Annotated in this window: 53 protein-coding genes, 1 riboswitch and 1 other annotated feature (2 of these 55 only partly in view); of the genes, 46 read left to right on the top strand and 7 right to left on the bottom strand. The window is 38.4% G+C overall.

Features of this window, described 5'->3' with window-relative positions:
• Positions 1 to 50, top strand: a riboswitch (Fluoride riboswitch) (it extends 18 nt beyond the left edge of the window).
• A gap of 43 nt (positions 51 to 93) precedes the next feature.
• Positions 94 to 2,439: an HAD-IC family P-type ATPase gene (locus tag ACLHK8_RS01585; protein ID WP_434520381.1), complete on the top strand. Its 2,346-nt coding sequence runs from the start codon at positions 94 to 96 to the stop codon at positions 2,437 to 2,439.
• 64 nt (positions 2,440 to 2,503) lie between these two features.
• Here the strand turns inward: ACLHK8_RS01585 and ACLHK8_RS01590 are convergent, their stop codons facing one another.
• Positions 2,504 to 3,934: a DHA2 family efflux MFS transporter permease subunit gene (locus ACLHK8_RS01590; RefSeq protein WP_057771997.1), complete on the bottom strand. Its 1,431-nt coding sequence runs from the start codon at positions 3,932 to 3,934 to the stop codon at positions 2,504 to 2,506.
• A gap of 227 nt (positions 3,935 to 4,161) precedes the next feature.
• A complete protein-coding gene (locus ACLHK8_RS01595) occupies positions 4,162 to 4,740 on the bottom strand; it encodes a TetR/AcrR family transcriptional regulator (RefSeq protein ID WP_063697240.1) in 579 nt (192 codons plus the stop codon).
• Positions 4,741 to 4,870: 130 nt separating this feature from the next.
• Here ACLHK8_RS01595 and ACLHK8_RS01600 point away from each other — a divergent pair, with 130 nt between their 5' ends.
• The 3 genes from ACLHK8_RS01600 to ACLHK8_RS01610 all read left to right on the top strand — a co-directional run bounded on the left by ACLHK8_RS01600 (position 4,871) and on the right by ACLHK8_RS01610 (position 7,272).
• Entirely contained in the window at positions 4,871 to 5,113 is a 243-nt protein-coding gene (locus tag ACLHK8_RS01600) for a hypothetical protein (protein ID WP_057772001.1), read from the top strand.
• A gap of 36 nt (positions 5,114 to 5,149) precedes the next feature.
• The gene (locus ACLHK8_RS01605) at positions 5,150 to 5,887 is read left to right on the top strand and encodes an amidohydrolase family protein (protein WP_082854834.1); all 738 of its coding nucleotides are present in this window, start codon (positions 5,150 to 5,152) and stop codon (positions 5,885 to 5,887) included.
• Between the two features lie 212 nt (positions 5,888 to 6,099).
• The gene (locus ACLHK8_RS01610) at positions 6,100 to 7,272 is read left to right on the top strand and encodes a hydroxymethylglutaryl-CoA synthase (protein WP_063697242.1); all 1,173 of its coding nucleotides are present in this window, start codon (positions 6,100 to 6,102) and stop codon (positions 7,270 to 7,272) included.
• A 55-nt stretch (positions 7,273 to 7,327) separates the two neighbouring features.
• Here ACLHK8_RS01610 and ACLHK8_RS01615 read toward each other — a convergent pair whose 3' ends face one another.
• Entirely contained in the window at positions 7,328 to 7,945 is a 618-nt protein-coding gene (locus ACLHK8_RS01615; RefSeq protein WP_057772007.1) for a hypothetical protein, read from the bottom strand.
• A 152-nt stretch (positions 7,946 to 8,097) separates the two neighbouring features.
• Between ACLHK8_RS01615 and ACLHK8_RS01620 the strand changes: the two genes are divergently transcribed.
• A complete protein-coding gene (locus tag ACLHK8_RS01620; RefSeq protein WP_057772009.1) occupies positions 8,098 to 8,340 on the top strand; it encodes a hypothetical protein in 243 nt (80 codons plus the stop codon).
• A gap of 13 nt (positions 8,341 to 8,353) precedes the next feature.
• The gene (locus tag ACLHK8_RS01625) at positions 8,354 to 9,478 is read left to right on the top strand and encodes a glycerate kinase (RefSeq protein ID WP_063697244.1); all 1,125 of its coding nucleotides are present in this window, start codon (positions 8,354 to 8,356) and stop codon (positions 9,476 to 9,478) included.
• 64 nt (positions 9,479 to 9,542) lie between these two features.
• Here ACLHK8_RS01625 and lexA read toward each other — a convergent pair whose 3' ends face one another.
• Positions 9,543 to 10,172, bottom strand: coding sequence for a transcriptional repressor LexA (lexA, locus tag ACLHK8_RS01630; RefSeq protein ID WP_057772012.1), 630 nt, complete (start codon positions 10,170 to 10,172; stop codon positions 9,543 to 9,545).
• Positions 10,173 to 10,309: 137 nt separating this feature from the next.
• On the opposite strand from lexA, the gene ACLHK8_RS01635 reads away from it, so the two are divergent.
• The 5 genes from ACLHK8_RS01635 (at position 10,310) to ACLHK8_RS01655 (ending at position 15,883) form a co-directional block, all read left to right on the top strand.
• On the top strand, positions 10,310 to 10,564 hold the full coding sequence (locus ACLHK8_RS01635; protein ID WP_063697246.1) for a DUF896 domain-containing protein: 255 nt from the start codon (positions 10,310 to 10,312) through the stop codon (positions 10,562 to 10,564).
• A 160-nt stretch (positions 10,565 to 10,724) separates the two neighbouring features.
• Positions 10,725 to 10,952 carry a YneF family protein gene (locus tag ACLHK8_RS01640; protein WP_057772016.1) on the top strand — a complete coding sequence of 76 codons (228 nt, stop codon included), beginning with the start codon at positions 10,725 to 10,727 and terminating at the stop codon, positions 10,950 to 10,952.
• A gap of 170 nt (positions 10,953 to 11,122) precedes the next feature.
• A complete protein-coding gene (locus tag ACLHK8_RS01645) occupies positions 11,123 to 12,196 on the top strand; it encodes an IS30 family transposase (RefSeq protein WP_434520382.1) in 1,074 nt (357 codons plus the stop codon).
• A 137-nt stretch (positions 12,197 to 12,333) separates the two neighbouring features.
• On the top strand, positions 12,334 to 14,097 hold the full coding sequence (locus ACLHK8_RS01650) for an ABC transporter ATP-binding protein (protein ID WP_057772017.1): 1,764 nt from the start codon (positions 12,334 to 12,336) through the stop codon (positions 14,095 to 14,097).
• Positions 14,087 to 15,883 (top strand): ABC transporter ATP-binding protein, encoded by a 1,797-nt coding sequence (locus tag ACLHK8_RS01655; protein WP_057772019.1) that lies wholly within the window; start codon positions 14,087 to 14,089, stop codon positions 15,881 to 15,883. The genes ACLHK8_RS01650 and ACLHK8_RS01655 overlap by 11 nt, the downstream gene beginning before the upstream one ends.
• A gap of 35 nt (positions 15,884 to 15,918) precedes the next feature.
• On the opposite strand, the gene ACLHK8_RS01660 is transcribed toward ACLHK8_RS01655, so the two are convergent.
• Positions 15,919 to 16,542: a lysophospholipid acyltransferase family protein gene (locus ACLHK8_RS01660; RefSeq protein ID WP_057772021.1), complete on the bottom strand. Its 624-nt coding sequence runs from the start codon at positions 16,540 to 16,542 to the stop codon at positions 15,919 to 15,921.
• Between the two features lie 83 nt (positions 16,543 to 16,625).
• Between ACLHK8_RS01660 and ACLHK8_RS01665 the strand changes: the two genes are divergently transcribed.
• The 26 genes from ACLHK8_RS01665 (at position 16,626) to ACLHK8_RS01790 (ending at position 46,335) form a co-directional block, all read left to right on the top strand.
• Positions 16,626 to 17,387, top strand: a complete 762-nt coding sequence (locus tag ACLHK8_RS01665; protein WP_057772022.1) for a tRNA1(Val) (adenine(37)-N6)-methyltransferase — start codon at positions 16,626 to 16,628, stop codon at positions 17,385 to 17,387.
• Positions 17,368 to 17,655 (top strand): GIY-YIG nuclease family protein, encoded by a 288-nt coding sequence (locus ACLHK8_RS01670; RefSeq protein ID WP_063697250.1) that lies wholly within the window; start codon positions 17,368 to 17,370, stop codon positions 17,653 to 17,655. Before ACLHK8_RS01665 ends, ACLHK8_RS01670 begins: the two co-directional genes overlap by 20 nt.
• A gap of 67 nt (positions 17,656 to 17,722) precedes the next feature.
• Positions 17,723 to 18,718, top strand: a complete 996-nt coding sequence (locus tag ACLHK8_RS01675; protein WP_063697252.1) for a D-2-hydroxyacid dehydrogenase — start codon at positions 17,723 to 17,725, stop codon at positions 18,716 to 18,718.
• Positions 18,719 to 18,964: 246 nt separating this feature from the next.
• Positions 18,965 to 19,786: a 30S ribosomal protein S2 gene (rpsB, locus tag ACLHK8_RS01680; RefSeq protein ID WP_063697254.1), complete on the top strand. Its 822-nt coding sequence runs from the start codon at positions 18,965 to 18,967 to the stop codon at positions 19,784 to 19,786.
• Between the two features lie 96 nt (positions 19,787 to 19,882).
• Positions 19,883 to 20,761, top strand: a complete 879-nt coding sequence (tsf, locus tag ACLHK8_RS01685; RefSeq protein ID WP_057772030.1) for a translation elongation factor Ts — start codon at positions 19,883 to 19,885, stop codon at positions 20,759 to 20,761.
• A 326-nt stretch (positions 20,762 to 21,087) separates the two neighbouring features.
• Positions 21,088 to 21,810, top strand: coding sequence for a UMP kinase (gene pyrH / locus ACLHK8_RS01690; RefSeq protein ID WP_057772032.1), 723 nt, complete (start codon positions 21,088 to 21,090; stop codon positions 21,808 to 21,810).
• 1 nt (position 21,811) lies between these two features.
• Positions 21,812 to 22,375: a ribosome recycling factor gene (gene frr, locus ACLHK8_RS01695; RefSeq protein WP_057772033.1), complete on the top strand. Its 564-nt coding sequence runs from the start codon at positions 21,812 to 21,814 to the stop codon at positions 22,373 to 22,375.
• Positions 22,376 to 22,541: 166 nt separating this feature from the next.
• Positions 22,542 to 23,336 (top strand): isoprenyl transferase, encoded by a 795-nt coding sequence (locus tag ACLHK8_RS01700; RefSeq protein WP_082623217.1) that lies wholly within the window; start codon positions 22,542 to 22,544, stop codon positions 23,334 to 23,336.
• A 13-nt stretch (positions 23,337 to 23,349) separates the two neighbouring features.
• Positions 23,350 to 24,135 (top strand): phosphatidate cytidylyltransferase, encoded by a 786-nt coding sequence (locus tag ACLHK8_RS01705; RefSeq protein ID WP_057772035.1) that lies wholly within the window; start codon positions 23,350 to 23,352, stop codon positions 24,133 to 24,135.
• Positions 24,136 to 24,152: 17 nt separating this feature from the next.
• A complete protein-coding gene (gene rseP / locus ACLHK8_RS01710) occupies positions 24,153 to 25,421 on the top strand; it encodes an RIP metalloprotease RseP (RefSeq protein ID WP_057772037.1) in 1,269 nt (422 codons plus the stop codon).
• 21 nt (positions 25,422 to 25,442) lie between these two features.
• Entirely contained in the window at positions 25,443 to 27,158 is a 1,716-nt protein-coding gene (locus ACLHK8_RS01715) for a proline--tRNA ligase (protein WP_057772039.1), read from the top strand.
• A 143-nt stretch (positions 27,159 to 27,301) separates the two neighbouring features.
• Positions 27,302 to 31,630: a PolC-type DNA polymerase III gene (locus ACLHK8_RS01720; RefSeq protein ID WP_057772041.1), complete on the top strand. Its 4,329-nt coding sequence runs from the start codon at positions 27,302 to 27,304 to the stop codon at positions 31,628 to 31,630.
• Positions 31,631 to 31,753: 123 nt separating this feature from the next.
• Entirely contained in the window at positions 31,754 to 32,227 is a 474-nt protein-coding gene (gene rimP / locus ACLHK8_RS01725; protein ID WP_057772044.1) for a ribosome maturation factor RimP, read from the top strand.
• Between the two features lie 15 nt (positions 32,228 to 32,242).
• The gene (gene nusA, locus ACLHK8_RS01730; protein WP_063697259.1) at positions 32,243 to 33,337 is read left to right on the top strand and encodes a transcription termination factor NusA; all 1,095 of its coding nucleotides are present in this window, start codon (positions 32,243 to 32,245) and stop codon (positions 33,335 to 33,337) included.
• 27 nt (positions 33,338 to 33,364) lie between these two features.
• The gene (gene rnpM, locus ACLHK8_RS01735) at positions 33,365 to 33,661 is read left to right on the top strand and encodes an RNase P modulator RnpM (protein WP_057772048.1); all 297 of its coding nucleotides are present in this window, start codon (positions 33,365 to 33,367) and stop codon (positions 33,659 to 33,661) included.
• Complete coding sequence (locus ACLHK8_RS01740) at positions 33,654 to 33,968, top strand: L7Ae/L30e/S12e/Gadd45 family ribosomal protein (protein ID WP_057772049.1); 315 nt, start codon at positions 33,654 to 33,656, stop codon at positions 33,966 to 33,968. Before rnpM ends, ACLHK8_RS01740 begins: the two co-directional genes overlap by 8 nt.
• A 4-nt stretch (positions 33,969 to 33,972) precedes the next feature.
• Positions 33,973 to 36,597: a translation initiation factor IF-2 gene (gene infB / locus ACLHK8_RS01745; protein WP_063697261.1), complete on the top strand. Its 2,625-nt coding sequence runs from the start codon at positions 33,973 to 33,975 to the stop codon at positions 36,595 to 36,597.
• A 10-nt stretch (positions 36,598 to 36,607) separates the two neighbouring features.
• Positions 36,608 to 36,961, top strand: coding sequence for a 30S ribosome-binding factor RbfA (rbfA, locus tag ACLHK8_RS01750; protein ID WP_057772053.1), 354 nt, complete (start codon positions 36,608 to 36,610; stop codon positions 36,959 to 36,961).
• A gap of 110 nt (positions 36,962 to 37,071) precedes the next feature.
• Complete coding sequence (gene truB, locus ACLHK8_RS01755) at positions 37,072 to 37,989, top strand: tRNA pseudouridine(55) synthase TruB (protein ID WP_057772054.1); 918 nt, start codon at positions 37,072 to 37,074, stop codon at positions 37,987 to 37,989.
• Between the two features lie 10 nt (positions 37,990 to 37,999).
• Entirely contained in the window at positions 38,000 to 38,947 is a 948-nt protein-coding gene (ribF, locus tag ACLHK8_RS01760; RefSeq protein ID WP_057772056.1) for a riboflavin biosynthesis protein RibF, read from the top strand.
• Positions 38,948 to 39,044: 97 nt separating this feature from the next.
• A complete protein-coding gene (gene hrcA, locus ACLHK8_RS01765) occupies positions 39,045 to 40,094 on the top strand; it encodes a heat-inducible transcriptional repressor HrcA (RefSeq protein WP_063697264.1) in 1,050 nt (349 codons plus the stop codon).
• Between the two features lie 14 nt (positions 40,095 to 40,108).
• A complete protein-coding gene (gene grpE, locus ACLHK8_RS01770; protein WP_434520383.1) occupies positions 40,109 to 40,705 on the top strand; it encodes a nucleotide exchange factor GrpE in 597 nt (198 codons plus the stop codon).
• Between the two features lie 26 nt (positions 40,706 to 40,731).
• Positions 40,732 to 42,591: a molecular chaperone DnaK gene (gene dnaK, locus ACLHK8_RS01775; protein ID WP_057772062.1), complete on the top strand. Its 1,860-nt coding sequence runs from the start codon at positions 40,732 to 40,734 to the stop codon at positions 42,589 to 42,591.
• A gap of 107 nt (positions 42,592 to 42,698) precedes the next feature.
• On the top strand, positions 42,699 to 43,844 hold the full coding sequence (gene dnaJ / locus ACLHK8_RS01780; protein WP_057772064.1) for a molecular chaperone DnaJ: 1,146 nt from the start codon (positions 42,699 to 42,701) through the stop codon (positions 43,842 to 43,844).
• A gap of 148 nt (positions 43,845 to 43,992) precedes the next feature.
• Positions 43,993 to 45,834: a translation elongation factor 4 gene (lepA, locus tag ACLHK8_RS01785; RefSeq protein ID WP_057772208.1), complete on the top strand. Its 1,842-nt coding sequence runs from the start codon at positions 43,993 to 43,995 to the stop codon at positions 45,832 to 45,834.
• Between the two features lie 195 nt (positions 45,835 to 46,029).
• The gene (locus tag ACLHK8_RS01790) at positions 46,030 to 46,335 is read left to right on the top strand and encodes a hypothetical protein (protein ID WP_057772066.1); all 306 of its coding nucleotides are present in this window, start codon (positions 46,030 to 46,032) and stop codon (positions 46,333 to 46,335) included.
• A gap of 88 nt (positions 46,336 to 46,423) precedes the next feature.
• On the opposite strand, the gene ACLHK8_RS01795 is transcribed toward ACLHK8_RS01790, so the two are convergent.
• Positions 46,424 to 47,707: an ISL3 family transposase gene (locus ACLHK8_RS01795; RefSeq protein ID WP_010620868.1), complete on the bottom strand. Its 1,284-nt coding sequence runs from the start codon at positions 47,705 to 47,707 to the stop codon at positions 46,424 to 46,426.
• A gap of 363 nt (positions 47,708 to 48,070) precedes the next feature.
• Here ACLHK8_RS01795 and ACLHK8_RS01800 point away from each other — a divergent pair, with 363 nt between their 5' ends.
• The 8 genes from ACLHK8_RS01800 (at position 48,071) to ACLHK8_RS01835 (ending at position 55,868) form a co-directional block, all read left to right on the top strand.
• On the top strand, positions 48,071 to 49,399 hold the full coding sequence (locus ACLHK8_RS01800; protein ID WP_057772068.1) for a uracil-xanthine permease family protein: 1,329 nt from the start codon (positions 48,071 to 48,073) through the stop codon (positions 49,397 to 49,399).
• Between the two features lie 137 nt (positions 49,400 to 49,536).
• Positions 49,537 to 50,205 carry a DNA-3-methyladenine glycosylase gene (locus ACLHK8_RS01805; RefSeq protein WP_231908595.1) on the top strand — a complete coding sequence of 223 codons (669 nt, stop codon included), beginning with the start codon at positions 49,537 to 49,539 and terminating at the stop codon, positions 50,203 to 50,205.
• Positions 50,206 to 50,217: 12 nt separating this feature from the next.
• Entirely contained in the window at positions 50,218 to 51,162 is a 945-nt protein-coding gene (gene prmA / locus ACLHK8_RS01810) for a 50S ribosomal protein L11 methyltransferase (protein WP_057772070.1), read from the top strand.
• 60 nt (positions 51,163 to 51,222) lie between these two features.
• Entirely contained in the window at positions 51,223 to 51,966 is a 744-nt protein-coding gene (locus ACLHK8_RS01815) for a 16S rRNA (uracil(1498)-N(3))-methyltransferase (RefSeq protein ID WP_057772072.1), read from the top strand.
• 43 nt (positions 51,967 to 52,009) lie between these two features.
• On the top strand, positions 52,010 to 52,336 hold the full coding sequence (locus ACLHK8_RS01820) for a hypothetical protein (RefSeq protein WP_063697594.1): 327 nt from the start codon (positions 52,010 to 52,012) through the stop codon (positions 52,334 to 52,336).
• 98 nt (positions 52,337 to 52,434) lie between these two features.
• Positions 52,435 to 54,669 carry a RelA/SpoT family protein gene (locus ACLHK8_RS01825; RefSeq protein WP_063697592.1) on the top strand — a complete coding sequence of 745 codons (2,235 nt, stop codon included), beginning with the start codon at positions 52,435 to 52,437 and terminating at the stop codon, positions 54,667 to 54,669.
• Between the two features lie 104 nt (positions 54,670 to 54,773).
• Positions 54,774 to 55,226 (top strand): D-aminoacyl-tRNA deacylase, encoded by a 453-nt coding sequence (gene dtd / locus ACLHK8_RS01830; protein WP_063697590.1) that lies wholly within the window; start codon positions 54,774 to 54,776, stop codon positions 55,224 to 55,226.
• Positions 55,227 to 55,238: 12 nt separating this feature from the next.
• Positions 55,239 to 55,868, top strand: coding sequence for an HAD hydrolase-like protein (locus tag ACLHK8_RS01835; protein WP_063697587.1), 630 nt, complete (start codon positions 55,239 to 55,241; stop codon positions 55,866 to 55,868).
• Here the strand turns inward: ACLHK8_RS01835 and ACLHK8_RS01840 are convergent.
• A complete protein-coding gene (locus ACLHK8_RS01840) occupies positions 55,855 to 56,721 on the bottom strand; it encodes an N-acetylmuramoyl-L-alanine amidase (protein WP_063697584.1) in 867 nt (288 codons plus the stop codon). The genes ACLHK8_RS01835 and ACLHK8_RS01840 overlap by 14 nt on opposite strands.
• Before the next feature lie 124 nt (positions 56,722 to 56,845).
• Positions 56,846 to 57,026 (top strand) — a binding site (T-box leader).
• Between the two features lie 61 nt (positions 57,027 to 57,087).
• Here ACLHK8_RS01840 and hisS point away from each other — a divergent pair.
• Positions 57,088 to 57,671 carry the beginning of a histidine--tRNA ligase gene (gene hisS / locus ACLHK8_RS01845; protein ID WP_063697581.1) on the top strand. It continues 709 nt past the right edge of the window, so 584 of the gene's 1,293 nt are visible here — the first part of the coding sequence; it begins with the start codon at positions 57,088 to 57,090; its stop codon lies beyond the right edge, outside the window.

The following is a 57,671-nucleotide window of genomic DNA, read 5'->3' on the forward strand; positions in this document are numbered from 1 at the left end:
GTTCACCTTAACCATTATCAGCAATGATAATTAATAACGTCTACTGAATTAAATTTTGGTAGGCGTTTTTTTAGAATGATGAGAGGTTATATGATGATTGAAAAACAAACTGCGGTAGTTTCCAATTTTGAAAAAGCATTTAAAATTGAGTCTGGTCTTTCTTCAAAACAAGTTGCCCAACGATTGAAACAGTATGGTTCCAATGAAGTGACCGAAAAAGAGGATGGCGTTGTTGTTGGAACCTTAAAAAGAATGTGGGACCCAATTTCATGGCTCCTCGAGGCAGCAATAATTTTTGAGTTTCTTTTAGGGAAACAGTTTCAAGCACTAGTTATTGTTTTATTGTTACTGTTCTCAGCCATTGATGGTGAGATTCAGGAAAGAAGAGCTAAAAATGCGGTCGGTTATTTGCATAAAAAGTTAAGCATTTCAGTGCGAGCATGTCGAAATGGCACTTGGCAATTTATTTCTTCAAAGCAACTGGTTCCGGGAGATATTGTGCATCAACGAGTCGGTGATATTGTTTCCGCCGATTTGCAGGTGCTTCAGGGCACGGTTAGTGTTAACCAGGGAGCGCTCACTGGTGAATCTGCTGATGTGACGGTGGCAGTTGATGAAAAAGTTCCCTCCGGCTCCACAATTACGCACGGAGAAATAATTGCAGAAGTCAGTGCTACAGGGGCAAAAAGTTCGTATGGTAAAACTGTAGAGCTTTCACAAAAGTCAGAGGCACCTGGTCGGCTTCAGGTTCTGCTATTTAATATTGTGCGTTATCTTACCTATTTAGATGTTGTTCTTGCTGTAATTTTAGTGATTGCGGCGATTGCAAAGGGGACAGCTTGGCAACAATTACTTCCATTTTTGGTAATTCTTTTCATTGCTACGATTCCAATTTCAATGCCATCTAGTTTCACAGTTGCAAATTCTTTGGAGGCAAAGGAACTCACTAAACAACAGGTCCTAGTGACCGGATTGACGGGAATTCAAGAAGCAGCGAGTTTAGATGTATTGTTGATTGATAAGACTGGGACGTTAACGAAAAATCAATCCCAAGTTTCCGAAACGATTATTTATGATCCAAAATATGATGAAGATCATTTAATAGCCCTAGCAAACACCGCTACTGATGAGACGGCTACGGACGCGATCAATCTGGCAATTCGAAATGAATTTGCAAAACGAAAATTACAAGAAATTCCTCGAACCAGTTTTACGGGATTTGATCCGTCTGTAAAATACTCAACTGCAACGATTACGGTGGATAATCATACAGAAGACATAGTGATGGGATCACCCAATGCTTTACAGAAAATAAGCAGTGTACCTGAAAGTTATATGCAGGACATTAAAAAAATTAGTGCTAATGGTGCGCGGGTTTTGGCAGTTGGAATTCGGAATGAGCAAAAACTTAATATTGTGGGATTGCTTGGGTTGACAGATGTTCCTAAAGAAGATGCGCAAGAAGCAATCCAAAAGATCCGTAATCGTGGGATCAAAGTGATTATGTTGACCGGTGATACGCGAGAAACTGCAACGGTAATTGCCTCAAAAGTTGGGATTGGTAATCGCATTTCTGATATTAATGAAGCATTAAAGAATCCGCTTGACTATGATGGATACGCCAATGTTTTTCCTGAAGATAAGTTTAAAGTTGTTAAGGCCTTACAGAAACAAGGAAAGGTCGTCGGAATGACCGGCGATGGTATTAATGATGCGCCAGCTCTAAAACAAGCTGACGTGGGAATAGCGGTGTCCACGGCAACTGATGTGGCCAAAAATGCGGCGAAAGTAGTGTTAACCAATGATAGTTTGTTAGACATTATGAAAGTCATTGACAGTGGTCATCGTGTTTATCGTCGAATGATGACTTGGACGATTACTAAATTAGCGCGGACGGCTGAGCTTGCTGCACTGCTAACTTTTGGATTTATTTTTACAGGGTTCTTTCCGGTATCTTTAAGCCTAATCGTTTTTATCGTGGTGATGAATGATATGGTTACCTTAGTTTTGGGTACAGATCAAGCTGTGCCATCGAAAACCCCTGAGCATTGGGATTTACCGAAGCTGTCAAAAATTGCTGCGATTTTCACAATTGGCTGGTTAGTGGTTGGATTGGGACTTTTGTGGTATTTCGTTTCAAAAACATTTTTATCGCAGGCTGGAATTAGCTCAATTATGTTTCTTTATTTAATTTATTCAGCGATGACAACAATTTTAATGACGCGAACTGAGGGCACCTTTTGGCACTCACGACCAAGTAACTGGGTTGCATCAATGGTTGCGTTGGATATTATTGTAGCCACATGTTTAGTTGGTTTTGGCTGGATTACAGTATCAGTTTCGTGGACTTGGATTGCGCTAGTTATCATTCTCATTATCATTGCTACCTTAATCCTTGATTGCTTAAAAGTTCGCTATTATCAACATGAAAAAAGGTAATTAAAAAGCTTATTCAGAATAAATTTCTGAATAAGCTTTTTGTGATTATTAAGTTATTTTAATTTTATTTTTCTTCTGATTTATCATTTATTGTAAATGATAGCAAGAAAGCAATGATTGCTAGTGCCAAGGTGAAAAATAATCCAAAGTGGACACCATTTGTAAAAGCATTTTGTGAATTCAAAGGTGAAGAAGAAGCATGTTGTCCTAAGCCAAGGAGACTTGTAGCAACAGCTGTTGAGATTGCACCAATAATTTGTTGGAAAGTATTCATGATTGTACTTCCGTCACCAGCAGTATGTGCATCCAAAGCATTTAATCCAAATGTTTGAGTAGGTGACATGGCAACGGGGGCTCCAATCATAATAACGATATGGGCCAAAATAACGTACCAAACTGCAGAATGTGAAGTTGCAAATAATAGCATAATGACACCAATAATCACAATTAAGAAACCAATAACTGCTAATAGGCGAGCTCCGAAACGGTCATACAGACGTCCAGAAACTGCAGAGAATATTGCGTTTGCAACACCACCAGGCAACATAACAATACCAGTTAATGCAACGGCAATTGCTAAACCGTTTTGCCAGAACATTGGTAGTAGATACATTGATGAAAGAATAATACCAAAGTCTAGCATCACCAAAATGGCGCCGATTCTGAAATTAGGACGTTCGAAAACATGGAAATTTAAGATAGGAGCTTTCGAATGTAGTTGACGATAGATGTATGCGAAGAGGATTAGCAAAGAAACTACTAAAGTTATTAAAACCGCGGCTGATCCCCAACCATAGTTACTTGCCATACTTACGGCTGTGACCAGGCCACCAAAACCGATTGTGGATAGCAAAATTGAGAGAACATCAACTTTGGGTTTTGTGAGCTTGTTTACATTAGGTAGGTACTTAATGGCAAAAAATGTTGCAACAAGCAAAAAAGGTACGAAAAGCCAGAAGATCCAGCGCCATGAAAGTGTACCTAAAATAATTCCTGACAATGTGGGTCCAATTGCGGGAGCAAACATAATAACCAAACCGATTAAGCCCATTGCTGTGCCTAATTTATATGGTGGAAAAATTAATGTAGCTACAGTGAACATGAGTGGCAAGATCAGGCCAGTTGCAATTCCTTGAATCATTCGTCCAATCAACAAAATTGTAAAACTGGGTGCAATGGCTGAAATAATAGCACCAACGATAAAATCAACTAATCCAAAAATAATAAGTTGGCGGGTTGAAAACCACTTTGTAAGCAAGCTTGAAAGTGGAAGGACAATCCCAATGATTAACATATATCCAGTTACTAACCATTGAATTGTACCAACACTAACATTTAGCTTCACCATTAGGCTTGGAAGGGCAATGTTAAGCGAAGTTTCACTTAACATTCCCACAAATCCTCCAATTAACATTCCCATCATGGCTAGCATAGGGTGCTTAACGGGGACAGTGGCAGTATACGCCGCTGATTTTTGTTCTTGACTTTCTGACATAATTCTACTTCCTTCTATCTATTTACCAAACAGGTATTTACATTAGCATAAATTTCTGACTATCGTAAGTTTTTTCTCTTTAAAAGCCAGTGAAAACGCTTTATTTAGGCCTGACGTGGTGGTTAGCTTTTAGATTTTACATCTTAATGTTTGTTTGAAAAATTTTGCTAAATTGTAAAAGAGGAATGAGGTGAGCTGTTTGCGTAACGAAAAAGAAAATATATTTATCATTTTTTGTCTTCTGTAACCAAAATGGCAGACGACGGGACCATTCGTTTATAAATGCGAATTAAATCTGTTTTGTTTGTATTCGGATATTTTATTAGGACCTGCGCAAAACTAATTATACTGCGAGCCATCAATTCGGCAATGAAAGGTTTATGGGTTTTGTGAATGTCTTCGAAACTGTAAGCACGCAGAATATCGCCAGTCATCAACTGTATGACCGCGTCTTCTTCATTACTCCAAAACATCATTTCCAATAATGTTTGATGGTTAAGCAGTGCATCTACAATTAATTGTGCAGAAATATGACTGGAATTGGATGCTTGATCAATTTTCTGGAGAAATTGGTTGATCATTCTGACACAGCTAACTGTAATAATTTCACCGATGCTACCGTAATGACGGTAAAATGTTTGGCGTGTGATTTTTGCATCTTTGCATAGGGTTCCTACTCGGATTGTAGAGAATGGCTGGTTAGTTGAAAAATAGGTTTTCAAAGTTACGAACAACTTATTTTGAGTGGCCCGTAAGCGTTTGTCAATATGCTGATCATGTGCAAGTGGCATTTTAACAATTTTCATATTCATCACCCTTTTATGTGACATTTTAACTCTTTTGACAACAAAATAGGCTATTAATTATTTTTGGCAATCATTATTATGGGTCTCGTAAAGTAAATACTAAATAAATAGAAAACGAGGAGAAATTAAAATGAAATTTATTACATTAGAAGAACACTGGGAATCAGAACGTGTCAATGCAGCAGCTAAACCTTATATGCCAGCTCCAGTCAGCCCACATAAAAATCCAGAGGATCACAGTATTGAAGAATTTATGGCAAAATCCAAAAGAGACAATACAGAGTTGACGAGCGTGGGTAATAAACGTTTGGTATTTATGGATAAAAATCACATTGAAATGCAAATTATGGGCTATGGTGATAATTCACCATAAAACCCTGATCCAAAGGTGGCTATTGATCTGAGCCGAATGGCTAACGATGATTTGGCTGATGCAATTGCCACAAATCCTGATCGTTTCGGTGGTTGGGCTGTGCTGCCAGTTGGGGATCCGAAAGCCACTGCTGCAGAGCTTGAGCGGGCCGTGAAAGAAAAAGGGCTCCAAGGGGCAATGATTCACGGCTATTATGATGGTAAGTTTTTTGATGATCCATTCTACGAGCCAATTTTTGCTAAGGCTGAGGAACTAGATGTGCCATTGTATTTTCATCCTGCGGTAATTCCTAATGACGTTAAGGAACATTATTATGATGGTGATAGTTGGTCAGAATTAACTGCGTTCACCTTTGCTGGTGCTGGCTGGGGTTGGCATGAAGATCTTGGCGTTCAAATGGTTCGATTGATTTTATCTGGATTGTTTGATCGTCATCCTAATTTGCACATTATAACTGGTCATTGGGGTGAAATGGTGCCTAACTTCCTAGAACGGATGGATCAAACAATTGGGCTAACGGTTCAACTCAAACGGAGTATTAGCCAGACGTATAAAGACAATTTTTATATTACGCCCAGCGGTATGTTTTTTGACACTCAATTACAATTAGATATGACAGAAATGGGTAGCGATCATTTGATGTATTCAGTAGATTACCCATACAATCATCCCACTGGTGTAGCGACATTTTTAGCTGACGCCGGCTTAAGCGCCAAGGATCAAGAAAAAATTGCCTATACTAATGCTGCAAAATTATTACATTTAAACAAATAATAGGTATTGTTAAATTAAGGAAGATCGATAAACATGGATGATTTATATGCATTTCCACCAGCCGTTTTAAGCATGATTGAAAATAATATTATAGATTAATTGGAACAATGCTTAGGTTTTAGTTAAAAGGTTTTCTGAATCGTTTGGCAGTTAAATTGAGTATGATAAAATAACTATAGCAAGAACTTAACGGAAAACGGAGGCTGGTTGCGGTGAAAGTTGGAATAGATCGAATTAGATTTTACACACCTAGATGGTATGTGGACATGGCGAAGTTGGCAAAAGCCCGTCATGAAGAACCTGGAAAGTATTTGATTGGGATTGGTCAGAGTAAACAGGCGGTTATTCCAAATACACAAGACGCGGTCACAATGGCGGCCAATGCTGCTGACCAAATTATTAATGACAATAACCGCGATCAGATTGATCTAGTTTTGTTTGGAACGGAGTCTGGTATCGACAATTCGAAATCTGCAGCAATCTATCTGCAGCATTTGTTGCAATTGCGCGCCGATATTCAAAGTGTAGAACTTAAACAAGCTTGCTATGCAATGACGGCGGGAATTCAGCTTGCTAAAGATCATGTCCTTGCACATCCAGCCAGTAAAGTTTTGGTCGTTGGTTCTGATATTGCGCGATACGGCTTGCATACGGCCGGTGAACCAACTCAGGGTGGCGGTGCGGTAGCCATGATCATTAGTGCAGATCCTAAAATTTTGGCAATCGAAGAGCCATCCGCCCATTACACGGCAGATATCATGGATTTTTGGCGGCCATTATATGCAACAGAGGCCGTAGTGGATGGTAAGTATTCTTCTCAAGAATACATCGATTTTTTTGATCGGACATTAACCGAATACCAAACTAAAACCAAATCTTCACTTGCCGATTTACAGGCAGTTATTTTTCATCTTCCTTACACAAAGATGGGATTAAAGGCCCTGAAATCTGTCTTAAATAGGACCGATGAACGGCATGCAAACCAACTATTAAGAGAATTTGAATATTCACGTATTTTTAGCCGTGAGGTTGGGAATCTATATACGGGTTCCTTATACTTAAGCTTACTTTCTCTCCTAGTTAATAGTGAGAACCTGAAAAGTGGACAAAAAATTGGCCTATTCAGTTATGGATCTGGAGCGGAAGGCGAGTTTTATGTGGCAACTCTTCAAACAAATTTTCAAACTGCAATTGAAAGTGGATCAATCAAAAAAGTGCTAGAAGATCGGGAAGAACTTTCAATTTCTGAGTATGAAACTATGTTTAATTCACAGATGCCTTTGACTAACGATAATTTTGTGACTAATGATAAATTGGATTCTGCTAAGTTTTATCTAGCGGGTCAAAAAGATCAGCAGCGTTTATATCGACGGCGAGAAGTTTAAAAAAACAAAAGGGACCGTGCATCGGATGGATGCGCGGCCCCTTTTAGTTAACTGATTATTTGAAATAGTTATAAGTAATGACACCATCTTTAGCTGTTAAGATTGGCTGATCTTCTTTGTTGGGATTCATCAATGAAACTGAATAGCCACTTCCTAAATTCTTTTTAATGGATAAGGAAAGTTTTTTAAAGTTTGTGACTACTTGATCGAAGTTAGCTTCTTTTGCATTAGCTGGTGTTTTTATTAAAGCCTTTAACGAGCTGACAAAATCTTTGTTAGTTGGTTTAACCCGATATTCCTTAGTTCCTTTAACGAAAGTAACTGTTCCTGTACCGTTGTAATTTTTTTGAAGAGAGGTAAGAATATTGTGGGCTTTAACAGACTGAGCCGCGTTTTTCTGCTTGTCTGAACCATCTGGAAAGGCATTTGTACCAGCACTTGAAAAGTCTTTGGAAGATTTGGAAACTAGCGCAGTAGAAGTATTATTTGTGGTGCTATTTGATTTAGAGTTATGCCAGAAAGGTAGGTTAATCCCACTATAGATAATGAGCCCAGCACAAACTAAAATAAGTAAAATTGGTGAAATTAAATTTTCGCCATTTTGAATGACCATTGAAAGTCTAAGAATGGATAAAATGAGTGCAAAAATTGCCATGATGAACAAAAATAACATAATTATTCCCCTTGTATGGATGTTTTCTTATATTATCGCGCAAAAAAACTGAAAGTACAATCGAGAAAATACGTTATGACGAAGGTTATAGATTGTATTATGAGTATTCTTATTGTTATTATATAGTTAAACTAATGATTGGCGGTGATTAAATGCTGTCTGAACTCAAGATTGGAATGTTGATAAAATGTGTGAATTGTGATGATTTAGATTATCCTTTTGTTGGCAAAATAATAAACATATTAAGCACTAAGCTCGTAGTTGAAATTTTACAAATTGATCGTCGTGACCGTTACAAAGCGACATTAATTCAGTATAATACGGTTGTAGAAGTAAAGGATTGTAAGCATGTTCAAATTGTCCGAGTAGAATTAGATGAGGAAAAGCAGCAGTGAAATGAAGGTTTAAATGATGAAAATTATTGTGGCACCAGATTCTTTTAAAAATAGTATGACGGCTAAACTGGCAACTAAACAGATTGTGGCTGGGTTGAAACAAGCCAAGCAGCAAATTGACATTGTGTCCTTGCCCATGGCAGATGGTGGGGAAGGCACAATGTCAGTGCTTATGGACCACTTGAAGGGAGAACTATATTCTCGTGAAGTTTTGGACGCAATAGGTCGTCCTATTCAAGCCCAATTTGGAATCACAAATAGTGGTGTGGCTGTGATTGATATGGCATCGGCGAGTGGAATTGAACATTTGAATAGTTCTGAGCTTAACCCATTTAGCGCCACAACTTATGGAACTGGGCAACTCATTAAAGCCTGTCTTACTTATCACCCCAAAAAGATTTATTTAGGGGTCGGCGGCAGTGCCACAAATGATGGTGGTGCAGGTGTTGCTATGGCACTTGGGTACCAGTTGTTGAACAAATTTGGAGAACCAATTCCTCTAGGAAATATCGGCTTGGGTGAACTTAAAACGATTGTGACACCTGAAAAAGACGTCCTATCAGTACCGGTAACTGTTTTAAATGATGTGGCGAATTCTCTTTTAGGTCCAGAGGGCGCAACTAATATATTTGGAACACAAAAAGGAGCTTCATCAGATGATAAAAAAATCCTTGAAGAAAATCTCCACCACTTTTCCTTAATAGTTCAGCAAGATTTGAATCTAGATTTTGCAGACGATTGGGGAACTGGTGGTGCAGGTGGTTTGAGCTATGGCTTGAAAACATTTTTTAGCGCACAGCTGACATCCGGTATTAAAACAATCTTGGAATTACTAGATTTCAAAAAAGATTGTGAAGACGCAGATTTTATAATTACCGGGGAAGGGTCATTTGATACGCAGTCAAAAAATGGAAAAGTTCCATTTGGAATTGCTGAAATGGCTTTGCAAATAAATCCTAAGTGTCAGGTAATTATTTTAGCAGGGAAAGTTTCCTCGAATTTAGGTGACTTACCTAAAAATATCACACTGGTTAAAAATATAAATGACGGTCAAAAGTTGGTTGATCAGACGTTAAGTAGGGGACCTGAAAACATTCGTCAGGCAAGTGAATGGTTAGCTAAAAACTTTCTCTTTTGATCTAAATTAAATGGGCTTCAATAAAGATAGAAAAAACTAACTTTATTGAAGCCCATTATTTATTTTAATAAATTTGATCTCTGTATAAGCCAACGACGCGACCAAGAATACTGACGTTATCTAAAATAATTGGTGCCATCGTATCATTTTCAGGTTGTAAACGAATATGATCTGATTCTTTAAAGAATCGTTTGCAAGTGGCTTCATTTTCTTCAGTCATTGCAATCACAATGTCGCCATTATCTGCAGAAGTTTGTTTGCGCACAATTACTTGGTCACCATTTAGAATACCAGCCTGAATCATACTTTCACCACGGATATTTAGCATGAACAAGTCCCCGTCCTCATGCTCAAATTCTGGTGGTAAGGGAAAAAAGTCAGTGGCTTCTTCAACTGCTAAGATAGGTTCTCCGGCAGTGACAGTTCCTAATACTGGGATTTTGTTAGGTGTTACACTAACGCCCAGTTCTTCTAAACCAGCAGGTGTAATTTCTAAAGCCCGTGGTTTTGTAGGATCCTTTTGTAGAAGCCCTTTTTTTTGCAATCTTTCAATATGGCCATGTACAGTAGAAGTAGAGGATAAGGAAACAGCTTCGCCAATTTCTCGGACGGTCGGAGGATATCCTTTTTCGTTTACTTTATCATATATGAACCGAAGCACAGCAAATTGCTTGCTTTCAGATGTTTTTGACATTGTGAGCACCTCGCGTTTTCTTGCTTTCATTTTACCATATGTAAATTTAGTATTCAAACAAACGTTCGGGTTTGTTTTTTTGAAAAAAAGTCATTAACAGTGTAGAATTATGTATAAAGAAATCGGGAGTGATTAAATTGACTAAATCAGATGAAGAATTTCAGAAGTTAATCAAACGGATTAATGAACTAGCACATAAAGCAAAAAGTGACGGATTAACAGATTTGGAAATTATTGAGCGAAAAGATCTGCGTCAAAGGTATTTAAAACGGTTTAGAGAAGGCTTTAAGAGCCAAGTTGAAATGATGCAGGTTTTTGACAAGAGCGGTAAGGAAGTTACACCCGAAAAGGTGAAAGAAGTTCAACGTAAAAAGGGTCTTCGTGATGATTAAAATTTATCATTTAGTTTTGTAATAATCATTTAATCTTTTCTTATTTAAATTTAATGATAGAATAAGAGGTACTGATAGATAAATCAGATCGACCTCTTTTATTTTACGAAGTTTTTGTGTACTATAGAGTAGTATACATAATTGATAGGAGGTTAGGACATTGTCAACAGGAATTTGGATTTTAATCGTCGTTATTGCGGTATTAGTCGGAGCAGTAGGTGGTTTCTTTGCTGCTCGTAAATATATGGAAAGCTATCTTAAGAATAATCCTCCAATCAATGAAGATATGTTACGAACTATGATGTTGCAAATGGGACAAAAACCATCACAAAAGAAGTTACATCAAATGATGACTTCTATGCAGAACCAATCTAAACATCAAAAATAGTTTTAGACAGATTTTATGAATGATAAAGGACAAAGATTATTTTTTGTCCTTTTTTTGTTGCCAAAAAATGCGCAGATTTTATAATCAAGTTAGCCACCTTGTAAAAATGGTCAAATAAAAAGACGCCAAGACGAAAAAATCAGGTATCATTGAAGTTCCTACACTAAACAATGAAAGAGGTTTTCGTCTTGGCGCAAGAACAGCTTACCATATCTCACTCAAAGGGTCATCATTTAACACCAATTGAACGTGGAAAAATTGCGGGATTGCTTGCTGCAGGCAAATCTGCTCGTCAAATTGCGACGGAACTTGGTGTTTGCCATCAAACTATCAATAACGAACTCAAACGTGGCTGTGTTCAACAGGTAAAGAAGATTAATGGTAAAGAACAGTACTTCAATATCTATGCTCCTGATACAGCTCAAATTCGTTATGAAATGAATCGTCAGCACTGTCATCGACCATTAAAATTCAAACACATTACTAATTTTTTGGCCTACTTTGATGATCATTTCCATCAAGATCATTGGTCACCTGATGCAGCAGTTGGCTTCGCCCACAAACATCATTTATTTAAGCGTACAGAGATGGTCTGCACTAAGACCCTCTATAACTATATTGATGCGCAATTATTAGAAATCCGCAATCTTGATTTGCTTGAGAAAACCAGACGGCGTACGAAACATCACTGGTCGCATAAACATCGACGTTTGATTGGTAAAAGTATTGAAGAACGACCTAAGCGTGTCGACAAGCGCAATGAATTTGGCCACTTTGAAATTGATACCGTGGTTGGTAAACGTAGTGGCCATGAAAGTGTCCTATTGACCTTCACTGAACGTAAAACTCGTTTTGACTTTATTCGTTTGATTGAAGGCAAAGATGCTGACTCCGTAGCCTATGCCATTAAAGGGATTTGTGCTGAATTTGGTGATCTGATCAAATCCGTTACCGCTGACAATGGAACGGAGTTCACAACCTTGGAAGAAGCTTTAACTGGCATTGCTGATATCTATTATGCCCATCCGTATAGTTCTTCTGAACGAGGAACCAATGAAACTCATAACCGCATGATTAGACGTTATTTACCTAAAGGATATTCATTAGATACAATTAGTCCTAAGACTGTTGCCCTGGTTGAAGCACGTCTCAACCAACTACCACGACGTATCTTAAAGTACCAAACACCTGAAAAAGCTTTTCAGATTGAAGCAGCGCGCGCTCGCAAAACTCGCATTGCTTAATCATTTATTCCAATCTTCAATAGATATTCTGACATGCCCCGCAACTTCGCCTGCGGGGTGGCTAACTTGTTCTTGCAATTTGCGTTGCCAAAAAATGGACAAATTATAGAAGATAGTAATATTAGGAGGAGTAACTCGTGTCAATCTTTCATAAATTAGCTTGGTTTTTTAAGATAGAAAAATGGAATTACCTTATTGGAGTCATCTTTCTCCTGCTTGTTGCTGTCTTAAACATTTTACCGCCTAAGATTATTGGTAATTTAGTGCAAGTAATTAGCACAAGAAAATTGAGTGCGTCAACGCTAGTTTTTTCGTTAATCATTTTGGCGACTGTTGGTATTCTCCAGTATCTTTTTCGGTTTGTTTGGCGTTCAAGAATATTTGGTGGGGCAGCTCGCCTTGAAAAAACATTACGAAGTCGCCTTTTTACCCACTACATGCAGATGGACCAAACCTTCTATCAAGAACATCGAACTGGTGATTTAATGGCTCATGCTACGAATGATTTGCAGGCGATTCAACAGGTTGCGGGTTCTGGAATTCTTTCGTTTGCCGATTCAATTATTACAGGGATTACAACAATTATTGCCATGATGGCCCTTGTTGACTGGCGATTGACACTTCTGGCAATGATTCCGTTCCCAATTCTTGCGGTAACTGCTGGTTATTTGGGGACTAAAATTCATATTGCCTTTCGAAAATCACAAGCGGCATTTTCTAAGCTAAATAATAAAGCGCAGGAAAGTATTATGGGGATCAAAGTCATCAAATCCCTTGGACAAGATAAAGAAGATACAGTTGATTTTGAAAAACTAATTGATCAGACCATAAAAATTAATCGAAAAGTAAATGCTTTGGATGCTCTGTTTAACCCGATGACCACAATTTTGATTGGAATTTCTTACATGATTACCCTTGTTGTTGGGGGATCGTTTGTTGTGCATAATGTAATCAATATTGGACAACTAGTTTCGTTTATTTCTTATATTACAATGTTAATTTGGCCAATGTTTGCGATTGGAAATCTATTTAACATTATGGAACGTGGTAATGCTAGTTACGACCGGGTTAATTTGTTACTCCACGCCAAATCCAGCATTATTGACGATAAACACGCTGTGAAGAAACGGGCGACTGGCGATTTAGATTTTGCAATTCAATCCTTTACTTATCCGGGTGATGAAAAAAGTAGTTTGGATAACGTTAATTTTAAATTATCTGCAGGAAATACCATTGGGTTGGTTGGAAAAGTTGGAACTGGAAAATCAACAATTATGAAGCTTGTTTTGCGTGAATTTGATGAGTATAAAGGTGCGATAACTGTCGGTGGAATTAATATTAAGGATTATGCGTTGAATTCATATTTGCCTTCACTTGGTTACGTTCCAGAAGAAAGTTTTCTATTCTCTGACACAATTAAAAACAACATTAAATTTGGGGACTTTTCTGCAACCGATGAAGAAGTAGAAGAAGCTGCAAAAAAAAGTGATCTGTATGAAGATATTTTAGAGCAACCTGCTCAATTTGATACTGAGGTTGGCGAACAAGGCGTTTCCTTATCTGGTGGTCAGCGGCAGCGGCTTGCTATTGCACGGGCGCTCATTATCAACCCGGAAGTACTTCTTTTAGATGATGCACTCTCCGCAGTTGATGGTGAAACAGAACATGAGATTCTACAGGAATTGCGCCAAGAACGGAAAGGAAAAACGACCATTATTGCTGCTCACCGATTGAGCAGTGTCATGAATGCAAATGAAATCCTGGTCCTGGATGATGGCAAAATTATTCAGCGAGGAACGCATGAACAATTATTGGCACAAGATGGTTGGTATCAAGATATGTTCCATAGGCAGCAAATGGAAACCAAAATTGCGAAGGAGGGTGAACTAGATGCAGAATAAAAAAGAATCAATTTGGTCGCATACTATGACCGTTAAAGAGCAATTTCACACAATTAAACGGATGCTACCGTTTACGAAACCTTTTTGGAAACAATTTGTGGTTGCCATTATCTTTGCAGGAATTGTGAGTGTAATCAATATTTTGCTTCCAAGATTGATTCAATACTATATGGATCATTTCTTGGTTCATAGTTCAACGCCGCTTTCCATAATGTTCTTGTTTGCCGGCTTGTATTTTATGGGCGCAATTTTGCAGGCTATTTTTCAGTTTGGTCAAACCTTTTTGTACGCCATGGGAGCCGAAAGGACATTAGAAAGAGTGCGTGTCCTGCTATTTAGAAAGTTGCATAAATTAGGTATGAGTTATTTTGATGCAACGCCGGCAGGCTCAATTGTTTCTAGGGTTACAAACGATACGATGAGTTTGCAGGACTTTTGGACTTTATTTTTGACTCTTATTGTGGGAGTTTTCGGAATGGCATCTGCCCTAGTGGCGATGTTTACAACCAATGTCAAAATTACCTGGGCAACATTAGTATTACTGCCATTTTTGGTTTTCATAATTTGGTTCTACCAAAAATATAGTTCAACGGTATACAGAAGAATGCGGGAAAACTTGAGTCAGTTAAATACAAAAATTAGTGAATCATTAGTTGGAATTGGTGTTATTCAACAATTTCGGCAGGAGAAAAGGATTGAAACGGAATTTGAAAAAACCAATAATGATTATCTGTTTGCTAGGTTTTCGATGATTCGGATGAATTCTTTATTACTAAATCCTATCATTAATTTAATGTATGCCCTTGGTGTCGTTATTGCCTTAGGACTGTTTGGAATTAATGCGTTTAAGGAACCAGTAGCTGCGGGGGTTATCTATGCGTTTGTAAGTTATATTGACAGCTTTTATAATCCAATGTCTTCAATGATGGATTATCTATCGACTTTTCAGGATGGTCTTGTAGCAAGTACCCGAATTTTGCGGATTTTTGATAATGAAAATTATCAGCCTAAGCAAAATGAAAAGTCGAATCTTGAAATTACAGAAGGAAAAATTGAATTTAAACACGTTACTTTTTCATATGACGGTAAAAATAATGTTTTGAATGACATTAATTTTACGGTTAATCCAGGAGAAACAGTTGCGTTAGTTGGATCGACTGGTAGTGGCAAGAGTTCCACAATCAATTTATTAATGCGATTTTATGAATTTCAGTCTGGACAGATTTTGGTTGATGGCCATGATATTCGTGAGTATCCGGCAGCAGAATTGCGCAAGAAGATTGGGTTAGTTTTACAAGAACCATTTTTATTCTATGGAGACATTGCTTCTAATATTCGTATGTATAATGACGAGATTACCGATGATGATATTCGCCGTGCTGCACAATTTGTTCAAGCAGATCATTTCATTGAAGAATTACCAAACGGATACCATAACAAAGTGATTGAACGAGGAGCGGAATACTCTGGTGGTCAGCGTCAATTAATCTCATTTGCCCGTACGGTAGTTGGTGATCCGAAAGTTTTAATCTTGGATGAAGCAACTGCCCATATTGATACTGAAACAGAAGACATGATCCAAGGCAGTTTGAGAAAAATGAGTCAGAGCCGAACGTCACTTGTGATTGCTCATCGTCTTTCAACAATTCAGGATGCTAATCAAATTTTAGTGTTGAAACATGGACGAATTATTGAACGGGGAACGCATGATGAATTACTTGCTAAGCATGGCATGTACTTTGACATGTATCAGTTACAAGGAAATACCAAGACAGTACCTTCATAAAAAAAGCTGAAAACTAGCATTGCTAGTTTTCGGCTTTATTTTTTTGAAATATCGATATAATGGAAGTTAGGGTCAACTTCTTTGTCTAAATGATCAAAGGCGCTTTGTAATTGCTGGTCAAGTGCATCTCTACCAGCATCGTCCATTCGTTGTTTACGATCAATTAAAATCGGTTCACCAAACGCAACGGTAATTTTTTTTCGAGAAAAAAGTGCTTTAAAAGATAATGGTCCCTGATACACAGTTGGGATAAGTGGCACATTTGCCATTTTTGCGATGACAACAGCGCCTCCTTTTAAATGTTGGGAATGACGCGAACCAGAGGGAAAAATAATGGTTGAAAGTTCTCCTTGACGCAAAATTTTTACTGGTGTTTTAATAGCAGAAGGACCCGGATTTTTCCGATTTACAGAAAAAGCGTAACATTTAACCAAAATCCAACGAATAATTGGATTCTTGAATAGTTCTTCTTTAGCCATGAACGAAAACTTCTTAGGGCTAGCCGCTAATGCAAATAGAATTGGATCAAACCAAGTGCGGTGAGGACCAACTAAGATGTACGAACCTTTTGGAAGATTCTTTCGGTTTAAGTAACGAGGACGACCATTGATAATGTATAATAATATTCGGATTAAAATTCTTAAAAATGAATAAAGCACTGTACGATTCTCCTATCATGCTAATTTATAAGTTTAGTATGACCAAAAAAAGAGATTGTTGCAAGTGATGATGAAGGGGAAAAATGAAAGAATCTGTAAAAATATATAATAATGAAAGAATTGACCAACTTTATAGTCAAGATATTAAAATTATTCAAAGCCCAGACGTCTTTTCCTTTTCATTAGATGCTGTTCTTTTAGCGGATTTTGCAAATCTAAAAATATCTTCAAAAATTAAAATTATGGATTTATGTGCTGGAAATGGGGCTGTTGGGCTTTTTGCCAGTCAAAAAACAAAGGGCCAAATCTTTCAAATTGAATTGCAAGAGAGGCTTGCTGATATGGGCCAACGGAGTATTCAACTAAATGGTCTGCAAAACCAGGTTCATATGGTTAACCTGGATTTAGCAAATACGTTTAATAAATTTGAAAAAGATTCGTTTGATTATGTGCTTTGCAATCCGCCATATTTCAAAGACCAAACAACGAGTAAAAAAAATCCGAACCCCTATTTAGCAATAGCGCGGCATGAGATCAAAACATCACTGGACCAAGTTTTAGAAGTGGCCTCTGGATTGCTAAAAATGAACGGAAAATTATACCTCGTGCATCGACCGGAACGGTTTTCAGAGATTTTGTCAGTCATGACAAGATATCGGTTAGCACCAAAAAAAGTTCGGCTAGTTTATCCACGGAAAAATGGAGAGGCTAATATGGTTTTAATTGAAGCAATAAAAGATGGTCGAGCAGGCGGTATGCGATTTGTGGAACCATTGTATACTTATGAAGGGAAAGAATACTCAACAGAAGTGAAGGGATTGCTTTATGGTGGAGAAAAAGCGTGAGTTCTTCTTTTATGTACTTTTTTGCGCAGATGGTACGTTATATGGTGGTTTTACAGTAGATTTGGCACAACGGGTTGCTACACATAATGCAGGAAATGGTGCCAAATATACACGTGTCAAGAGTAGGCGACCTGTACGACTGATTTATTCTGAAAGCTATGAAAAAAAACACGATGCGTTAAGTGCTGAATATCACTTTAAGCATCAAACTAGGGCAGCAAAAATTGTCTTTTTGAAATTGCATGATGTGCAACTTCCAAAAATGTGAAAGTCTTTTCATGATTTTGTTTTCAGTGTTATACTAAAGTCACATTTGTTAAGGAGGAATTTTTGTAATGAAAATTATTGCTTATGGTATTCGTGATGATGAAAAACCATATTTAGATGAATGGGTTAAAGATAATAGTGTTGAGGTTAAGGCTGTTGCCGAACTTTTGACTGAAGACAATATTGACCTAGCTAAAGGTTATGACGGGGTTGTTGCTTATCAGCAAAAACCTTATACTGACGGCATCTTTAAGAAGATGGATGAATTTGGAATCCACGCATTCTCCTTACGAAATGTTGGCGTTGACAACGTTCCAGTTGAATCCGTTAAGAAATACAATATTAAGGTTTCTAACGTTCCTGCATATTCACCAAGTGCAATTGCCGAATTATCAGTCACTGCATTGATGGCTTTGTTACGCCGGTTACCACGCTTTGAAAACAAAATGGCTAAAGGCGATTTCCGTTGGGCACCAGATATTGCTCAAGAACTTAACGAATTAACCGTTGGTGTTGTTGGTACTGGTCGTATCGGTCGTGCAGCAATGGATATTTTCAAGGGCTTTGGAGCCAAGGTAATTGGTTATGATGTTTTCCGCAATCCTGAATTGGAAAAAGAAGGCATTTACGTAGATAGTTTGGACGACATCTACAAACAAGCAGACGTAATTACTTTGCATGTGCCTGCTTTGAAGGACAACTATCACATGTTAAATGACGATGCTTTTGGCAAGATGAAAGATGGCGTCTACATTCTCAATTATGCTCGTGGCACACTCATCGATACAGATGCATTGATTCGGGCCCTCGACAACGGAAAAGTTGCTGGTGCCGGACTTGATACTTACGAAAATGAAGTTGGAATTTTTGATGTTGATCATAAGGGTGAAAAGATTAATGATGATGCATTCAACAATCTTTATGCTCGTGACAACGTTTTAATTACACCACATGCAGCTTTCTATACAACCAAAGCTGTTAAGAACATGGTTCAAATTTCATTAAATAATAACAAGAGCTTTATCGAAAATGGCAAAGCTGATAATGAAGTTAGCTTTGATTAATTTAGATAGCGATTAGATGAAGAGGATTTACACAGTCGTGTAAATCCTTTTTTTGTTATTTTTTAACAATTATTTATACAGAAACAGAATTTCTAAAGTAATACTTGCAGTGTGACAATATTTTCGGTATACTTATTGCTGGTGTTAAACCAAATTCACACCCAATCGGATGACTTGACCAGTGCTCATTGAGTTCTCAAGTCGCTTGAAAGTTGGGAAGGAAAAACTATTGGAGGTATTTTTATTATGGCAGTAATTTCTATGAAACAATTGCTCGAATCTGGAGTTCATTTTGGTCACCAAACACGTCGTTGGAATCCAAAAATGAAACCATACATTTTTACAGAACGTAACGGTATTTACATCATTGACTTACAAAAAACAGTCAAGATGATTGATTCTGCTTACAATTTTGTAAAAGATATTGCAGCTGATAATGGTGTTGTTTTGTTTGTGGGAACAAAGAAACAAGCACAAACTGCAATTGAAGAAGAAGCAACTCGTGCAGGCCAGTTTTATGTTAACCATCGTTGGTTAGGTGGAACTTTGACTAACTGGAACACAATCCAAACACGTATCAAACGTCTTAAAGATCTTAAAAAGATGAATGAAGACGGTACTTTCGAACGTTTGCCAAAGAAGGAAGTTTCACTTCTTAACAAACAAAAAGACAAGTTGGAGAAGTTCTTAGGTGGTATTGAAGATATGCCACATCTTCCAGATGCTATGTTTATCGTTGATCCTCGTAAGGAACAAATCGCGGTAAAAGAAGCTCGTAAGTTGAACATTCCAATTATTGCTATGGTTGATACGAATACAGATCCTGACCAAATTGATGTTATTATTCCATCAAATGATGATGCTATTCGTGCCGTTCGTTTGATTACTTCAAAAATGGCTGATGCTGTTATCGAAGGACGTCAAGGCGAAGACCAAGATGTTGCTGACCAATCAGCAGCTGAAAGCGCAGCACCTGCTAAAGAAAGTGCTGCTTCTAGCGAAGTTTCTACAGATTCTCTTGAAAGTCTCAAGAAAACTGTTGAAGGCGGAGCAGATTCTGCAAAATAGTTTTTGTTTTAGGCTGTCGTAAGTCTCGACCTTTTTGGCCTGAGATTGAGATGGCCTTTTTAATGAAATTCTGAATTTTTTAAGGAGGACATAATTATGGCAAGTATTTCTGCATCACAAGTTAAGGAATTACGTGATAAAATCGGCGTTGGTATGATGGATGCAAAAAAGGCATTAGTTGCAACCGATGGTGACATGGATAAGGCAATCGACTTTCTTCGTGAAAAAGGTATTGCAAAGGCTGAAAAGAAAAGTAGTCGTGTGGCTGCTGAAGGCTTAGCAGACGTTGAAATTCATGACGATCAGGCCGCAATTGCTGAAGTTAATTCAGAAACTGACTTTGTTGCTTCTAATGATCAATTTATCGATTTAGTAAAGGGCGTTACCGCACAGTTGGCATTGAGTGCCCCTAAAACAGTTGAAGAAGCCTTGGCTCTCAAAACTACTAAGGGAACTGTCAACGATGACATTATCGAAACAACCCAAACGACTGGCGAAAAAATTACCCTTCGTCGTTTTGATACGATCAAGAAGACTGATGATGAGCATTTTGGTGCATATTTACACATGGGCGGCAAGATTGCTACGTTAGTAGTTTTAGAAGGCGCCGATGATGATACAGCTAAAGATATTGCTATGCATGTAGCTGCTATTAATCCTAAATACGTCAATCGTGATCAAGTTCCTTCAGAGGTTTTGGATCACGAACGTGAAGTTTTATCTAAAGAAGCTGAAGAAGAAGGCAAACCTGCAAAGATTATCGCTAAGATGGTTGAAGGTCGTCTTAATAAATTCTTGGCTGAAATTAGTTTAGATGATCAAGACTTTGTTAAGGATCCTGACCAAACTGTTGCAAAATATGTTGCTTCAAAAGGTGGAAAAGTGAAAACATTTATCCGCTATGAAGTTGGCGAAGGTATTGAAAAGAAAACAGTCGATTTTGCTGAAGAAGTAAAAAAGGAAATCGGTGACTAATTTAATATTTTCAAAATTGAGGTGCATCGTGTAGACGGTGCACTTTTTTTATCAAAATAGGTATAAAATTAAACATAATTTTGGTTACTGGAAAATTATGTCTAAAGTTTATGAAGTAATTAAACATCCATTCTTTTTATGAATTCTTATTCGTTTAATTACTGGATAGATGGCTCTTCACCCCTATTTTATGATAAACTAGAACGGAAGAAGTACGAGGAAAACCAATTTGACTAGCCGGTTCAATGTTGCTGGAAAAATGGTCACCCGTAATAAAAATGAAGATCTATGAAACACTGTTCATTATAATTCGAGGAGGAAACACCATGACAAAAGTTAAATATAAACGGGTAATCATGAAGCTTAGCGGTGAAGCACTTGCAGGAGATAAAGGATCAGGAATTAATCCGCCTGTTATCAAAACAGTAGCTGAGGAATTAAAAGAAGTGCATGATATGGGTGTTCAAATTGCCATTGTTTGTGGTGGTGGTAACATGTGGCGTGGCGAAACTGGTGAGCAAATGGGCATGCAGCGTGTCCAGGCTGATTATATTGGTATGTTGGCGACAGTTATGAATGCTCTAGCTTTGCAAGACAGCCTTGAATCAATAGGGGTTCCAACACGCGTTCAAACAGCGATTGAAATGCGTCAGATTGCAGAACCTTACATTCGTCGTAAAGCTGTTCGGCATCTTGAGAAAAACAGAATTGTGATTTTTGCAGCTGGAACAGGCAGTCCATACTTTTCGACAGATACAACAGCCGCTTTACGTGGTGCCGAAATTGATGCAGATGCAATCTTGATGGCTAAAAACGGTGTTGATGGAATTTATTCGGCTGATCCTAATATCGATTCCTCGGCAGTTAAGTATGAAGAATTAACGCATTTGGATATTATTGATAAGGGCTTGAAGGTTATGGATACAACGGCGAGCTCATTGTCTATGGAAAATAATATTCCACTCGTCGTTTTCAATTTGAATCAACCGGGTAATATTAAAAAAGTTGTTGAAGGGCAAAACATCGGAACTACAGTGAGGGGAAAATAAAATGGCAGCTGAAAATACAATTATAAAAAAAGCACAGGATCGAATGGAAAAAGCAGAACAGTCACTGGGACATGAGCTAGGAAATATTCGTGCGGGTCGGGCAAACGCCAGCTTATTAGATCGAATTATGGTTGATTACTATGGATCACCTACACCAATCAATCAAATGGCATCGATCACAATTCCAGAAGCTCGTGTTATTATGGTCACCCCATACGATAAAACGGCTTTGAAAAATTTGGAACAAGCCATTATGATTTCTGATTTGGGTATCAACCCTTCTAATGATGGGAGTGCTATTCGGTTAGTTATTCCTCAACTTACAGAGGAACGTCGAAAAGAATTAGCGAAAGATGTAAAAGCTGAAGGAGAACGTGCGAAAGTAGCTGTTCGAAATGTTCGTCGCGATGCCATGGATGAGCTTAAGAAGGGCGAAAAGGCCAACACTTATACTGAAGATGAACTTCATGATTTAGAAACACAAACTCAAAAAGTTACAGATAAGGCTATCAAATCAATTGATGAAATTGTGGCTAGCAAGGAAAAAGAGATTTTATCTGAATAAAAATGTTCGTGAATATATTTAAAACGCAAAGAGCCTGATAATCAGTGCTGTTTACGTTTTTTTTATTCAAGTAAGCGATGATTTGCACGATACTTATATTTTATTGCGAATTTTTATTTACTAGAATATCAACTTTACGAGTTTTCTGCTAAAATAGAGTTTATGTATGTATATAAATTGGAGTGATAATGTGTTTTCAAAATCTGATAAAACTAATCGTACAGAGTTAGATACAGCCAAGCAGCTGAATGAGCACATTCCTGAACACGTTGCTATTATTATGGATGGCAACGGAAGATGGGCCCAGAAGCGACATTTACCAAGAGTTGCTGGTCATCGTGAAGGAATGAACACTGTAAAAAAAATCACAATGAGTGCTAACAATTTAGGTGTTAAAGTCTTAACTTTATATGCTTTTTCAACGGAAAATTGGAAACGTCCCTCAAGTGAAGTAAACTTTTTAATGCGCCTGCCGGGTGATTTTTTTGATACATTTGTGCCAGATCTTATCAAAGCTAATGTACGGGTTAATGTGATGGGGTATATTGATCAATTGCCTGATTACACTCAGAAGGCTGTAAAAAATGCAATTGCCAACACTGCACAATGCACTGGCATGGTTTTAAACTTCGCGTTGAATTATGGTGGACGTGCAGAGTTAGTAACGGCGGTCAGAAAAATTGCACAGCAAGTTTCAGATCATAAACTGAATTCGGATGAGATCACCGATGAAACGATTGACGAAAACTTAATGACTGCTTCGCTGAAACCCAATGCGGATCCGGATTTATTAATTCGCACAAGTGGGGAAGAACGGATATCTAATTTTTTGCTTTGGCAAATTGCCTATAGTGAATTAGTGTTTACGGATGTCCTTTGGCCAGATTTTTCTGATCAGACACTTAAAGATTGTATTTACCAATACCAACAAAGAAACCGTCGTTTTGGCGGCCTAAAATAAGGGAGTTTGAATTATGAAACAACGAGTTACAACAGCTGTTATTGCATTGATTATCTTCATTCCAGTGATTGTCTATGGAAAATGGTTAATTGATATTGCCGGAATTGTGCTTGGACTGATCGCTGTGAACGAAGTCTTGATGATGAAAAAGTTACTTTTGGTTTCGCCGGAAGCAATTATTGCAGATATTGGTGTCTTTTCACTCATTGCACCACTATCCTGGTTTGGTTGGTTGCCACCCCAAATTGATCAAACTTTTATTTTCTTTTTGTGCGTCCTTGGGCTTCTGATTAGAACTGTATTCAGTCGTAATCGCTTTTCTTTCGATGACGCTGGTGCAATCACTCTTGCAGTCGCGTACATAGGATTTGGATTTAATTATTTCATTGCTGCAAGAGGTGTGGGGCTTTCAATGCTGCTATACATTCTGTTTGTGATTTGGTCTACAGATAGTGGCGCATATATGCTTGGCAAACGGTTTGGAAAGCATAAGTTAGCACCTGCAATTAGTCCCAACAAAACTTGGGAAGGTTCCATTGGTGGTACAATCGTTGCCACGGTCATTGGGACAATTTTCTTGGCCTTTTTCCCAACCCAATATAATTTCATTGTGATGATCTTGTTGACATTAATCTTTTCAATCACAGGTCAATTCGGTGATTTAATTGAATCGGCTCTGAAACGATACTTCTCAGTAAAAGATTCTGGAAATATCCTTCCCGGTCATGGTGGTATTTTTGACCGGTTTGACAGTATGTTGTTAGTTTTACCTATTGTCCATCTTTTTGGATTAATCTAATTAAGTGAGGTTTGCCATTGATACAGACGATTATTACATTCATAATTGTATTTGGAATTCTGGTTATTGTTCATGAATTTGGTCATTTTTATTTTGCTAAAAAATCTGGGATCTTAGTCCGTGAATTTTCAATCGGAATGGGACCTAAAATTTATGCATATTCTAAAAACGCAACAACGTATACAATTCGAATTTTGCCGGTAGGTGGTTATGTCCGTATGGCGGGACTGGAAGATGCAGATGAAGAATTAAAACCTGGAATGCCAGTCAGTTTAATCACTGGTGATAATGGCAAAGTTGAAACAATCAACACAAGTCATGACACAACGCTTCTCAATGGTATTCCAGTTGAAATAACCGAAAGTGATTTAGAAAAGGAGCTTTGGATTGAAGGCTATGAAAATGGCGATGAGGAGACCCTCAAACGTTATGAAGTTGATCATGACGCGTCAATTATTGAAGCTGATGGCACAAAGGTAAGAATTGCCCCAAAAGATGTTCAATTTCAGTCAGCCAAATTATGGCAACGAATTTTGACTAATTTTGCAGGGCCGATGAATAATTTTATTCTGGCGATTGTGGTGTTTGCGCTTGTTGGTATTTTGCAAGGACAGGTTCCTACTAATTCTAATCAGATTACTGTTATTCAGGATTCCGTTGCTGCTAAAGCCGGTTTAAAATCGCAGGATCGGATTATTTCCGTGAATGATAAAAGCACAAAAGATTGGTCAGATTTACAGGATGCTGTTTCTAGCCGTCCTGGTAAAAAAACTAAAATGACCATCAAACGAAATTCTAAGAAAATCACTCTGCAGATTACGCCCAAATCGGTTAAGCAAAATGGAACAAAGACCGGACAAATCGGGATTGAAAGTACCATGACCAAAAGTATCACTGCCAGAATTGCTTATGGATTTACGGAAACCTGGAAGTTAACGACCATGATTTTCGCACTCCTAGGTCATATGATTACACATGGAGTAAGTGTGAATGATTTTGGAGGTCCAGTCGCTATTTATGCGCAAACTTCTGCTGCAGCTAAATTAGGTTTTACTTCTGTGTTAACAATGTTAGCTTATTTATCACTGAACTTAGGGATTGTTAATTTAATCCCAATTCCCGCGTTGGATGGTGGTAAAATTTTGCTTAATTTCATCGAAGGGATCAGACGAAAACCACTAAAACCAGAGACGGAAGGAATCATCACTCTGATTGGGTTTGGACTCCTGATGCTTTTAATGATTCTTGTAACTTGGAATGACATTCAACGCTATTTCTTAAAATAATATTTATTTACGGAGGAAAACATGAAACAATCAAAAATATTAATTCCTACTTTGAAAGAGGTACCAAATGACGCCGAGGCAAAAAGCCATCAAATGATGCTTCGTGCTGGATATATTCGACAGGTATCAGCCGGAATGTACGCATATTTACCACTTGCTTTCCGGACAATCGAGAAAATTAAAAAAATTATTCGGACTGAAATGGAAAAAATCGATGCTGTGGAAATGCTGGTACCAGCGGTTCTTCCAGCGGAATTATGGGAAAAATCTGGCCGTCTTGAAACATATGGTCCAGAATTATTCAAATTTAAAAATCGTCACGATCGCGATTTTATTCTTGGCCCTACGCATGAGGAAACCTTTACAACCCTTATTCGTGATGAGGTGAAATCGTATAAACGGTTACCTTTGACGTTGTATCAAATTCAAATGAAATATCGAGATGAGGATCGGCCTCGCTACGGATTGCTCCGTGGACGGGAATTTTTGATGAAGGATGCTTACTCTTTCCATGCTGAAACAGACAGTTTGGACCAAACTTTCCGTGATATGGAAAAAGCTTACCAAAATATTTTTGACGCTTGCGGTTTGAACTATCGTGAAATTGTGGGTGATGCTGGTGCAATGGGTGGTAATGATTCAAAAGAATTCTCTGCAATTGCGCCTGTAGGGGAAGACACTATTGCTTACTCTGAAGAAAGCGACTATGCCGCAAATCTTGAGATGGCAAGCAGTAAATATATTGAGTCAAAGGCTGCGCCTGAGACACCAAAAGATCTTGAAAAAGTGGAGACACCAAATGCCAAAACGATCGATGAAGTTGCAGATTTTCTCCATGTTGAAACAAACAAACTAATTAAGACCCTTTTGTTTATTGCGGACGACAAGCCTGTTATGGTTTTAGTGCGTGGTGATGATCAGGTTAATGAAGTTAAGGTTAAAAACTTCCTCAAAGCGGATGAATTAGTAGCTGCGACAGACGATCAAGCGGAACAATATTTAAATGCTAATTTTGGTTCATTAGGGCCAGTTGGAATTGATTCCGACAAGATTACAATTCTTGCTGATCTTTATGTCAAGATGATGAGCAATTCAATCGTCGGTGCTAACCAAAATGGTTATCACTATAAAAACGTGAATTTGGATCGGGATTTGAAAGTAACTCAATTTGGTGATTTTCGGACTGCTCAAGAAGGCGAACTGGCTCCAGATGGTAAAGGAAAATTACAATTTACTAAAGGAATCGAAATTGGTCACATTTTCAAAATAGGCACACGTTATTCTGATTCCCTTGGAGCTACTATTTTAGATGAAAACGGCCGTGCTAAGCCAGTCATCATGGGTTGTTACGGAATCGGCGTTAGTCGTTTATTATCCGCAATTGCTGAACAAAAGGCAGATGATCATGGGTTAGTTTGGCCACGTAACATTGCGCCATTTGACGTACATGTAATTCCTGTGAATGGTAAAAATAAAGAACAAATGGAGATGGCTAATCAAATCGCTCAAACAATGACTGCAGCCGGTTATGAAGTGCTTGTTGATGATCGTAAGGAGCGAGCTGGTGTTAAGTTTGCTGATTCAGATTTAATTGGGATTCCGGTCCGAATTACAGTGGGTAAAAAATCCTCAGAAGGTATCGTAGAAGTTAAATTACGTGAGACCGGTGAAACTCTTGAAGTCAAAATTGAGGAATTACAAAATTCGGTTGGGATTCTCTTAAAAAGCGATAAATAATATTTTTAAGTGATCGTTAACTTCATAATAAATTAAAAATAACGGCAGATTGATGATGGGTTGACTTGAATCTCAATTTGTCGTTATATTCATGAATTTAAAAATAATTTGTGTAGTTTTCTAAAAAGGGAAGGAATTAAATTTTGAGTTTAAATACTAGTGAGCAATTTCAAAAACTTCTCGAACAAATTGACTATCCTCAACCAAATGAGCCAAGTTTTGCTGAGGCTGAAATCAAAAAAGTTGTTGTGCATAAAAAATCAAAAACGTGGGCTTTTTCGTTTCGGTTTAAAGAATGTTTGCCATTCCCAATTTTCCAAGAGTTTTACAATCATTTACAAGTAGCTTTTAGCTCAATTGCTACTGTCTCGTTTGAAATTGAAACTCAAAGTTCAAAATTGGATAGTCATCTAATTGCAAATTATTGGGATTGGATTGTTAAGAACAGTCATATTTCTTCGCCGCTTACGCAAGAATTGTGTGGCCATAACTTACCATATATGAACGACGGACGGGTAATCTTTGCGGCACAAAACGAAGTTGTTCAAGGTTTTTTGACTTCGACGGCGCTAGGACCAATCGAAAGTACTTATAAACAATATGGGTTTCCTGAATTTTCGATTCATACAATTGTTGATGATTCAGATTCACAAAGCATGATTAAGGAATTAAAGGCGAAAAAGGAAAAAAGTGATGCCGCATTAGCTCAAAAAGCTTCGCAGGCGATTCTAAAACAGACTGAAAAACGGCAAAAAAAGGCAGCTAACGGGATTCCTGATGGCGGGCCTGTACGGATTGGTAAACAAATTAATCCAGATGCCGAAGTCACACGTTTGGAACAGATTACACAAGAAGAACGTTCAGTTGTTGTTGAAGGATATATTTTTGATGCAGAAGTTAGAACGTTGCGGTCAAAAAGACAATTACTGATTTTTAAAGTTACCGATTACAGTTCTTCGATCACCGTTAAAAAATTCTCAAAGAATGAATCCGAAGAACAATTGTTTTCTACCATTCAAAAAGGGCTTTGGGTAAAAGTACGTGGGAGTATTCAAGAAGATACTTTCATGAGAGATCTTACGCTGAACGCTTATGATGTAATGGAAGTAAGTCATCCCACACGACAAGATACAGCTCCTGCAGATAAGAAACGTGCAGAGCTGCATTTACATACTAATATGAGTCAAATGGATGCGACAAATAATATTACGGATTTTGTGAAGCAGGCGGCTAAGTGGGGACAAAAGGCGATTGCAGTGACGGATCACTCTGGCCTACAGGCTTTTCCGGATGCATATGCTGCGGGTAAGAAAAATAATGTCAAAATTTTATATGGTGTAGAAGCTAACCTGGTTGATGATGGGGTGCCAATTGGTTATAACGATAAAAAAGTGGCGTTAAAAGGTGCAACCTATGTGGTATTTGATACTGAAACGACGGGGCTTTCTGCAATTTATGATAAGGTAATTGAACTTTCTGCCGTTAAAATGCAGGATGGAAATGTGATTGATCAATTTGAAGAATTTATTGATCCCGGTTTTCATTTATCTGATGTCACAACTAATTTAACAAGTATTACAGACCAAATGGTTCATGGATCTAAATCCGAGAAAGAAGTTTTTTCTCTGTTTCGGGATTTTTATAAAGATGCCATTATCGTTGGCCATAACGTTACATTTGATATTGGTTTTATGGATACTGGCTATGCACGTTATGATATGCCACCCATCACTAATCCAATTATTGATACATTGACGTTGGCGCGTTTCTTGTATCCAACCCTTAAAAGTTATCGTTTAAATACACTTGCTAAAAAATTCGGCGTCAGCCTAGAACATCATCATCGTGCGATTTATGATGCGGAATCAACCGGTCACTTGTGTCATCTTTTCCTAAAAGATGCAGAAGATCGCTATCATATTAATTATCATAGCCAGTTGAATGAACATATGACTGAAAATGACGCGTATAAACATGCACGTCCAGCGCATGCAGTTTTGATTGCGCAAACCCAGGCCGGATTAAAAAATCTGTTTCGATTAGTTTCGCTTTCCAATGTAAAATATTATTATCGCGTGCCAAGAATACCTAAGTCTGAGTTGGAACGGCTGCGAGATGGTATTTTAGTTGGGTCGGCATGCAGTACCGGTGAAGTCTTTACAGCCATGATGCAAAAAGGTAAAGAAGAAGCCAAACAAAAGGCGAAGTTTTACGATTATTTAGAAGTAATGGCAAAACCGGTTTACCAGCCAGAAATTGAGCAAGGATTGATCCAAGATAATCGGCATCTAGAAGAAATTATCTCTAACATCGTTGATCTTGGAAAAGAATTGAAAAAACCTGTTGTCGCAACAGGCGATGTTCATTACCTAAATCCAGAAGACTATATTTATCGAAAAATTTTGATCAATTCTCAAGGCGGGGCCAATCCGCTCAATCGGTCTAAATTACCTGATGTGCATTTTCGAACGACTAATGAAATGTTAGACGAATTTGCGTTCTTAGGGAAAGAAAAGGCAGAAGAGCTTGTCGTCACAAACCCGGGCAAAATTGTTGATATGGTGACTGATGTGAAACCTGTCAAAGATAAGCTTTATACGCCTAAAATGCCCGGGGCTGAAGATCAAATCGAAAAGCTTACTATGGATAAAGCGCATGAGTTATACGGAGACCCGTTACCACAGTTGGTTAAAGAGCGTTTGGATAAAGAATTAAAAAGTATTATCGGAAATGGTTTTTCTGTTATTTATTTAATTGCCCAACGACTTGTTCATAAAAGTAATAAAGATGGGTATTTAGTTGGTTCACGAGGGTCCGTCGGCTCAAGTTTGGTAGCGACAATGTCTGGAATTACTGAAGTAAATCCATTACCACCGCATTATCGCTGTCCAAATTGCCAATACACCAAGTTTTATACCAAAGGAGAATATGGTTCTGGATTTGATTTACCTGATGAAGTTTGCCCAAATTGCCAAACACCTTTAGTTGGTGACGGCCAGGATATTCCCTTTGAAACATTCTTAGGTTTTAAGGGAGACAAAGTTCCTGATATTGATTTGAATTTCTCAGGCGATTATCAACCAATTGCCCATAATTATATGCAGGTTTTATTTGGAAAGAAGAACGTTTTTAGAGCTGGAACAATTGGAACGGTGGCTGATAAAACGGCTTATGGGTATGTTAAGGCATACGAGCGTGATACCGAACAAACCTTCCGAAACGCTGAAATTGATCGACTTTCGAGTGGTGCCACTGGTGTTAAACGAACAACCGGGCAACATCCTGCCGGAATTCTAATCGTGCCAGACTATATGGATATTTATGATTTCACACCCATCCAGTATCCTGCTGATGATCAGTCGGCAGCTTGGGAAACAACTCATTTTGACTTCCATTCAATTCATGACAACATTTTGAAGATGGATATTTTGGGACATGATGATCCGACCATGATTCGTGCTTTACAAGATCTTTCTGGGATTGATCCAAAAACAATTCCAACTGATGATCCTGGAGTAATGAAATTATTTACTGGTCCAGAAATTCTGGGAGTTACAGCCGAACAAATTCAATCAAAAACAGGAACCTTTGGTGTGCCTGAATTTGGGACGAGATTTGTGCGGGGCATGTTGGAGGAAACCCATCCCACAACTTATGCTGAATTGCTCCAAATTTCTGGTTTATCCCATGGGACGGATGTTTGGTTGGGCAATGCAGAAGAATTAATTAAAGCGGGGACTGTAACCCTGAAAGATGTCATTGGTTGTCGTGATAATATTATGACCGATTTAATTCATTACGGAATGGATTCACAAACTTCTTTTCAAATTATGGAAAGTGTTCGTCATGGACGAGGAATTCCTGATGGTGACGAAGATAAAATGCGTAACTCAAACGTGCCAGAATGGTACATTGATTCTTGTGGAAAGATTAAATATATGTTTCCACGAGCGCATGCTTCAGCCTATGTGTTAATGGCACTTAGAATTGCCTATTTCAAGGTCTATTTCCCAATTCTTTATTACAGTGCATACTTTAGTGTTCGTGCTGATGATTTTGACTTAGTTTCTATGTCACATGGCAAGGACGCGGTTAAAAAAGCAATGAAAGATATCAATGATAAAGGAATGGATGCTTCGACAAAAGAAAAAAATCTTTTGACGGTGTTGGAATTAGCCAATGAGATGATCGAACGTGGATTCACGTTTAAGATGGTTGATGTCAATAAATCTGATGCTTCCCAATGGTTAATCGATGGTAACTCTTTATTAGCACCTTTTAACGCTGTTCCAGGTTTAGGCTTAAACGTTGCTAAACAAATTGTTGCAGCTCGTGAAGATAAGCCGTTTCTTTCAAAAGAAGACCTTTCCAAACGTGGTAAAGTTTCGAAGACGTTAATTGACTTTATGACAGAGAATGGTGTTTTAGCTGATTTGCCTGATGAAAATCAATTATCTTTGTTCGACATGTAGCTAATTTGAACGGTGTCAAGGGATATGTTATAATTATTATTGAATCTAAGTGTAGCAAGTGAGTGAGCAGATAATGCTCACTCTTTTTCTTGAGAATATTTGAAATTTATTGGAGGTTTGAGTTTGGCAAGTGTTGTAGAAACTGTACAAAAAGAAGTGAAGCCCCTCATCGAATCACATCATTTTGATTTGGTGGATATTGAGTTTGTGAAGGAAGGAAAAAGCTGGTATCTTCGCGTTTATATTGATAAACCGGGTGGCGTTACAATTGAAGATTGCGCTGAGGCTAGCGATCAAATTAGTGAAAAATTAGATAGTTTGGATCCCGATCCGTTTCCGGAGGCTTATTTCTTAGAGGTTTCTTCTCCAGGCGCTGAACGGCCAATTAAGACCTCTGATGACTGGCAACGAGCAGTTGGCCAGTACATTCATATTTCTTTATATGCGCCAGTTGATGGTCAAAAAGTTTTTGAAGGAACACTTGATGACTATTCCGGTACTGATTTAACGCTGACGTATATGGCTAAAACTAGAAAAATCAGCAAACAATTTGATGTGAAACAAATTGGGTTTGCCCGTTTCGCTATCAAATTCTAAAAAGGAGAATCTAAAATGAGCAAAGAAATGGTTAGTGCCCTTAATACTTTGGAAGAGGAAAAGGGGATTAAAAAAGAAGTCGTTATTGAGGCTTTGGAGGCTGCATTAGTTTCTGCTTACAAACGGAATTATGACCAGGCTCAAAATGTGGAAGTAGACTTTGATGAAAAAAAAGGCGATATCCACGTGTACGCAGTTAAAGAAGTCGTTGAAGATGTTGAAGATAGTCAACAACAAGTAAGTTTAACTGATGCTTTGGCGATCAATAAAGATTATGAACTTGAAGATCACATTAAGTTTGAAGTGACCCCTAAAAACTTTGGCCGGATTGCTGCCCAAACAGCTAAACAAGTCATTTTACAGCGGGTTCGTGAAGCTGAACGCGAAATCGTTTATAATAAGTATAGTGAGTATGAAAACGAAATTGTGACTGGCGAAGTCGCTCGACGAGATAATCGCTTTGTCTATGTAGATCTAAACGGTGTTGAGGCTGTAATGTCTAAGGCAGACCAGATCCCAACCGAACGTTATGAACCACATGATCATATTAAGGTTTATGTGACAAAGGTTGAAAATAGTGGTAAAGGTGCTCAGGTTTTTGTCAGTCGGAGCACTCCAGATCTATTGAAACGATTATTCGAGCAAGAAGTTCCAGAAATCTTTGATGGAACTGTCGAAATTGTTTCGGTAGCACGTGAAGCTGGTGATCGTGCCAAAGTTGCTGTTCGATCTAACGACCCTGATATTGATGCGGTAGGTACTTGTGTTGGTCCTCGTGGACAGCGAGTCCAAACCATCGTTAATGAGCTAAACGGCGAGAATATGGACATTGTTGAATGGGAAGATGACGCTGCAAAATACATCTCAAACGCATTAAACCCCGCTGAAGTTGTGGATGTTTTGTTTGATGAAGAAAATGAGCGTGCATGCATGGTGATCGTTCCAGATTATCAGTTATCCTTAGCAATCGGTAAACGCGGCCAAAATGCTCGTTTAGCTGCCAAATTAACTGGTTATAAAATTGATATTAAATCAGAGACTGACGCCAGTGATTTGGTTGAAGAACCAGATGAAGAGGATACTACAGATTCAGAATCAGACGCTGAGTAAGCAGATTTAATTGGAGGCCCATTAGTTATGAAAAAAAGAAAAATTCCGCTACGCAAGGATATTGTAACGGGTGAAATGTTTCCAAAAAAGGAGCTTGTTCGGGTTGTAAAAAACAAGGAAGATGAAGTTTCTTTGGATCCAACTGGGAAAAAGCCTGGTCGTGGTGCTTACATTGGTTTAGACGTCAAAATTGCCGAACGTGCTAAGGCAGAACGAACTTTTGATAAAGCTTTTAAAATCAAGGTAGAAGATGATTTTTATGATGAATTGATTGCTTATGTTGATCATCAACAAGCCCGGAAAGAACTTTTTAAAGATGAATGATCAAGAACGCTTTTCTAACCTGCTTGGTTTAGCACGAAGAGCGGGAAAGTTGATTTCAGGTGAACAACAAGTGTTACAATCAATTCGAAGCCAAAAAGCTAAAATCGTGGTTGCTAGTACAGACTTAGGGGCTGCAACGCAAAAGAAAATTTCTGATAAATGCACCACATATGAAATCCCCTTAATTTCATTTATGGATCGCATTGAAATTAGCCAGGCAATTGGTCAAGCCAGAACAGTGGTGGCAATCGAAGATCATGGATTTGCCAAAGCACTATTAAAATTAAATATTGAAGAAGGAGCGTGAAGATATGGGGAAAAAACGCATATATGAAATAGCTAAGGAAATTAATGTTTCCAGTAAGGACATCATCTCTAAGGCTAAAGAAGATGGATTTGATGTTAAAAACCACATGTCCACACTGGATGAAGGCGAAGAACGTAAAATTCGCTCTTCATTTGTGAAAAATAACAGTAAACAAGAAGGTACAACTGCCAAAAAACCAACCATGTACAGATCAGCCAAAACTGGAAAAACAGTTGTAGAACGATCTGACAATAAAGATAATAAAGCTGGCTCGCATCAACAACCAGCACAAGCACACACATCTCAGACTGCCAAACCAGTTCGTCATGATCAGGCTCAATCACATAATCGCCCTGCAGCAAATGGGACGACAAATGTTAACCATTCACAAAACAAGAGTGGCAATACAGCCCGTCCTCAACAACATTCTGGACAAAATCAGACGAGAAGCAATTCACAAAATACGCAGAATCGTAGTTCACAGAATAGTCGTCCAAATCAATCTACTTCGACAAGCAATAGTGGTAATCGGACATCGAACTCTAATCGATCAAATACCAGTTCAAATCGATCAAGCTCAAACACGAACCACTCAAATACTAGTTCGAACAGAACAACAAATTCGACGCGTTCAAATTCGAACTACAATAAGCCTAGTTCTAATTCAAATCGCACTAGTTCAAATTCGAACCGTTCGACCGGCAATAGTAACAGTCAAGGCTCTTCTAACTCAAGAAATAATCGTGGTTCTAGCTTTGGCGGCCGTAATCGTTTCAATAATCGAAATCGATATACTAAAAAAGTTAAGAAGAATGGCCGTTTGCGTGAAGTGAACAACAAACCAGCGCCAGTCCGTAAGGATAAGCCATTACCAAGTGTATTTGAGTACAATGATGGCACTAACGTTGCAGAAATCGCTAAAAAAATTCATCGTGAACCAGCAGAAATTATCAAAAAATTATTTATGCTTGGTGTTATGGTGAACCAAAATCAAACGTTAGATAAAGATATTATTGAAATTCTAGCAGATGATTACGGAATTAAGGCTGAGGAAAAACAAGAGGTCAACGTTTCAGATATTGATAAGATGTTTGAAGAAGAAGAAACAAATACTGACCATCTTGTTAGCCGACCACCAGTTGTTACAATCATGGGACACGTTGATCATGGGAAAACAACTTTATTAGATAATCTTCGTCACAGTCACATTACTGCTGGTGAAGCTGGTGGAATTACCCAAGCAATTGGTGCTTATCAACTAAAACATGATGGTAAATTAATTACTTTCTTAGATACTCCAGGACATGCTGCGTTTACTGAAATGCGGGCACGTGGTGCTGATATTACTGATATTACAATTTTGGTAGTTGCTGCTGATGATGGTGTTATGCCACAGACAATCGAAGCAATTAATCATGCTAAGGCTGCAAATGTACCAATTATCGTGGCGGTTAATAAAATTGATAAACCAGGTGCTAATCCTAAACATGTTATGGAACAGTTAACAGAATATGGTTTGGTTTCTGAAGATTGGGGTGGTGATACCATCTTTGTAGAGATTTCTGCGAAGTTTGGTAAAAATATTGATGAATTACTTGATATGATCATTCTCCAATCTGAAGTTATGGAACTAAAGGCCAACCCAGATCAAAATGGTGCTGGTTCAGTTATTGAAGCTAGCCTAGATCCTGGTAAGGGATCCATTGCTACCGTTCTTGTGCAACAAGGAACCGTGCGGATTGGTGATCCAATTGTCGTTGGAAATACATTTGGTAGAATTCGTACCATGACCAACGAATTAGGTCGTCGGGTTAAAGAAGCTACGCCATCAACTCCAGTTGAAATCACTGGGTTAAGTGATGTACCAGAAGCTGGGGATCGATTTGTGGTGTTTGACGATGAAAAATCTGCTCGTGCAGCTGGTGAGGAACGTGCTAAAGAAGCATTGATGGAAGAGCGTCGTGCAGACAACCATGTTACCTTAGATAACTTATTCGATTCTCTTAAAGAAGGAGAAATGAAGGAAGTCAACATCATCATTAAAGCTGACGTTCAAGGTTCTGTTGAAGCCCTTTCTGGTAGTTTGAAGAAAATTGACGTTAAAGGTGTTCGAGTTAACATCATTCATACTGCCGTTGGTGCCATTAACGAAAGTGATGTTGCTTTAGCCGAAGCCAGTGATGCCATTATTATTGGTTTCAATGTGCGCCCAACAAACCAAGCTAAACAGCTTGCAGATTCTTCGAGTGTTGATATTCGTTTACATCGAGTTATTTATAACGCTATTGATGAAGTTGAATCAGCAATGAAGGGAATGCTTGAACCAACCTATGTTGAACAGGTCACAGGTCAGGTTGAAGTTCGTCAGATCTATAAAGTTTCTCATGTTGGAACCGTTGTGGGTGGTTATGTTACAGAAGGCTTCATTCAAAAAGATAGCGGCGTTCGTTTGGTTCGTGATGGGGTCGTTATTTATGAAGGTAAATTAGCCAGTCTGAAACGTTTCAAAGATGATGCTAAACAGGTTAAACAGGGATTTGAGTTAGGTCTTACAATTGATGGCTATAACGATATCAAAGTTGACGATGTGATTGAGGCCTATATCATGAAAGAAGTTCCTGTAGAATAGGAGGTTCCAAATGGCAAGAATGTATCGTTCCGATCGCCTTGGGCAAGAGATAGAAAAAGAAATTAGTGATATTATGCGTAAACGAGTTCGTGATCCTCGTGTTCAGGGAATCACAATTACGGGTGTAAATGTCACTGGAGATTTGCAACAGGCCACCGTTTACTACAGTATTTTGTCAGATAAGGCTTCTGATGGACAAAAAGTTGCCCAAGGGCTTGAAAAAGCAAAAGGCTTAATCCGTAGTGAGCTTGGGTCCCGGTTATCGATTTATAAAACACCAGAGTTAATTTTTGAACGTGATGCATCTGTTCAATATGGTAGCCGAATCGATCAATTGATCAATAAACTTAATACAAAAGAATAGTTTTCTATTTATTACGCAAAAGAATGGTCAGAATTTTAATGACCATTCTTTTTTTATCGTCATTTATCCATCTATGATATAATTTAACAGGAAAAATAGGAGGCATTTACATGAATGGAATTGTTCCTTTGTACAAACCACGTGGTATGACAAGTTTTGATTGTGTATCCAAAATTCGTGGTATCTTACACCAAAAAAAAGTTGGACACAGTGGGACTCTAGATCCTAATGTAGATGGTGTTTTACCAATTTGCGTGGGGAAAGCCACTAAGGTTGTCCCTTATTTGATGGCTTCAGGAAAAGTTTATGAGGGATCCGTCACATTGGGATTTTCCACGACTACCGAGGATCTTGATGGGGATATCGTCGAACAACAAACAATAACCCAAGCTTTTTTAGATGGTGAAATTGATGAGGCAATGTTCAGTTTGACCGGCGAGATAACGCAAATTCCTCCCATGTATTCGGCTATAAAGATTAACGGAAAAAAATTATACGAATATGCTCGGGAAGGCATCGAAATAGACAGGCCGGCAAGAAAAGTAACGATTAAATCCTTTGAGCGGATCGGTGATCCCAAATTTGACCCTCAAAAAGGAACTCAAACTATTAATTTTAAAGTCCAATGCAGCAAAGGAACTTATGTACGGACCCTAGCAGTCGATTTGGGGAGAAAACTTGGTGTTCCAGCCGTTATGTCTCAATTAACGAGAACTCAAAGTGGGGGTTTTCAAATTGAAGATACGATTACTTTCTCAAAACTAGAAGAAGCGGTTGAAAATGGAACTATTGAAACTTTGTTAACACCGCTAGATCATGCTTTGGAAAAATATCCCCACTTTGCATTAAATGAAGACTTATGGACCAGAGTTCAAAATGGGGCAGTTTTAAAACGTAGCAATTTTGATCAACCAAAAGATGCGGAACCAGTGCTTGTCTTAACGCATGCAGATCGAGTTCAGGCTTTATATCAATATGATCAAGAAAGGGCAGCATATCGGCCATTAACTATGCTGCTAACGGAATAGGAGAATTTGTATGAAAATCATTTATTTACATCATCCGTATGACGTTAACCAAATTACGGATGATAAAGTCGTTATGGCAATGGGATTTTTCGGTGGTGTGCATCTAGGACATCAAGCTGTATTGAAACAGGCTCGAAAAGTAGCTGATCAACGGAAGTTACCTCTTGCAGCTATGACGTTTGATCACCACCCGTCTGTTGTGTTTCCAAAGCCAGAGTTAGACGGCACACTGTATTTAAGCTCGGTTAAGCGAAAGGCCGAATTAATGCAGAAATTTGGGGTAGATTTACTATATGTGGTGAGTTTTACATCTAAGCTGGCCAATTTGACCCCTCAGGATTTTGTCGACCAGTATATGGTTGACCTTTGCGCTCAGGTGATTGTGGCCGGCTTTGATTATACTTATGGCCCCCGCAAAATTGCCGATATGGCGCATTTATCAACGTATGCTAAAAACAGATTTGAAATTGTGACTGTTCCAGAATTTCTCTTAGACGGTGAAAAAGTGAGCTCAACGCGAATCAGAACAGATTTAAAACAAGGTGATGTAGATCACGCCAACCTATTTCTTGGGTACATCTACCAAACTAGTGGCTTAGTGGTTCATGGCGAAGCTCGTGGTCGCACATTAGGGTTTCCAACTGCTAATATCTTATCCGATCCTAAAGCTAGGATTCCTGGGATCGGGATTTACGCCGTCCGAATCAAAATCGGATCTAAATGGTATTTAGGCATGGCATCGGTTGGGCGCAACGTTACTTTTGGTGAACATCGTCCAATCACGTTAGAAATTAATATTTTTGATTTTGACCAGGAGATTTATGGAGAAATGGTTCGGGTTGATTGGTATCACTATGTTCGTGGTGAAATTAAATTTGACGGTGCAGAGGGATTAATCGATCAATTAAAGGCAGACGAAAAGAATATTCGGCAGTATTTTGCGAATTTGACTATATAATGCAAAAAAATGTTTGACTATTGTTGACTTTTAGAAAAACATTTGGTATCTTTAATAGTGTCTTAGCACTCCAATGTGCTAAGTGCTAAAAGAGGTGATGGTTTTGCTGACAGATAGAGAGTTACTGATTTTAAAAGCAATCGTTCAAATATACACGGACGATGGGCAACCGGTTGGCTCAAAAGCATTGGTTAGTCAATTACCGATCCACGTTAGTTCGGCAACGATTCGAAACGAAATGGCAACATTAGAAGAAAAAGGTTTGCTTAAAAAGACACATTCTTCTTCTGGACGGGTGCCTTCAATTAAGGGGTACCGTTATTATGTGGATCATTTGTTGAAGCCTGATAAGGTTCAATCAAGTGATTTACGTCGCATTCGTTCTTCATTCAATCAACAGTTTCAAGAGATTGATGATATCGTAGCTGAATCTGCAGATATGCTTTCTAAATTGACTAGTTATACTGCTTTCACAGTGAAACCGGAGCTTAAGGATGCTAAGCTTGAAGGCTTTCGATTAGTTCCGCTTGGGAATCATCGGGTGATGGCGATCTTGGTTACTGATAATGGTGATGTTCAAAATCGCACGTTTAAGGTTCCTAGCAGCGTTAACCCAGAGGCGTTAGAATCCGTAATTCGAATTATTAATGATCAGCTAGTGGGATTAACATTAGGTGAGGTATTCAAACGACTGGAAACAGATATTCCGATGCAAATCGGAAAATATATAGAAACTCCAGATGGATTCTTAGATATCTTTGAAGATGTTTTGAAGAAATCGGCTACAGAACGTTTCTTTGTTGGTGGCCGTTTGAACCTTTTAGATTTTTCAAAGCAGCCTGATGTAAGTTCGCTTCGGTCGTTATATTCATTGATGGGACGGTCAACAGATCTCGCTGATGTATTAGGCGGATCACTTGATCAGAATATCCAGGTTCAAATTGGCAATGAAATTACCAATAATTTGTTGAAAAATTATAGTCTGATTACAGCCACGTATGACGTTGATCAGCATGGTAAGGGTGTCATTGCGATCTTAGGCCCGACTAGTATGCCATATTCTAGAATGATTGGATTGGTTGGTGCGTTTCGAACAGAATTAGCGCAGCGATTAATAGATTATTACCACGATATTGATGATATTTGAGAGGTGTGAATGTAGTGTCTGAAGATAAAAAAGTTGAAGAAATTGAAAAAACGGCAGAGGAGACGAACGAAAAGTCTAAACCAGCCAAAGAAACAACAACTAAATCAGAAAAAAAAGCTAAAAAGCATGGCAAGTCAAATAAACAAATTGAAGAGTTACAAACGCAGATTAGTGAATTAACTGGTAAGGTTGATGCTATAACTGATCAATATATTCGTGCTAAGGCTGAAATTGCTAATATTCAAAAGCGCAACGAAAAAGAGCAGGCTAACCTAGTTAAATATGATGGTCAACATTTAGCCAAAGATATTCTTCCGGTTATTGATAACTTGGAACGAGCTTTATCCATTGAGGTTTCAGATGAGAGCGGTGTTCAGCTCAAAAAGGGAATCCAGATGGTGTATGATCATATGAGTAAGGCGCTTAAAGACAATAACGTGACTGAGATTGAGGCTGAGGGCCAATCCTTTGATCCTCAAATTCATCAAGCAGTCCAAACAGTGCCTGTTGAAGATGGTAAAGAAGCAGACCAGATTGTTAGTGTTTTACAAAAAGGTTATATGTTAAAAGACCGTGTTTTACGACCAGCAATGGTTGTCGTGGCACAATAAAAAATATATAAAGAGGGATAATAAAAATGGCAAGCAATAAAATTATTGGAATTGATTTAGGAACCACAAATTCTGCAGTTGCAGTGCTCGAAGGCGACAAGCCAAAGATTATTACAAACCCAGAAGGTAACCGTACTACACCTTCAGTGGTTGCATTTAAGAATGGTGAAACACAAGTTGGGGAAGTTGCAAAACGACAAGCAATTACAAATCCTGATACAATTGTTTCCATCAAACGTCATATTGGCGAAAGTGGCTACACCGTTTCAGCAAACGGTAAATCATACACACCTCAAGAAATTTCAGCAATGATTCTTGAATATTTAAAACATTATGCAGAAGACTATCTTGGTGACACAGTTGAAAAAGCTGTTATTACCGTTCCTGCATACTTTGACGATTCTCAACGTCAAGCTACTAAAGATGCTGGTAAGATTGCTGGATTAGATGTTGAACGAATTATTAACGAACCAACAGCTTCCGCGTTAGCTTATGGCCTAGACAAACAAGATAAAGATGAAAAAGTCTTAGTTTATGATCTTGGTGGAGGAACTTTTGATGTTTCGATTCTTGAATTAGGCGATGGTGTTTTCCAAGTTCTTTCTACTAATGGTGATACTCATCTTGGTGGTGATGATTTTGACCAAAAGATCATCGATTGGCTTGTTGCTGAGTTCAAGAAGGACAATGGTGTTGACCTTTCTCAAGATAAGATGGCCTTACAACGTTTGAAGGATGCAGCTGAAAAAGCTAAGAAAGATCTTTCTGGCGTAAATGAAGCTCAAATTAGCTTACCATTTATCTCTGCTGGGGCTAATGGTCCTTTACATTTGGAAAAGACCTTAACACGTGCACAATTTGATCAAATGACATCAGACCTTGTTGCACGCACTAAGACACCTGTAGATAATGCGTTACGTGATGCTGGCCTTTCAACCAGTGAAATTGATGAGGTTATCCTTAATGGTGGGTCAACTCGAATCCCTGCAGTTCAAGAAGCTGTTAAGAATTGGACAGGCAAAGAACCTAACCATTCAATTAACCCTGATGAAGCTGTTGCCATTGGTGCTGCAGTCCAAGGTGGTGTTTTGACTGGTGATGTTAAAGACGTCGTTTTGCTTGATGTCACACCACTTTCATTAGGAATTGAAACAATGGGTGGGGTCTTCACTAAGTTGATTGACCGCAATACAACCATTCCAACAAGTAAATCACAAGTATTCTCCACTGCTGCTGATAGTCAACCAGCTGTTGATATTCACGTCCTTCAAGGCGAACGACCAATGGCTGCCGATGACAAAACACTTGGAAGATTCCAATTAACGGACATTCCACCGGCACCTCGTGGCGTTCCCCAAATCGAAGTTAAATTCGATATCGATAAAAACGGAATTGTTAATGTTTCCGCAACCGATAAGGGAACTGGTAAGAATCAGAAGATTACAATTAAGAGTTCTTCGGGTCTTTCAGACGAAGAAATTGATCGGATGATGAAAGAAGCTAAAGAAAACGCCGATGCTGATGAGAAACGTAAAGAGGAAGTTGATCTTAAAAACGAAGTTGAACAATTAATCTTTACAACTGACAAGACGCTTAAAGAGCTTGATGGCAAAGTATCCAAAGAAGAAATTCAAAAAGCTAAGGATGCTGAAGATGCTTTGAAGAAAGCACAAAAAGATAATAACGTTGAGGATATGAAGACTAAGAAAGATGACTTGAATAAGATTGTTCAAGATCTTTCAGTTAAACTCTATCAACAAGCTCAAGAACAGGAGAAAGCTAAGGGCGGTAAAGATGATTCTGCAGCATCTGATAAAAAAGATGATAAAGGAACCGTTGATGGCGACTTTGAAGAAGTAGATCCTGACAAAGACAAAAACAAGTAATTAATTACTTGATAGTTAATAAAAAGTCAAAGTCAAAACGGACTTTGGCTTTTTATTGCATATAGTCTATGATATTCTAAGTTTATTGATAAAAATGGAGGTTCATAATGGCGGAGAATAAAGATTACTATGAAATCCTGGGAGTATCCAAAGACGCATCTGCCGATGAAATTAAAAAGGCATACCGTAAGCTGTCAAAAAAATACCATCCTGATTTAAATAAGGCACCTGGCGCAGAGCAAAAGTTTAAGGACGTTAATGAAGCTTATGAAGTTTTAAATGATGAACAAAAGCGTGCTCGCTATGATCAATACGGCTCTGCTGATGCAAACGCCGGATTTGGGGGCGGAGGCGGCTTTAATTCCTCTGACTTCGGTGGCTTTGGCGGTGGTAACAGTGGCGGTTTCGATGATATCTTTAGCCAATTCTTTGGTGGCGGAGGCGGTCGAACCCGTAGTGCTCAACCTAACCAGCCTCAACAAGGAGAAGATCTGCAGTATCAAATGGATCTGACTTTTGAAGAGGGTGTGTTTGGTAAAAAAACAACCATCAAGTACAATCGTGAAGCAACGTGTGGGACGTGTAACGGTTCCGGAGCTAAACCAGGAACTACCCCTGAGACTTGTTCGAAGTGTCATGGGGCTGGTTACATTCAAGTTACGCAAAACACCCCATTGGGTCGAATGGTTTCTCAACAGGTCTGTGATGTTTGTCACGGAACTGGAAAAGAAATTAAAGAGAAATGTCCTACTTGTGCCGGTTCGGGTCATGTAAACGAACGTCATGAAGTTAAAGTTACTGTTCCAGCAGGTGTTGAAGATGGACAACAAATGCGTCTTCAAGGACAAGGAGAAGCTGGCACTAATCAAGGCGGATATGGTGATTTATTTATAATTTTCCGAGTATCTCCAAGTAAAGTCTTCAAACGAGATGGAGCGGAAATTTATTTAGACCAACCGATAACCTTTGTACAGGCTGCTCTTGGTGATGAAATTACCGTTAAGACGGTTCACGGCGATGTTAAGATGAAGGTTCCTGCTGGTACCCAGACCGGAACAACTTTCCGTCTGAGAGGCAAAGGAGCACCACGCTTACGCGGCAATGGCAACGGTGACCAACAAGTTACTGTGAATGTCACAACCCCTAAGAGCTTGAATCACGAACAACGAGAAGCTATGCGGTCATTCGCAAAGGCTAGCGGAGAAACAGTTTCAGGCAGCGGTAAAGCAGGTTTTTTCGATAAATTTAAATAGTAAATTCAAAACACGACTCCTAATGTGAGACGTGTTTTTGTTTATATAATTTTGGGTGAACCGTTTGGCTTCAGAAATCCAATAATTGAGATTGTCATAAAACGTTGCTATAATAGGATGAATGAAGTTAGATGAAAGTAGGAATAAAATGCCAGAATACAAAGACTTAAAAGATCGTCAGCGGCATATTAGAAATTTTTCGATCGTTGCCCATATTGATCATGGTAAATCAACTTTGGCTGATCGAATTTTGGAATTAACAGATACTGTGGCTAAGCGAGATATGCAAGATCAATTATTAGATTCAATGGATCTTGAACGTGAACGTGGAATCACAATTAAATTAAACGCGGTAGAACTTCACTATACAGCTAAGAATGGGGAAGTATACATCTTTCATTTAATTGATACTCCTGGACACGTTGATTTTTCGTATGAAGTTTCAAGAAGTTTAGCTGCCTGTGAAGGAGCAGTTTTAGTTGTGGATGCTGCTCAAGGCGTGGAAGCCCAAACACTTGCCAACGTCTATTTAGCTTTAGATGATAATCTTGAAATTGTCCCTGTAATTAATAAAATTGATCTACCATCTGCAGATCCAGAACGGGTACGTCAAGAAATTGAAGACGTGATTGGACTTGATGCTTCTGATGCCGTTTTAGCGAGCGCAAAAAAGGGAATTGGAATTTCGGAGCTTTTAGAGCAGATTGTGGCCAAAGTTCCTGCTCCAGATGGTGATTTAAATGCACCATTAAAGGCTTTGATCTTCGATTCTAAATATGATGATTATCGAGGCGTTGTTTTAAGTGTCCGTCTGTTTGATGGTATGGTTAAGCCTGGAGATCATATTCGATTGATGAATGGTGGTACTGAGTACGAAGTGACTGAAGTGGGCGTTAACTCACCTAAACCTATCAAACGAGACTATTTAATGTCTGGTGACGTGGGTTATTTGACGGCTAGCATCAAAGATATCAAAGATACACGAGTTGGTGATACGGTAACAAGTAGTAAATCACCTGCCAAAGATGCCTTGCATGGTTATCGCGAAATGAGTCCCATGGTATACGCTGGGTTGTATCCTACTGACAATGCGAAGTTCAACGATTTACGGGAGGCTTTGGAAAAACTACAATTAAATGATGCGGCACTTGAATTTGAGCCTGAATCATCACAGGCATTAGGGTTTGGTTTCCGATGTGGATTTCTCGGTCTATTACACATGGACGTGATTCAGGAACGTTTGGAACGAGAATTTAATTTAGATCTCATTACTACCGCGCCTTCCGTAACGTACCATGTAGAGTTAACAGATGGTGGAGAAAAAGTAGTGGAAAATCCATCTGACATGCCAGATGCTGCAAATATCAAAGATGTTAAAGAACCATTCGTTAAGGCCTCAATTATGGTGCCTAATGACTATGTGGGAGCAGTTATGGAACTGTGCCAACATCGACGCGGAGTTTTTGATACGATGGACTATTTAGATACCTATCGGGTAAATGTGGTTTACTATCTACCGTTATCTGAAATTATTTTTGACTTTTTTGATAAACTTAAATCTGGTACTCACGGGTATGCATCGCTAGATTACGAATTGGAAGACTATCGGCCAAGCGATTTGGTTAAAATCGATATTCTTTTGAATAGTAAAAAAGTTGATGCGCTTAGTTTTATTGCCCATCGTGATTTTGCTAAACAGCGGGCAATTGAAATTACGGGTCGGCTGAAGAAAATTATTCCCCGACAGAATTTTGAGATTCCTATCCAGGCTGCAATTGGAGTTAAGATAATTTCTCGGACTAACATTAAAGCATATCGAAAAGATGTGACCTCCAAGATTCATACTGGTGATCCTGATCGAAGAGCTAAACTTCTAGACAAACAAAAACGTGGAAAAAAACGGATGAAATCAGTTGGAACAGTAGAAATCCCACAAGAAGCTTTCATGGCAGTTTTACAGACTGATACTGAACAAAATGATAATAAGTAAAATCTATTAGCATTTACAAATCGTTAACATTAGGATATGAATATCATACTAGTGAAAAAGTTAGCGAGATAAACTCATCAAATTGGTTTACTTTTTGCTAATAATAGCTTAATATAATGATTAACAAGAACGTGATTAAGGCGCTTTGAACAATTTTTTGGAGGTGTTATTATTTTAAAGCGAACGAAACAGTTCATGAACTCCAATAAATATAAATATGAAAAACGTTATTTCAGACCATTAATGACCCCTGAAAATGTTTATGTGTTTAAATTTGGAAAAGAAGAATTGAATAACCGTTTAATTATCAAGTATACACATACTTGGACTGGGCGAATTAAGATTAGGGAGATCGATTTAAGGCTGCATAAACAGCAGCATCCCCGTATCTTTAAACGTGAATCTGAGTTGATCAAGTATTTGAAAAAGCACGTTGATGTTAAAGAGCAATCAACGGCTAAACGAAACGGCGTAGCTTCGAAAAAAGTTACAACAAAATAATAGTTAAATGAACAGCTAACTGGTTTGGAAAAACAAACGGCTCTTTGTCAAATCCTGTTGATAGATGAATTTGGGACACTGTTAGAAGTTATGCAACTTCTAACAGTGTCTTTTTGTTTGGTTTGGTTCTCATTTGTTGTAATTTAACTCTTGAAACTAAGTGGTGATAATTTCGGAAACCGAAGGCAGTTCTTTGAATTTGCTTAATCATTCTATTGATCCCTTCAATTGGACCATTAGAATACTTTGATTCACTGGCATTGAGGACTATTTCAAGATTCTTTTTAAATGTGGTTAAAACATCTTTCATTTGCGAGCTAAGCTTATCGTTGTTATATAAATATTGAACAAGACCATCTTTGTCGTGATTTTTAAGACATATCATAATGCCTTGCATGGCGTTATAAGTATTTAACAGTCTTTCATCAACATCTAGACCTAACTGAACTCTTTCGAGTTGAGTTACTTGTTTCCTAAGGTGTCGATCGAAAAATGTTTTTTTAATCTCAAGCTCATCGAAGTGTTTTAAATAAAGTTTCCAGGAGAATTTAAGCATCCGATATTCCTTGGATTGTTTCTTGTATTCTTTCATAATTTGAACGCGACTTTGGTTAAAAGATCTAGTCATCATCGCAACAATATGAAAACGATCGACAATTATTTTGGCATTTGGAAATACCAATCTGGCGATATCTTGATAGTAACTATTAAGGTCCAGAGAAACTGTCTTTACTTGCTTTCTAGCGGTGCTGTCAAACTTATTAAAGTAATCAATAATAGTTTGTTTAAAGCGATCCGGTAGGATCTGTTGAATTTCATGATCACCATCACCGTTAATACAAAGAAAGTGGAAATCGCCGCCAACACCACGAAATTCATCCATAGATAAGTGCTCAGGTAAAGAATGATAATTTCTCCGAAATAGATCATCATAGTTGTCTAAATAGCGACAAACGGTACTGGGAGAAACACTATTGTCTAAAGCAATACTAGTCTGAGTACGATCATCCTGAAGATGCATGAATATTTTTTGTCTGGTAGCTTTGGAAATATTACAATACTTATTGACGAGGTCTGTTGTTGCCATTACCGAGTTTCCACAATTTTTACAGATTAATCGTTCTTTATGAAGTTCAAGATAGACGGGCTCACTAGCGTTGGCCGACGGATATGAAACGCGTGACACATAGTGTCCGTTATGACTAAAGTTTTCAAAACCACATTGAGGACACCTTGTATAAGTGGCTTTTACATTGGCAACATAGACTTTAGCAGGTTTTGATTTTATGAATTGATGCTTATAACTGAAAAAAATAACATTTGGGTCTTTAATACTGAGTGAAAATTTTATATTATTATCTATAGGGTTCATGGTTTCTCACATCCTTTGATGATGCTGTAGTGGGTGGATTTTTTTGTGTGTGGGGACCTGTGGGCCTCTTTTTTTTTCAAAAAAATCCTGTTAATAGATTACCACATTGGTAGTTCATCAACAGGAAAAAGTATAGAGCCAAACAAACTAGTTAGCTGTTTTCGTCACAAATCAATCTTTTCTCTATCGTTAAATTTGACGTTTTCTAAAATTAAGTGTATCTTAACTTTAGCAAATCCTTTAAAGATGTCCTGTGAGACTTCAAAGGTAGTCTAGAATAAAGTTAAATCAATCCGCTTATTCTAAACCCCTTTGAGTGTGCCCATAGCTCAGAGGGGTTTTAATATTATAGGAGGGTTTTACATGGCAAAAGAAAAAGAATTTCATAATGATGATGTCGTCTTAGACATTCATGATCGGCCAACTTTAGGTCATTGGATAGGTCTGTCTATTCAACATATGTTCGCAATGTTTGGCTCAACCGTGTTAGTCCCAATTTTAGTAGGTTTGAATCCTGGAATTGCCTTATTCAGTTCCGGAGTTGGGACTTTAATTTACATATTAATTACTAAAGGAAAGATTCCGGCATATATGGGATCAAGTTTTTCTTTTATCGTGCCAATGGTCGCTTTGATGAAAACGACCGGATATCCTGGAATCGCACAAGGAACGGTTGCCGTCGGTTTAGTTTACTTAATTGTTGCCTTGATGGTCAGCGTTGTAGGATCTGATTGGATAAATAAAATTCTTCCGCCCATTGTTGTGGGGCCAATTGTGATGGTTATTGGGCTTTCTTTGGCAGGAACTGCGGCAACAGATGCCACCATGCGGACCTTAGCATCTGGGAAAACAACGTATGACTGGCGCTACTTTGTCGTTGCTCTGATAACTTTATTGGTTACGATCGGATTTAACATGTATTTGAAGGGCTTTATTAGTCTTATCCCAATTCTCCTTGGAATAGTTGTAGGTTATGTAGTGGCGGCCTTAATGGGAATTGTTGATTTTAGTGGAGTAGCTTCAGCAGCCTGGTTCTCACTTCCTAAATTTCAAGTACCATTTTTAACTTATCACTTTCATTTTTATTGGGGCGCAGTTTTAAGTTTGGCGCCAATCGCCTTTGTCACGATGACCGAACATACGGGACATATTATGGTACTAAACAAGCTAACTAAGCGGAATTTCTTTGTTGACCCTGGATTGAATCATACCTTAGCTGGTGATGGGACAGCTTCAATTATTGCCGGCCTTGTAGGTGGACCTCCAGTAACTAGTTATGGTGAAAATATCGGTGTATTAGCCATCACGAAAGTGCACAGTGTGTACGTTTTGGCCGGAGCAGGCGTATTTGCGATTATCTTTAGTTTCATTGGGAAATTAAGTGCTTTAATTCAAAGCATTCCATCCCCGGTAATTGGTGGTATAAGTTTCTTGTTGTTCGGAACCATTGCTTCAAACGGGTTACGAGTGCTAATTGATGAAAAAATTGATTTTAACATCAAACGAAATTTGATGATTGCATCCGCAATTCTGGTTATCGGAATTGGAAATGCTTATTTAAAACTTGGGCAATACCGGTTTTCTGGTTTAGCAGTTGCAACTGTTTTAGGAATTGGATTAAATCTAGTTCTTCCTCAAAAGGCAGCTAGTGAGCGGGAATTCTATGAAAAAAGAACCCAAGCAAAGAAATAGCTCAACTAAATTATTTACAGTTAAAAATTGAATTAATCATATTAATCTGGAAAGAATTTGAATGGTGCCTTGATTCAAATTCTTTTTGCTTTATCTGAATTCAAAGCTGTAAAATAAAGGAAGCAATAACTTAATAGATGAATTGGATGATTAAGATGCAAACTAGTTTTGATGAAGCACAAATTTTTTTATCAGGGAGACCAACTTCTGAAATTGCTCAAGATTTGTTGGGAAAACGCCTCGTTTTTCAAAACTCAACAGGGTTAATGAGTGCTTATATTGTTGAAGATGAAGCATATATCGGACCAATGGATCAAGCAGCACACGCTTTTCAAAGTCATCGCACACCTAAAAATGAACCTTTATATCACGAGGCAGGAACAATTTACATTTATCAGATGCGGACCCAATTACTCCTTAATCTGATTACCCAAGGTGAAAATGACCCGCAAGGAGTTTTAATTAGAGCGGTGCAACCGGTTGAAGGACTTGTGAATTTTCAAAAAAATCGGCCAGTTCAACCTATTTATGAATTAACGAGTGGTCCTGGAAAACTGATGCAAGCTTTCGGAATCCCTAAATCACTAAAGGGAACTTTGTTAAATACAGGATCTCTGTGGTTAGATTTAAACGATTTTTTAGTTCCAACAGCTATTGGACAAAGTGGCAGAATTGGCGTGCCTAATAAAGGAAAATGGACAAATGAACCTTTGCGCTATTTCGTGAAAGGTAATCCATATGTTTCACGAATGCCCAAACGTGATGTAGACTACAAACAACTAGGCTGGAAAAATGTGAATAAATAAGGAGTTTTGAAAATGAAATGGACTGAATTAAGCGTACAAACCACAAATGAAGCTGTGGATGCTGTTAGTGTTATTCTTGAAGATGCTGGATCTGATGGCGTTAAAATTGAAGATGCAGATGATTACAAAAATTTACGAGCTGGCAAGTTCGGTGAAATTTTAGACTTAGAAGATATTCCCCACATTGAAAATGGGGCCTTGGTCACCGGCTATTATGTGTCTTCAAGCGATATTAAAGCATTAGTCTCTAAAATTGAATCTCAAGTATTAGCTTTAAAAAAATTTGGTCTAAATCCTGGATCTGGGAAAGTTATTCAAAAGCCACTAGAAGAAACCGAATGGCAAACCGAATGGGAGAAATATTATCATCCAGTTAGAGTAACTCGCTATTTGACGGTGGTGCCCAGTTGGGAAAGCTATCAAAAAACTTCTCCTGAAGAAAAAATCTTAAAGTTAGATCCTGGAATGGCATTTGGAACAGGAACCCACCCGACTACCCAGTTATGTTTGCAGGCTCTAGAGATGTATCTACGCGGTGGTGAAAAGGTAATTGACGTGGGAACAGGTTCAGGAGTTTTAAGTATTGCTGCGAGCAAAATGGGAGCAAGTGAAATTAAAGCTTATGACCTTGATCAGGTTGCCGTTAATTCAGCAGTAGAAAATTTAAAGTTGAATCCGGATGTGAAAAATGTTCAACTGGGAACAAATGATTTATTGGCAGGTATTCAAGCCCAAGCTGATATTGTCGTGGCCAATATTTTGGCCGAGATTATTGTCCCTCTAGTTCCGCAGGCGAAGGCTTGTCTGAAACCTAATGGAATCTTCATTACTTCAGGGATTATAAAAGAAAAACTACCAACCGTTCTTTCGGCGCTACAGGACCAAAAATTTAAAATAATTGAAATTCTCCAAATGAAAGATTGGCGAGCAGTAGTTGCACAAATACCCACAGATTAGCACTAAAAATGATAGGATAAACATTTAAAAAACTACCAATAAAATTAGAGGCGAAATTAAATGCAACGATATTTTACAGACCAACCAATTCAACTACAAGAAGTTTTTTCTGTAACGGGAGATACTTTTCACCACTTGGTTCGAGTAATGCGTGCCAAGGAGAATGAGCAGGCCGAATTTGTAGCTGCTAATCATCAAGTCTTTCTTGGAAAAATTAAAAGTATTGATGAAAAATCAGCAGAGATTTTGCCAGTTAAACAACTTGAACATGCTGTTGAAATGCCAATAGAAGTTACTATTGCATGTGGCTTATCAAAAGGTGAAAAAAGCGAAAAGATTGTCCAAAAGGGAACTGAGATGGGTGCTCGTCATTTTATATTTTTGCCAACAGAATTTTCAGTTGTCAAATGGCCAGCAGCAAAAATCGCCCGTAAGATTGATCGTTTACAAAAAATTGCCGTTGGAGCCGCTGAGCAATCACACCGTGCTTATATCCCTACAATCTCTTATTGTGGCAGTTTACGAGAACTTATGCAGTGGCCTGGTAAGTTTAAAATTGTTGCGTATGAAGAATCTGCAAAACAAGGGGAACATACGCAGTTGCATCATCAAATTGCTCAAATGCAGGCAAATGATGAGGTGCTCGCGCTTTTTGGCCCAGAAGGTGGTCTATCCACCCAAGAGATTAAAAAATTGACCGATGCTGCTTTTATTAGCGTCGGGTTAGGTCCTCGTATTTTGAGAGCTGAAACGGCCCCATTATATTTCTTAACAGCTATTTCCGTTTTCACCGAAATGAGGTAGAATTAGGCAATATACTTTGAGAGTCTCTACTGGAGGAATTAATTTGAATAAAACATTAGGCTTTTTTGTCCAGATAAAGTGGCGATACTGGGTTTCAGCTATAGTGCTTGGGGTTTTGTTACCTTTTATTTTACATATTACGAGTGCTTCGCATGTGTTTGTTGATCTTTGGTTTCTCATGATTATTAATACGTTGGCGGCCATCATTTTAGGTTCTTTGATTAAGGCTAACCGAGCACACTGGTTACTTTTGTGGTTATTTCCAATCTTCTTTCTAATTGGTGCTTATTTCTTCTTACCGAAGTATGGGTATTATTTTGTAATCATTTATTTAAGCACAAGTTATATTGCTTACGGGTTAACAAGCTAAGCAGGATTATTTCGTTAATTATTATATAAATCAAGTTATCATGCACAATCAGAGCATTTTATGTTCTTCTAAATTGTAGAGTCAAAGGAGGCTAAATTATGTCACAAGAACCCGTACTTTCCGCCCAAGATGTTTTAAATATGTGTCGTAAATACATGAATGCAGATCATGTGGCCTTTGTCCAAAAAGCTTGCGACTTTTCGACTTACGTTCATAAGGATCAATATCGGCAATCTGGGGAACCTTACATTATGCATCCCATTCAAGTTGCCGGTATTTTAGCAGATTTAAAAATGGATCCGGCCACAATTTGTGCTGGGTTTCTTCATGATACCGTTGAAGATACATTAATTACGCTTGGCGATATTGAAGAGCTTTTCGGTCATGATGTTGCGGTTATTGTAGACGGCGTCTCCAAAATCAGCAAAATCCGTTATAAGTCTAATCAGGAACAGCTAGCAGAAAATCACCGGAAGTTGTTGCTTGCCATGTCAAAAGATATTCGCGTAATCATTGTCAAACTAGCGGATCGCTTGCACAACATGCGCACTTTGGAACATTTACGACCTGATAAACAACGGCGAATTGCCAATGAAACATTGGAAATTTATGCACCCCTTGCAGACCGTTTAGGTATTAGTACGATTAAGTGGGAATTGGAAGATATTTCCCTCCGCTATTTAAATCCTCAGCAATATTACCGAATTGCTCATTTGATGAATTCACGGCGTGACCAACGGGAAGAATATATTGCCTTGGCGATTAGTGATATCCAAAAGGCTTTGGATGATTTAAAGGTTACAGAAGTAGATATCTACGGACGACCAAAACATATTTATTCGATTTATCGGAAGATGGTTGATCAACACAAACAGTTTAGCCAGATTTATGATTTGTTGGCTATTCGGGTGATCACCAAGTCTATCAAGGACTGCTATGCCGTTTTGGGAGCAATTCATACCCGGTGGAAACCAATGCCAGGTCGATTCAAAGATTATATTGCCATGCCTAAAGCCAATATGTATCAGTCTTTGCATACGACAGTCGTTGGCCCAGAAGGTAAACCCCTAGAAGTTCAGATTCGAACTGAAGAGATGCATCGGGTTGCTGAATATGGTGTTGCAGCTCACTGGGCTTATAAAGAAGGAAAGACCGACAAGGTTGCGGCAAGTGAAACAGGCAACAAGCTAAACTGGTTTAAAGAAATCGTTGAACTTCAGGATGAAAGCAAAGATGCGGCTGATTTTATGGATTCTGTTAAAGGGGATCTATTCGGTGATCGAGTTTATGCGTTTACGCCTAAAGGTGATGTGTTTGAACTTGCGAAGGGTTCCGGCCCACTTGACATGGCCTACACTATTCATACCGAAGTGGGTAATCATACCACGGGAGCTAAAGTAAATGGCAAAATTGTTCCATTGGATTACAAGATTAAAAATGGAGATATTGTTGATATTTTAACTTCTACAAATTCTGCCGGTCCGAGTCGTGATTGGATTAACTTAGTATCTACTAGGCGGGCTAGAAATAAAATCAAACAATTCTTCCGTCAAGAAGATCGGTCTGAAAATGTTGATAAAGGCCATGAAATTATTGAACATCAATTGCGTCAGACTGGTTTTGATCCAGTGGAGATTTTAGAGCCCGCTAAGCTGGAAAAAGTAGCGAATAAGTTACACTATACGTCAGTCAATGATATGTATGCAGCGATTGGGTTTGGTGATTTAGCACCTACAGGAGTTGCTAACCGATTAACTGATGACGTCCGTGCTAAGCAAGAAGAGGATCGAAAGCGACGAGAAGAAAAAGAGCTGCTTGAAGATCATCAAACAATTTCTAATGAAAATGAAACAGAAAAAGAACGCAAAAAGAAAAGTTCATCCAGCGGGATTATTATTGAAGGGGCAGATAACCTTCTAGTTCGCTTAAGTCATTGTTGTAATCCTGTTCCAGGTGACCCGATTGTAGGATATATTACAAAAGGCCGTGGTGTTTCAGTCCATCGAGAAGATTGTCCCAATGTCGTCAACGCGGAAGAACACGACGAACGGCTAATCGGAGTGGAATGGGCAGACCCCAATGATTCACATAATAATTATGCGGCGGACTTGGAAGTCCAAGGGTATAATCGTAACGGAATGTTGAACGACATTTTGAAAAAAGTGAATAACACAACCCGTTATTTGAATTCTGTAAACGGAAAAGTTGATCATAATCGGATGGTTACGATCAGTTTAACTGTGGGGGTTCGAAACTTGGATCATTTGAATCATATTATGGATAATTTAAAAATAGTGAAAGACGTTTATGTTGTGGAACGGCCATCGCATTAAAAATAAAACCTGAAATTCAAATGGAATTCGACTTTGATGAGATCGAACAACTTTGGTTTTCGGGTTTTTTTGATAAAAATTAGGCATGGATGGAGAGATTAAAAATGAAAGTTGTTTTACAGCGGGTTAAACAGGCGCAGGTTTCCATTGAACACAAGGTAGTGGGAAAAATTGGCCAAGGCTATTTATTGCTGGTTGGTTTTGAGAATCAAGATACGGAACAAGAACTTGATTATCTAGTTCATAAAATAATTAATTTACGAGTTTTTGAAGATCAAAATCAGAAAATGAATTTAAATATCAAACAGGTGGAAGGTCAGATTCTTTCTGTTTCCCAATTCACACTTTATGCAAATACTAGACATGGCAACCGGCCAAGTTTCACTGAGGCAGGGGACCCACAAAAAGCTGCAGATTTGTACCAAGCCTTTAACAAAAAGCTTTCGGAAACTGGCTTAAAAGTTGGCACAGGTGAGTTTGGCGCTGATATGCAAGTTGAACTATGTAACGATGGACCAGTGACAATTATTTTTGATACTGATCAGTTACAGAAATAAAGGAGGTTAACGATGGATTTATTCTGGGATTTTGACGGCACACTATTTGATACGTATCCGATCATGGTTAAAAGTCTCAAACAAGCATTAGAAGTCAACGGGATCACTGACCAGAAGGCACACGACCTATATTGGCAAATGCGTCAGGGCTCATTAGGGGAAACTTTAAAAAGTTTGGCATCGACCTATAATTTAAATTACACAACTTTAGAAAGTACCTACCGGACCAACGAAGCTCAGCTATTAGAGAAAGCACAACCTTTTGATCGGGCCTATGAAGTTTGTCAAAAAAATATTCAAAAAAATGGCCGTAATTTTTTATTAACACATCGAGATATTCAGGCAAAAGGGTTAATGCAGCACCATGGGTTTGACTCTCTTTTTAGTGGGGGAGTTACTGGTACGGATAAGTTCCCAAGAAAACCAGATCCTGCTTCCTTAAATTTCTTGATCAAAAAATTTCAGACAGAAAAAAAGACTGCCATCATGATTGGTGATCGCAATCTTGATATTTTGGCAGCCCATAATGCTGATATAAAGGGAATTCTATTTGATCCTGATCATTTAATTCAGGTTACTAGTCAGCCAGAGAAAAGGGTTAAAAATTTAGCTGAATTATTGCCTCTTATTATTTCTCACTAAAGAAATTTGTTAAACCACTTGTCACCGCAGAAGCCACTTGTTTGCGATAAGTTTCCGTTCTAATTTGTTTAAAATCTTTGGCGGTATTGATATAGCCACCTTCAATAAGTAAGGCAGGTTGGGTATTGTCCCGTGTAACTTCGAAATCACCAAATTGGACGCCACGATTATTTAAGCTAATTTTAGTTTTGAGCTGGGTGTTTACCATCTCGGCCAGTTTCAATGATGTTTCTTTATGATAATAATAAGTGGTATCGCCAGAGCCTGAATCATTTTCAGGTGCTGAATCGTAATGAAAACTAATGAACGCATCTGCTTTCTTTTCATTAGACAAATTTGCTCTTGCCGCTAATCCGACATAAGTATCAGTAGATCGAGTCAGGAAAACGCGAGCACCTTGGTCTTCTAAGGATTTTTTTACCACCTTTGCGGTTTTTAGAGTGTAGGTTTTTTCTTCATTTTTTTGGTTAATACCTAAAGCACCGGAATCATTGCCGCCATGGCCGGGATCAAGGACAATGGTCGCTTCAGATAGCTTAGTTGCCTGTTTGAAACCAAATTTCCGATTCGTAAGCCAACTAGGAATCCAGCCAAGTTTCTGGTCATTATAACGAACGCGCAGCCACCCGTTTTTCTTTTTTAAAACAGTTACGCGTTTACCAGAGTTTAAGGTGCCCATTTGCGAATAGGATAGCGATGGCCCATTGCGTACTGCAACATTATCTAAGCCTACACGTACGGTTTTACTAGAAAAAAGTGCGTGTGTAAAAGTAATTGTTGCAATGAGAAAAACTAAAATGAGTAAAATTTGAAGTCGATTGTTTTTAACTGAGGTACGAATATTTGTGTACATAGGTTCCTCTCCTAAATGAAATTCTTCTCATTATTATATACCAGATAGCCCACAAAAAGGGATATTTCTGGAAGAACCCTTGACAGGACAAAGATAGTTTAGTAATTTTAATGGTAGTTTAATATTAAAACCAAAGACAAAGAATAGTAGGTGTTTTTCCTTTTCAGAGAGCCCAAGGTTGCTGCGATTGGGTAAAGGAATCATTCGAAGACACTTTCGAGGTGAATCTAATTTTAGATTCCGTTGCAAAACGTTAACTATAATGAGTAAATAATTAAGGTGGTACCGCGCCGCGCGCCCTTGTAAATAACAAGGGCGTTTTTTATTGTTTTCAGATCGGATTTACATATCTAGGAGGAATTTAACATGAAATATCAACGTCCAAAAGGTACAGCGGACATCTTACCTGATGAAGCTGTGGCATGGAGCTACATCGAAACTACCGCAAAGAAATTATTTGATAACTATCGATTCCACGAAATTCGCACCCCAATTTTTGAAAACTTTGAAGTGTTTTCAAGAAGTGCTGGAGATACATCTGATATTGTGACTAAAGAGATGTATGATTTCCGTGACAAAGGGGATCGCCATATTACCTTACGTCCAGAAGGCACTGCCGGGGTTGTACGTGCATTTGTTGAAAACAAACTTTATGGGCCAGAACACATCAAACCAGTTAAACTCTATTATACGGGGCCAATGTTCCGTTACGAACGTCCACAATCAGGGCGGTTACGTGAATTTCACCAAATTGGAGTTGAAGCGTTTGGTAGTGAAAGTCCTAATTTGGATGTTGAAGTTATTTCAATGGGAATGCAACTTCTCAAAAAACTTGGCATTCATAATTTGAAACTAGTTATTAATACGTTAGGCGACCAGGCGACCCGCGAAGCTTATCGTGCCGCTTTGATTGCTTATTTAGAACCACATTTTGACGAGTTAAGTGACGA

Origin of the sequence: Pediococcus sp. M21F004 (assembly GCF_051122535.1) — a bacterium.
Taxonomy (GTDB): domain Bacteria; phylum Bacillota; class Bacilli; order Lactobacillales; family Lactobacillaceae; genus Pediococcus; species Pediococcus inopinatus.

Bases quoted from the DNA above. Each gene is read 5' to 3' on its own strand.
- ACLHK8_RS01645 (WP_434520382.1), top strand. From the start codon at position 11,123: ATGAAAGAGGTTTTCGTCTTGGCGCAAGAACAGCTTACCATATCTCAC.
- ACLHK8_RS01675 (WP_063697252.1), top strand. From the start codon at position 17,723: ATGAAAATTATTGCTTATGGTATTCGTGATGATGAAAAACCATATTTA.
- ACLHK8_RS01665 (WP_057772022.1), top strand. From the start codon at position 16,626: ATGAAAGAATCTGTAAAAATATATAATAATGAAAGAATTGACCAACTT.
- ACLHK8_RS01705 (WP_057772035.1), top strand. From the start codon at position 23,350: ATGAAACAACGAGTTACAACAGCTGTTATTGCATTGATTATCTTCATT.
- lexA (WP_057772012.1), bottom strand. From the start codon at position 10,172: ATGTCAAAAACATCTGAAAGCAAGCAATTTGCTGTGCTTCGGTTCATA.
- ACLHK8_RS01800 (WP_057772068.1), top strand. From the start codon at position 48,071: ATGGCAAAAGAAAAAGAATTTCATAATGATGATGTCGTCTTAGACATT.
- tsf (WP_057772030.1), top strand. From the start codon at position 19,883: ATGGCAAGTATTTCTGCATCACAAGTTAAGGAATTACGTGATAAAATC.
- ACLHK8_RS01625 (WP_063697244.1), top strand. From the start codon at position 8,354: ATGATGAAAATTATTGTGGCACCAGATTCTTTTAAAAATAGTATGACG.
- ACLHK8_RS01805 (WP_231908595.1), top strand. From the start codon at position 49,537: ATGAATTGGATGATTAAGATGCAAACTAGTTTTGATGAAGCACAAATT.
- ACLHK8_RS01795 (WP_010620868.1), bottom strand. From the start codon at position 47,707: ATGAACCCTATAGATAATAATATAAAATTTTCACTCAGTATTAAAGAC.
- ACLHK8_RS01790 (WP_057772066.1), top strand. From the start codon at position 46,030: ATGAACTCCAATAAATATAAATATGAAAAACGTTATTTCAGACCATTA.
- ACLHK8_RS01815 (WP_057772072.1), top strand. From the start codon at position 51,223: ATGCAACGATATTTTACAGACCAACCAATTCAACTACAAGAAGTTTTT.
- ACLHK8_RS01715 (WP_057772039.1), top strand. From the start codon at position 25,443: ATGAAACAATCAAAAATATTAATTCCTACTTTGAAAGAGGTACCAAAT.
- ACLHK8_RS01600 (WP_057772001.1), top strand. From the start codon at position 4,871: ATGAAATTTATTACATTAGAAGAACACTGGGAATCAGAACGTGTCAAT.
- pyrH (WP_057772032.1), top strand. From the start codon at position 21,088: ATGACAAAAGTTAAATATAAACGGGTAATCATGAAGCTTAGCGGTGAA.
- hrcA (WP_063697264.1), top strand. From the start codon at position 39,045: ATGGTTTTGCTGACAGATAGAGAGTTACTGATTTTAAAAGCAATCGTT.
- rpsB (WP_063697254.1), top strand. From the start codon at position 18,965: ATGGCAGTAATTTCTATGAAACAATTGCTCGAATCTGGAGTTCATTTT.
- ACLHK8_RS01655 (WP_057772019.1), top strand. From the start codon at position 14,087: ATGCAGAATAAAAAAGAATCAATTTGGTCGCATACTATGACCGTTAAA.
- nusA (WP_063697259.1), top strand. From the start codon at position 32,243: ATGAGCAAAGAAATGGTTAGTGCCCTTAATACTTTGGAAGAGGAAAAG.
- ACLHK8_RS01620 (WP_057772009.1), top strand. From the start codon at position 8,098: ATGCTGTCTGAACTCAAGATTGGAATGTTGATAAAATGTGTGAATTGT.
- ACLHK8_RS01585 (WP_434520381.1), top strand. From the start codon at position 94: ATGATTGAAAAACAAACTGCGGTAGTTTCCAATTTTGAAAAAGCATTT.
- ACLHK8_RS01840 (WP_063697584.1), bottom strand. From the start codon at position 56,721: ATGTACACAAATATTCGTACCTCAGTTAAAAACAATCGACTTCAAATT.
- ACLHK8_RS01835 (WP_063697587.1), top strand. From the start codon at position 55,239: ATGGATTTATTCTGGGATTTTGACGGCACACTATTTGATACGTATCCG.
- dnaJ (WP_057772064.1), top strand. From the start codon at position 42,699: ATGGCGGAGAATAAAGATTACTATGAAATCCTGGGAGTATCCAAAGAC.
- ACLHK8_RS01700 (WP_082623217.1), top strand. From the start codon at position 22,542: ATGTATATAAATTGGAGTGATAATGTGTTTTCAAAATCTGATAAAACT.
- ACLHK8_RS01670 (WP_063697250.1), top strand. From the start codon at position 17,368: ATGGTGGAGAAAAAGCGTGAGTTCTTCTTTTATGTACTTTTTTGCGCA.
- lepA (WP_057772208.1), top strand. From the start codon at position 43,993: ATGCCAGAATACAAAGACTTAAAAGATCGTCAGCGGCATATTAGAAAT.
- dnaK (WP_057772062.1), top strand. From the start codon at position 40,732: ATGGCAAGCAATAAAATTATTGGAATTGATTTAGGAACCACAAATTCT.
- rbfA (WP_057772053.1), top strand. From the start codon at position 36,608: ATGGCAAGAATGTATCGTTCCGATCGCCTTGGGCAAGAGATAGAAAAA.
- rnpM (WP_057772048.1), top strand. From the start codon at position 33,365: ATGAAAAAAAGAAAAATTCCGCTACGCAAGGATATTGTAACGGGTGAA.
- prmA (WP_057772070.1), top strand. From the start codon at position 50,218: ATGAAATGGACTGAATTAAGCGTACAAACCACAAATGAAGCTGTGGAT.
- dtd (WP_063697590.1), top strand. From the start codon at position 54,774: ATGAAAGTTGTTTTACAGCGGGTTAAACAGGCGCAGGTTTCCATTGAA.
- ACLHK8_RS01605 (WP_082854834.1), top strand. From the start codon at position 5,150: ATGGCTAACGATGATTTGGCTGATGCAATTGCCACAAATCCTGATCGT.
- infB (WP_063697261.1), top strand. From the start codon at position 33,973: ATGGGGAAAAAACGCATATATGAAATAGCTAAGGAAATTAATGTTTCC.
- ACLHK8_RS01615 (WP_057772007.1), bottom strand. From the start codon at position 7,945: ATGTTATTTTTGTTCATCATGGCAATTTTTGCACTCATTTTATCCATT.
- ribF (WP_057772056.1), top strand. From the start codon at position 38,000: ATGAAAATCATTTATTTACATCATCCGTATGACGTTAACCAAATTACG.
- ACLHK8_RS01825 (WP_063697592.1), top strand. From the start codon at position 52,435: ATGTCACAAGAACCCGTACTTTCCGCCCAAGATGTTTTAAATATGTGT.
- ACLHK8_RS01740 (WP_057772049.1), top strand. From the start codon at position 33,654: ATGAATGATCAAGAACGCTTTTCTAACCTGCTTGGTTTAGCACGAAGA.
- frr (WP_057772033.1), top strand. From the start codon at position 21,812: ATGGCAGCTGAAAATACAATTATAAAAAAAGCACAGGATCGAATGGAA.
- truB (WP_057772054.1), top strand. From the start codon at position 37,072: ATGAATGGAATTGTTCCTTTGTACAAACCACGTGGTATGACAAGTTTT.
- ACLHK8_RS01595 (WP_063697240.1), bottom strand. From the start codon at position 4,740: ATGAAAATTGTTAAAATGCCACTTGCACATGATCAGCATATTGACAAA.
- ACLHK8_RS01590 (WP_057771997.1), bottom strand. From the start codon at position 3,934: ATGTCAGAAAGTCAAGAACAAAAATCAGCGGCGTATACTGCCACTGTC.